This is a genomic window from Rickettsiella endosymbiont of Rhagonycha lignosa (genome assembly GCF_964031165.1).
GTDB lineage: Bacteria > Pseudomonadota > Gammaproteobacteria > Diplorickettsiales > Diplorickettsiaceae > Aquirickettsiella.
Map to the genome: position 1 here is coordinate 115,343 of NZ_OZ035011.1, position 57,671 is coordinate 173,013.

At 35.5% G+C, this 57,671-nt stretch carries 46 protein-coding genes and 1 tRNA gene (2 of these 47 running past the window's edge); 32 read left to right on the top strand and 15 right to left on the bottom strand.

Annotation, left to right across the window (positions count from 1 at the left end; translation table 11 throughout):
* The 3 genes from hemL to AAHI99_RS00580 form a co-directional block, all read left to right on the top strand.
* Positions 1-1,159 carry the 3' portion of a glutamate-1-semialdehyde 2,1-aminomutase gene (hemL, locus tag AAHI99_RS00570; protein ID WP_342227756.1) on the top strand. It extends 146 nt beyond the left edge of the window, so 1,159 of the gene's 1,305 nt are visible here — the last part of the coding sequence; its start codon lies off the left edge, out of view; the stop codon is at positions 1,157-1,159.
* Between the two features lie 180 nt (positions 1,160-1,339).
* A complete protein-coding gene (locus AAHI99_RS00575; protein WP_342227757.1) occupies positions 1,340-3,682 on the top strand; it encodes a hypothetical protein in 2,343 nt (780 codons plus the stop codon).
* A gap of 29 nt (positions 3,683-3,711) precedes the next feature.
* Positions 3,712-5,031 (top strand): hypothetical protein, encoded by a 1,320-nt coding sequence (locus AAHI99_RS00580; RefSeq protein ID WP_342227758.1) that lies wholly within the window; start codon positions 3,712-3,714, stop codon positions 5,029-5,031.
* Here AAHI99_RS00580 and AAHI99_RS00585 read toward each other — a convergent pair whose 3' ends face one another.
* The gene (locus AAHI99_RS00585; protein WP_342227759.1) at positions 5,032-6,354 is read right to left on the bottom strand and encodes a pitrilysin family protein; all 1,323 of its coding nucleotides are present in this window, start codon (positions 6,352-6,354) and stop codon (positions 5,032-5,034) included. It lies immediately after the preceding gene.
* Entirely contained in the window at positions 6,344-7,723 is a 1,380-nt protein-coding gene (locus AAHI99_RS00590; RefSeq protein WP_342227760.1) for a pitrilysin family protein, read from the bottom strand. The genes AAHI99_RS00585 and AAHI99_RS00590 overlap by 11 nt, the downstream gene beginning before the upstream one ends.
* Before the next feature lie 297 nt (positions 7,724-8,020).
* Here AAHI99_RS00590 and AAHI99_RS00595 point away from each other — a divergent pair, with 297 nt between their 5' ends.
* The 7 genes from AAHI99_RS00595 (at position 8,021) to AAHI99_RS00625 (ending at position 15,123) form a co-directional block, all read left to right on the top strand.
* Complete coding sequence (locus AAHI99_RS00595) at positions 8,021-8,278, top strand: exodeoxyribonuclease VII small subunit (protein WP_342227761.1); 258 nt, start codon at positions 8,021-8,023, stop codon at positions 8,276-8,278.
* A complete protein-coding gene (locus AAHI99_RS00600; protein ID WP_342227762.1) occupies positions 8,278-9,126 on the top strand; it encodes a polyprenyl synthetase family protein in 849 nt (282 codons plus the stop codon). Before AAHI99_RS00595 ends, AAHI99_RS00600 begins: the two co-directional genes overlap by 1 nt.
* Positions 9,127-9,322: 196 nt before the next feature.
* Entirely contained in the window at positions 9,323-9,871 is a 549-nt protein-coding gene (locus AAHI99_RS00605) for a peroxiredoxin (protein ID WP_342228384.1), read from the top strand.
* A gap of 144 nt (positions 9,872-10,015) precedes the next feature.
* Entirely contained in the window at positions 10,016-10,897 is an 882-nt protein-coding gene (locus tag AAHI99_RS00610) for a bifunctional methionine sulfoxide reductase B/A protein (protein WP_342227763.1), read from the top strand.
* 70 nt (positions 10,898-10,967) lie between these two features.
* Positions 10,968-11,744, top strand: a complete 777-nt coding sequence (locus AAHI99_RS00615) for an outer membrane protein (protein ID WP_342227764.1) — start codon at positions 10,968-10,970, stop codon at positions 11,742-11,744.
* Positions 11,745-11,853: 109 nt separating this feature from the next.
* Positions 11,854-12,765 (top strand): hypothetical protein, encoded by a 912-nt coding sequence (locus AAHI99_RS00620; RefSeq protein ID WP_342227765.1) that lies wholly within the window; start codon positions 11,854-11,856, stop codon positions 12,763-12,765.
* A gap of 741 nt (positions 12,766-13,506) precedes the next feature.
* On the top strand, positions 13,507-15,123 hold the full coding sequence (locus AAHI99_RS00625) for an ankyrin repeat domain-containing protein (RefSeq protein ID WP_342227766.1): 1,617 nt from the start codon (positions 13,507-13,509) through the stop codon (positions 15,121-15,123).
* A 49-nt stretch (positions 15,124-15,172) separates the two neighbouring features.
* On the opposite strand, the gene AAHI99_RS00630 is transcribed toward AAHI99_RS00625, so the two are convergent.
* Positions 15,173-15,248, bottom strand: a tRNA-Thr gene (locus AAHI99_RS00630).
* Positions 15,249-15,464: 216 nt separating this feature from the next.
* On the opposite strand from AAHI99_RS00630, the gene AAHI99_RS00635 reads away from it, so the two are divergent.
* The 4 genes from AAHI99_RS00635 (at position 15,465) to AAHI99_RS00650 (ending at position 20,825) form a co-directional block, all read left to right on the top strand.
* Positions 15,465-15,914 (top strand): pilin, encoded by a 450-nt coding sequence (locus AAHI99_RS00635; protein WP_342227767.1) that lies wholly within the window; start codon positions 15,465-15,467, stop codon positions 15,912-15,914.
* A gap of 117 nt (positions 15,915-16,031) precedes the next feature.
* Positions 16,032-18,875, top strand: a complete 2,844-nt coding sequence (gene ileS / locus AAHI99_RS00640) for an isoleucine--tRNA ligase (RefSeq protein WP_342227768.1) — start codon at positions 16,032-16,034, stop codon at positions 18,873-18,875.
* Between the two features lie 31 nt (positions 18,876-18,906).
* Complete coding sequence (lspA, locus tag AAHI99_RS00645; protein WP_342227769.1) at positions 18,907-19,386, top strand: signal peptidase II; 480 nt, start codon at positions 18,907-18,909, stop codon at positions 19,384-19,386.
* Positions 19,386-20,825 (top strand): amino acid permease, encoded by a 1,440-nt coding sequence (locus AAHI99_RS00650; RefSeq protein WP_342227770.1) that lies wholly within the window; start codon positions 19,386-19,388, stop codon positions 20,823-20,825. Before lspA ends, AAHI99_RS00650 begins: the two co-directional genes overlap by 1 nt.
* Positions 20,826-20,929: 104 nt before the next feature.
* Here the strand turns inward: AAHI99_RS00650 and AAHI99_RS00655 are convergent, their stop codons facing one another.
* From AAHI99_RS00655 to bioA, 4 genes are read right to left on the bottom strand one after another with little or no spacing between them, the layout of a single operon-like run.
* Positions 20,930-22,099 (bottom strand): 8-amino-7-oxononanoate synthase, encoded by a 1,170-nt coding sequence (locus AAHI99_RS00655; protein ID WP_342227771.1) that lies wholly within the window; start codon positions 22,097-22,099, stop codon positions 20,930-20,932.
* Positions 22,100-22,106: 7 nt separating this feature from the next.
* Positions 22,107-22,814: a dethiobiotin synthase gene (gene bioD / locus AAHI99_RS00660; protein ID WP_342227772.1), complete on the bottom strand. Its 708-nt coding sequence runs from the start codon at positions 22,812-22,814 to the stop codon at positions 22,107-22,109.
* Positions 22,811-23,743: a biotin synthase BioB gene (gene bioB / locus AAHI99_RS00665; protein ID WP_342227773.1), complete on the bottom strand. Its 933-nt coding sequence runs from the start codon at positions 23,741-23,743 to the stop codon at positions 22,811-22,813. Before bioB ends, bioD begins: the two co-directional genes overlap by 4 nt.
* Positions 23,694-25,067, bottom strand: coding sequence for an adenosylmethionine--8-amino-7-oxononanoate transaminase (gene bioA, locus AAHI99_RS00670; protein WP_342227774.1), 1,374 nt, complete (start codon positions 25,065-25,067; stop codon positions 23,694-23,696). The genes bioB and bioA overlap by 50 nt, the downstream gene beginning before the upstream one ends.
* Positions 25,068-25,675: 608 nt before the next feature.
* On the opposite strand from bioA, the gene AAHI99_RS00675 reads away from it, so the two are divergent.
* From AAHI99_RS00675 to AAHI99_RS00700, 6 genes are all read left to right on the top strand, one after another.
* The gene (locus tag AAHI99_RS00675; RefSeq protein ID WP_342227775.1) at positions 25,676-26,125 is read left to right on the top strand and encodes a lytic transglycosylase domain-containing protein; all 450 of its coding nucleotides are present in this window, start codon (positions 25,676-25,678) and stop codon (positions 26,123-26,125) included.
* Between the two features lie 33 nt (positions 26,126-26,158).
* Positions 26,159-27,493, top strand: coding sequence for a hypothetical protein (locus AAHI99_RS00680; RefSeq protein ID WP_342227776.1), 1,335 nt, complete (start codon positions 26,159-26,161; stop codon positions 27,491-27,493).
* Between the two features lie 119 nt (positions 27,494-27,612).
* Complete coding sequence (gene waaC, locus AAHI99_RS00685) at positions 27,613-28,596, top strand: lipopolysaccharide heptosyltransferase I (protein ID WP_342227777.1); 984 nt, start codon at positions 27,613-27,615, stop codon at positions 28,594-28,596.
* Between the two features lie 92 nt (positions 28,597-28,688).
* Entirely contained in the window at positions 28,689-30,761 is a 2,073-nt protein-coding gene (locus AAHI99_RS00690; RefSeq protein ID WP_342227778.1) for a primosomal protein N', read from the top strand.
* Positions 30,762-30,833: 72 nt separating this feature from the next.
* Entirely contained in the window at positions 30,834-32,225 is a 1,392-nt protein-coding gene (locus tag AAHI99_RS00695) for an L-serine ammonia-lyase (RefSeq protein ID WP_342227779.1), read from the top strand.
* Between the two features lie 93 nt (positions 32,226-32,318).
* The gene (locus AAHI99_RS00700; RefSeq protein ID WP_342227780.1) at positions 32,319-33,371 is read left to right on the top strand and encodes a hypothetical protein; all 1,053 of its coding nucleotides are present in this window, start codon (positions 32,319-32,321) and stop codon (positions 33,369-33,371) included.
* Between the two features lie 15 nt (positions 33,372-33,386).
* On the opposite strand, the gene pssA is transcribed toward AAHI99_RS00700, so the two are convergent.
* The 3 genes from pssA to AAHI99_RS00715 form a co-directional block, all read right to left on the bottom strand.
* Positions 33,387-34,238, bottom strand: a complete 852-nt coding sequence (gene pssA, locus AAHI99_RS00705) for a CDP-diacylglycerol--serine O-phosphatidyltransferase (protein ID WP_342227781.1) — start codon at positions 34,236-34,238, stop codon at positions 33,387-33,389.
* Positions 34,235-36,829, bottom strand: a complete 2,595-nt coding sequence (mutS, locus tag AAHI99_RS00710) for a DNA mismatch repair protein MutS (protein ID WP_342227782.1) — start codon at positions 36,827-36,829, stop codon at positions 34,235-34,237. Before mutS ends, pssA begins: the two co-directional genes overlap by 4 nt.
* Positions 36,830-37,032: 203 nt before the next feature.
* Complete coding sequence (locus tag AAHI99_RS00715; RefSeq protein WP_342227783.1) at positions 37,033-37,398, bottom strand: dihydroneopterin aldolase; 366 nt, start codon at positions 37,396-37,398, stop codon at positions 37,033-37,035.
* A gap of 98 nt (positions 37,399-37,496) precedes the next feature.
* Here AAHI99_RS00715 and AAHI99_RS00720 point away from each other — a divergent pair, with 98 nt between their 5' ends.
* The gene (locus AAHI99_RS00720; protein WP_342227784.1) at positions 37,497-37,961 is read left to right on the top strand and encodes a PH domain-containing protein; all 465 of its coding nucleotides are present in this window, start codon (positions 37,497-37,499) and stop codon (positions 37,959-37,961) included.
* Between the two features lies 1 nt (position 37,962).
* Here the strand turns inward: AAHI99_RS00720 and gloB are convergent, their stop codons facing one another.
* From gloB to asd, 3 genes are all read right to left on the bottom strand, one after another.
* A complete protein-coding gene (gene gloB / locus AAHI99_RS00725) occupies positions 37,963-38,736 on the bottom strand; it encodes a hydroxyacylglutathione hydrolase (protein ID WP_342227785.1) in 774 nt (257 codons plus the stop codon).
* Positions 38,737-38,834: 98 nt separating this feature from the next.
* Complete coding sequence (locus tag AAHI99_RS00730; RefSeq protein ID WP_339050726.1) at positions 38,835-39,326, bottom strand: acyl-CoA thioesterase; 492 nt, start codon at positions 39,324-39,326, stop codon at positions 38,835-38,837.
* A 59-nt stretch (positions 39,327-39,385) separates the two neighbouring features.
* The gene (gene asd / locus AAHI99_RS00735) at positions 39,386-40,222 is read right to left on the bottom strand and encodes an archaetidylserine decarboxylase (protein WP_342227786.1); all 837 of its coding nucleotides are present in this window, start codon (positions 40,220-40,222) and stop codon (positions 39,386-39,388) included.
* 91 nt (positions 40,223-40,313) lie between these two features.
* Here asd and AAHI99_RS00740 point away from each other — a divergent pair, with 91 nt between their 5' ends.
* The 10 genes from AAHI99_RS00740 (at position 40,314) to rsmA (ending at position 55,096) form a co-directional block, all read left to right on the top strand.
* Positions 40,314-41,912: an FAD-dependent monooxygenase gene (locus AAHI99_RS00740; protein ID WP_342227787.1), complete on the top strand. Its 1,599-nt coding sequence runs from the start codon at positions 40,314-40,316 to the stop codon at positions 41,910-41,912.
* A 118-nt stretch (positions 41,913-42,030) separates the two neighbouring features.
* Positions 42,031-43,941 carry a glycoside hydrolase gene (locus AAHI99_RS00745; protein WP_342227788.1) on the top strand — a complete coding sequence of 637 codons (1,911 nt, stop codon included), beginning with the start codon at positions 42,031-42,033 and terminating at the stop codon, positions 43,939-43,941.
* A 143-nt stretch (positions 43,942-44,084) separates the two neighbouring features.
* On the top strand, positions 44,085-46,262 hold the full coding sequence (locus tag AAHI99_RS00750; protein WP_342227789.1) for a hypothetical protein: 2,178 nt from the start codon (positions 44,085-44,087) through the stop codon (positions 46,260-46,262).
* 167 nt (positions 46,263-46,429) lie between these two features.
* Positions 46,430-48,223, top strand: a complete 1,794-nt coding sequence (locus AAHI99_RS00755) for an SPFH domain-containing protein (RefSeq protein ID WP_342227790.1) — start codon at positions 46,430-46,432, stop codon at positions 48,221-48,223.
* Between the two features lie 252 nt (positions 48,224-48,475).
* Positions 48,476-49,672, top strand: coding sequence for a multifunctional CCA addition/repair protein (locus AAHI99_RS00760; protein WP_342227791.1), 1,197 nt, complete (start codon positions 48,476-48,478; stop codon positions 49,670-49,672).
* Between the two features lie 175 nt (positions 49,673-49,847).
* Positions 49,848-50,891 carry an amino acid dehydrogenase gene (locus tag AAHI99_RS00765; protein WP_342227792.1) on the top strand — a complete coding sequence of 348 codons (1,044 nt, stop codon included), beginning with the start codon at positions 49,848-49,850 and terminating at the stop codon, positions 50,889-50,891.
* A 161-nt stretch (positions 50,892-51,052) separates the two neighbouring features.
* Positions 51,053-52,144, top strand: coding sequence for a pyruvate dehydrogenase (acetyl-transferring) E1 component subunit alpha (gene pdhA / locus AAHI99_RS00770; protein ID WP_342227793.1), 1,092 nt, complete (start codon positions 51,053-51,055; stop codon positions 52,142-52,144).
* Entirely contained in the window at positions 52,137-53,120 is a 984-nt protein-coding gene (locus AAHI99_RS00775) for an alpha-ketoacid dehydrogenase subunit beta (protein WP_342227794.1), read from the top strand. Before pdhA ends, AAHI99_RS00775 begins: the two co-directional genes overlap by 8 nt.
* Positions 53,117-54,283: a dihydrolipoamide acetyltransferase family protein gene (locus tag AAHI99_RS00780; RefSeq protein WP_342227795.1), complete on the top strand. Its 1,167-nt coding sequence runs from the start codon at positions 53,117-53,119 to the stop codon at positions 54,281-54,283. The genes AAHI99_RS00775 and AAHI99_RS00780 overlap by 4 nt, the downstream gene beginning before the upstream one ends.
* Positions 54,284-54,292: 9 nt before the next feature.
* A complete protein-coding gene (rsmA, locus tag AAHI99_RS00785) occupies positions 54,293-55,096 on the top strand; it encodes a 16S rRNA (adenine(1518)-N(6)/adenine(1519)-N(6))-dimethyltransferase RsmA (RefSeq protein ID WP_342227796.1) in 804 nt (267 codons plus the stop codon).
* An 83-nt stretch (positions 55,097-55,179) separates the two neighbouring features.
* Here the strand turns inward: rsmA and AAHI99_RS00790 are convergent, their stop codons facing one another.
* Both AAHI99_RS00790 and AAHI99_RS00795 read right to left on the bottom strand, forming a co-directional pair.
* Positions 55,180-55,389: a CsbD family protein gene (locus AAHI99_RS00790; RefSeq protein ID WP_342227797.1), complete on the bottom strand. Its 210-nt coding sequence runs from the start codon at positions 55,387-55,389 to the stop codon at positions 55,180-55,182.
* A gap of 178 nt (positions 55,390-55,567) precedes the next feature.
* A complete protein-coding gene (locus AAHI99_RS00795) occupies positions 55,568-56,323 on the bottom strand; it encodes an FKBP-type peptidyl-prolyl cis-trans isomerase (RefSeq protein WP_342227798.1) in 756 nt (251 codons plus the stop codon).
* An 88-nt stretch (positions 56,324-56,411) separates the two neighbouring features.
* Here AAHI99_RS00795 and mnmG point away from each other — a divergent pair, with 88 nt between their 5' ends.
* Positions 56,412-57,671: the 5' portion of a tRNA uridine-5-carboxymethylaminomethyl(34) synthesis enzyme MnmG gene (gene mnmG / locus AAHI99_RS00800; protein WP_425288739.1), read on the top strand. Its footprint extends 609 nt past the window's final position; the window shows 1,260 of its 1,869 coding nt (coding positions 1-1,260); the start codon lies at positions 56,412-56,414; the stop codon falls past the right edge of the window.

The following is a 57,671-nucleotide window of genomic DNA, read 5'->3' on the forward strand; positions in this document are numbered from 1 at the left end:
TAAATCCTACATTGATTATGTAGGGTCCTGGGGTGCATTAGTCCTAGGACATGCTCCAGAAAAAATAGTGTTAGCTGTCGAGGAAGCTGCTAAACGAGGTTTGAGCTTCGGTGCTCCTACGTCTGCAGAAATTGACCTAGCAGAAAAAATTTCCAATTTAATGCCTAATTTAGCAAAAGTGCGTTTAATGAATTCAGGCACCGAAGCGACCATGACTGCAATACGCCTTGCTCGAGGTTTTACTGGCAGGGATAAAATTCTAAAATTTAATGGCTGTTATCATGGCCATGTTGACGCATTGTTGGTAAAAGCGGGTTCCGGATTGGCCAGTTTTGGTATCCCAGATAGTGCAGGGGTACCCAAAATAGTGGCTCAACAAACCTTGAGTGTTGACTTTAATAATCTCGAGCAAGTTACGCAAATGTTTATGCATTATGGTAAAGAAATTGCTGCAGTCATCGTAGAGCCCATCGCAGCTAATATGAATTGTATTTTACCATTATCTGGTTTTTTAGAAGGCTTGCGTGAGTTATGTGATTATTATGGAAGTGTACTTATTTTTGATGAAGTAATATCAGGATTTAGAGTCGCTTTAGGTGGTGCGCAAGAAATTTATCAGGTTAAACCCGATTTAACCACTCTTGGTAAAATTATTGGTGGTGGTTTACCAGTGGGTGCCTTAGGTGGTCGGGCTGAGATTATGGATTGCTTAGCCCCCGAAGGAAATGTTTATCAAGCGGGTACTTTATCTGGGAATCCAATTACGGTGGCAGCAGGCCTTGCTACTTTAGAGACAATCAGTCAAGCAGGATTTTATTCTGAATTAAATTTAATAAATGAAAAACTAATATCTGGATTATTAGAACTTGCGAAAGACGCGAATATTAATTTTCAAGTACATCATGTTGGAGGCTTATTTGGTTTTCTTTTTAGCAAAGAGGCCGAAATTTATAATTATCAACAAGTGAAATCAGCCGATCAATTACTTTTTAAAGAATTTTTCCACAGAATGTTAGCGGAAGGTATATATTTTTCACCTTCTGCTTTTGAGTCGGGTTTTATATCAAGCGTGCATGGAATGCAGGAAGTAGAGCTTACTTTAGTTGCGGCAGAAAAAGTATTTAGTAAGCTAAACGAGCAGAATTTAGTGCCTGCCTAATTAGATTAATTTCTCAGTTAACAATGATTAGTTTATAAAAAATTATCTCTTTATTTTTTGCTCTTAGCGTAATTTTAAATAAATATTTTGTATTTGATTTAAAATTTCAAATATTGTATATAAATTAAAAATAATTTAATGGAAAATAAGAAGCTAATGGATGTAGTCGATATCACCAATTTGGAAGATAAAAACATGAGCAAACCAATTTATCCAACTACCTATTCTTTATCGAAAGAGTTGCTTGAAACTGAAAATGAATTAACAGTATTAGAAAAAAAAATTAACTTAGCAAATGACTTGTTAGTTAAAGTTAATCCCGCTTCAATTTCAAAATTAAAAAAGCAAATAGAAGAATTTGAAGCCCAAAAAAATAATCTAAGCATTTTAATTGAAAAATTAAAACTTATTAGCAATTCTATTAAAGATTTTACCTTATTTTTTATTTTTATCAGAAGATTTTATACCCTGGCAATTCAAAAAGAAAATTTCGAAAATGCGGGTAAAAATATTTCTTCAAAATTAATTACTAATTTAAAAGCCGAAGAGGAAGATTTATGTAATGAATTTATCGATGGAGATTGTTTTTCTAAGGTAAGGCTAGCCTTGCCTTTCGAATCCTATGAACCCTATTTCAAAGAATATGCAAAAAATTTCTTTGAAAATATTCAACATTCAAGTGATCCTTATGTAAATTCGCTTTTAATGTTAAAAGCTATATTTTATGAATGCACGTATTTTCAGACTGAAAACTTTAATTTAACCGATCTCAAATTTTTCCTATCGAAAAATATATCTATTAATATTTACTTGCCAAGCTCCAATTATGAGTTAGCAGCATTACGCTGTTTTTTTTTCTATGAATTATTACTTGAATTTCTAAAATTAAAGCCAATTAAAAATAATCTTGACCATTTGAAAAAAGCAGTTACTTTAGATTTAAAAATAGTTAATTACAAAACCAATACTAAGGACTGCCTTTTATTCGGTTTGAATGATTTACAAGAATCTTTGCAGAAAATAAATAAAAAATATAATGAATATCTCGAAAGGAAAGCCATAGAGGATAAACAAGCAGACGTTAATCATGCCTTAATTTTTTATAAAATATTAGAAGGAGAAATTCAAACAATTAATAAAAAAAATAAAGATTTAATCGATAACAAATATGTAAAACTGGAAAAAATGCAACGTTTGTTAGTAATCATTGTTAATGAATCTCATTTGCCAAAATTTTTAGAAGTGTTTAACGCCAAAATTGGAAATGATTTTTTATTAAATGCAATAGGAAAGCCTGATGACATAGAAACTAATAAAGAAGCTTTGAATTATTTATTCCATGCGATCTGTCAAGATGAATTTTATACCCCACTAAATCAAAGGATTACTTCCTTTATTAATGAGCAGATTGGAACCTATTCTAAAGACGATGTTTCAATTTTAGATAATATTGAATTTGAAGACTTGATAGAATTTAGTTTTTATTATCTATTTACTTTACTGTATACAGATTTCAATGCCAGTTTAGCAGGATTCAATAATAAATTACTTTATACTGAAATGTTTACATTTAATGTATTTATTGATTTTACATTGCCTGTTTTAGAAAAATTGGAGAAAACTAAAAATGCAGAAATAAAAAAATTTATTGAAAAAACTTTTAAAAATGTAACTGAATATAATCAGCATAAAGAAAATATTCTTGAAGAAATAAAGTTAAATTTAGAAACCATTCAAGATATCAAACGTATCTTATCTGATACACAGACTTTAGAGACTTCTCTCCAACCAAAATTAATGACCAGTTCGGTTCCTATGCCGGAAAAAACTTTGCTTATAGATTCATTAAAATCTTTAGAACAAAAACAAAAAATATGCGAATTAGAATATAAAAAAATTGAAAAACATAAATTTATCAATAAATCTAAATCTAAAAAAATAAGTAAAATTAATCAAGCTCGGTTTAAGGAAAGTTTAGAAATAGAACACAAATCTATTCAAGAACTTTCTGAGTCACTAAGTTGCTTGTCAGACAATTTATTTGAGAGTTTAAAGTGTATAAAAGAAAGCACACAAGATGTACGTCAATTTCGCCAAAAAATTTCTTCTGCTATGGGGAAACTTACTTCATCAACAAATAAATTCTTATCGAGCTTAAATAATTGGAAGAACGCTGAAGAAATACATGATAAATCAAATTTAAGTCTATCAAAATTATTAGAACTAACACAGAATCTGGTAGTTGAAATTACTTTAATGGGTAGAAAAGATCATAAAAACCAGTTAACTATATTGCAAGGACTGCTTAAACGATCCTGTTCATTAATAGCAGATTTGAACAATCAAGTTAATCCAATATTGATTGAGTACAAAAACTTTAATTGCGAGGCAAAGGAATTGTTAACTCTTCTTTCGACTTCTTTTGCCGAAGAAGCCAGTAGCTCATTATTTTTTTCTAAACCAATAAATAAGAAAGTTAAAAGTAAAATTAAAGAAAAAAATCTTTTGATCACGATTATTTAAAAGAAAAATTTTATTCACTAGAAAAAATATTGAGAATAATTAAAACTGGTACAGATGACCAATTAATTGAAATATATGCTTTAGTAATCGAGGCAGATAAATACAAAAATGCACTTAATCTTTTCAATAATAAAATTCATTTACTAAATAAATCCTCTGCTAAGATTCTACGAGCTAAAAAAAATCCAAGGGCTAAATTTAAAGAAACAAACTTTGTCATTGCAGTTAATGAAATCGAGAATTTACATTTTGTTGAGCCTGAAGGAGCAACGGAAAAACTTATTTCAATGGATAGTTTAAATGAAGAAAATATTCAATCAATAAACCCTTCAATCTCAGGTGAGGATTCAGATATAGTCGATTTAGAAAAAATTAACCAAAAAAACCTTTTATTAGATAATACCACAAATGTAAATCACTTACCTTCCAGCCTCTATTCTGAAAATGATAACAAAAATTTAATTACGGATTTAGAAGAATGGAAAAATAATTTTGAAGCTTGGAAATATGAAAAAAAAATTCAACTTTATAAGCTTTTTAATATTATTGAAAATTCTACTTTATCGATTTTACAAAATGGAGCACCTGCATTTCTAAAAATCTTAACCTATTATCATCAAGAGATAATTGGTAAAAAATTTGATTTAACAAGACTAAAAGATAAAAAATGTTTTTTGAATTCAGATACTATTGCTAAGCTTAGAGAATTTCTTATAGCCAATGAACAATGGTTAGATGAAACGTTAAATAGAATGAATGCTTGTATTGGACGAGTCCATCAGAGTATTCATAATAATGAAAATTTAATAGAGATATCTCTGCATGCTTTATTAACAGAATATTTTAAAATAAGTCTTAGTTATAATAATTCTTTAAAAAATTTAATGAATGAAGAGGAAAAACTTTCACGGTTCCATATGAATTTCACTAAGCAAATTCTTCCCGCCAGCTCTCTAAAACAAATGGAAGAAACAATAAATATGCCTGATTTTAGCAAGCAAGTAGATAAGGTAAATCAGCTAAAAGTTGCTATGGGGTTAGAATATGAAAATAAACAGAAAATTATAGATAAATTAGGGATTATTGCTCCCGACTGGCTTAACTATGTGAAGCTGATAGATCCTCTTTATGAAGATAATATAGCCGAAAGCGTGATAAGCCCTGAGCCTTCTATTATACAGGCAGCGAATGTTGTTCCTCTTGAAGTGGCTTCATACGGGCCTTCTAAAGTGCACATAAGCACCCCCCCTGCTTTTTATTATCTGCTTCCATCCCCAGCTGTTTACGTTTCGGATGTTATGGTTCAGCCAGGAGTTCAGCCAAACAATCAAATATTTTATTCGATGTAATTATTCTTTTCCGAGCATGACGACAATCATTTTCTCTGGTTTAATCCTTTGAAATGCCTGCCTAATTTGCTCTAAGCTAACAGAATTAATTTTTTGTTGATAAGCATCTAAATAGTTTAAAGGTAGTTGATAAAAACCCATTTTTTCGGTGGCGGCTAAAATATCCTCATTGCTCCCAATAGAAGTTGGAAAGCTGCCTATTAAAGCTTGTTTTGCTCCTAGTACTTCTTGCAAAGTGGGTCCCTTAGCTAGAAAATTTTTTAAAGTTTGTTGAGTTAAAGTGAGTGCTTTAGCCGCTTGATCTCGACGTGTTTGTAATATTATAAAAAAAGGGCCAGCGGCTTGTAATGGCTTGAATCCACTGTTTATGCCATAACATAAACCTCTTTTATTTCTAACCTCATTAAAAAGTTTTGAGGTTAGGATCCCGCCACCTAAAATTTGATTACCGACAATTAATGGAAAATAGTCAGGATCTTTTATAGCAATACCGATTTGGCCTAAAAAAATAGTCGTTTGTTTGGATGGATAAGGAACTTTTATAATATGATTTTTTAAATGTGGAGAGATGGGTGGATTGATAGAGAGAGTAGTTTTTCCTTTCGCCAGCATGGCCGAAAGCTGTTCAGCTATAGTTATTGCTTTAGCTTTGGTGGTATTTCCTACAATAGCGATCATGGCATTTTGTGCAACATAGTTGTCATTATAAAAATTTAATAATTTTTTTTGGGATAGTTGCTCAATACTCATTTTATTTCCCAATACAGGTGAAGCATAAGGGTGAAGACCATATAAATTTTTATAGAAAGTTTTAGCGGCAATCGCGCTAGGTGTCTGTGCTTCTTGTTGTAGGGCGATTAACATCTGTTTTTTTATTCGATTTATTGCCAGGTCAGGGAAAGTAGCCTCCTTAAGTAAAGCAGAGAAGTTATTCAATGCTGGATTGAAGAATTGTGGGGCGCTGAGTGAGCGTAAATTTAAGGCGGTCATATCTTGGTTAGTATTCGCGCTATAATGAGCACCGACCGCTTCGAAACGATTAGCAATTTGATCTGCATTTAAATTTTGTGTGCCTTGATCGAGCATTTGCGCTGTAAATAGCGCTATTCCTGGCGAATTATTATCTTTGGCAGAACCCGCATGAAACAATACGCCAATATCTATAATAGGTATTTCATTTTTAGCAACAAAATAAACAGGTACGCCATTTTTAGTAGACCAATGTTCAATTTTTAGAATTACGGGAGAAATTTCAGCTTGTGCACTACCAAGAATAAATATTGATAAGAAAGTCAAAAAATAAAAGAAAGGTTTAACGCGCATGCATAGACCCTATAACAGATAAAGAATTAGAATCGGGAACAGCCGTATTGATGGATAAAGGAAGTAAGTAAGCTATAGTCAAATGCGAAGCAAGCAAATACTTATTGGCAACAGCTTGTATTTGACGTGGAGTGATAGCATTAATATGTTTTAGATAATCGCGTTCAATTTGCCAGGGCAAATTAATTGCAGCTAAACTTCCAAGTTCATTCGCTTTTGCAGTTATAGAATCTTCTCGGTATATTTTGTCAGCAGCGATTTGCGCTTTTGCGCGTGCCAATTCTTCTGTATTTACACTAAAGGTTTGTATTTGCTTGATTTGCTTTAATAAGCTTGATTCGAGTTCTGATAAGCTGTGGCCAGACGTTGGTGTGGCTTGCAACAAAAACAAGCTATCTAAGCGATTTATAGGATTATAAAATGCATTTGCATCTGCAGCAATTTGTTGATCGCGGATAAGATTTTTCGCAAAACGAGCACTATTTCCCCCTGATAATAATGTGGCAATAAGATGTAAAACATAAGGATCCTGACTATTCAAACCTTGTTTAATAACGGGTACCGGATAAGCCATAACCAACCAAGGCAACTGAGCAGGAGTATGAATGATGAGACGCTTTTCTCCTAACGGGGGTAAGTCTTTTTCAGGTTTTATTTTAGGAAGGTTAATAGGTTTCAAATTAGAAAAGTAAGTTTGTGCTAATTGATAAACTGAATTAGGTTTTATATCGCCGACGACGACAAGTATTGCATTATTAGGCGCATACCAGGTTTCATACCATTTACGTAAATCTTCAACGGTCATATTTTGTAGATCGTTTTTCCAGCCGATGACAGGATGGTGGTAAGGACTTGCGACAAAAGCAGCCGCGTTAAGACGTTCTAACAAAATTTCTTGAGGGTTATCGTCGACCCGCATGCGTCTTTCTTCCATCACCACCTGAATTTCCTTAAGAAAATCTTGTGGACGTAGTAATAAATTTCGCATTCTATCGGCTTCTAATTCAAAGCTAACAGCTAATTTATCTGCAGAAAATTTTTGATAATAAGCTGTAAAATCTGAATCTGTGAATGCATTTTGCTCTCCTCCGTTTTCAGAGACAATTTTTTCAAGCACACCGGGTCCAAATTTTGTTGTTCCTCGAAACATCATATGCTCTAAAGCATGTGAGATCCCTGTTATTCCATTAGGTTCATAACTACTACCTACTTTGTACCAGATTTCTGAGATCACTATCGGAGCGCGATGATCTTCTTCAACCAACACAGTTAATCCATTTTTTAAATGATATTCATGTACATCCTCTGCCCAACACAATGAGGATGAGAATAGTAGACCCAAATAAACTAAAATTTTTTTTAAAAACATCGATTAGTTTCCTAGAGAACTAGAGTGTTCTTTCCCTGACGCATGTCTAGCTCAAGCTAAAATTGGTGTTTACCCATGAGGGACGCAAATGATTAGCTTCTGAAAAATTCCCATCGCAAGATAAAAATATTCAAGCGGCTGGTTCCTAACTTATAATTCCATGGATATGGTAACAATTATTGTCCTTATTTGACATCACTTTATTGGGCTCGCATAATTATCAGGATTATTTTGCCTGTCTAAAAGTTTGTAGCTAATACAGCTATTTAAGCATCGATAAAAAATGAGGTTACTTTCATGCCTAAGACAAAAAAAAATACAGTTTTTCAGTTCGAAAAAGGTTTGCAAGAACTTGAAAAAATTGTTGAGCAAATGGAACGAGGCAATTCAACCTTAGAAGATTCTCTCGAGCAATTTAGTCGGGCAGTGAGTTTATTAAAAGACTGCCAAGTGACTTTAAAAAATGCCGAACAAAAAATACAAATTTTGACTAACACAGATTCCAGCCCGAAAAAAGAATTGCTACCTTTTGAAATAAATGAAGAATTAGCCTAGTGAACATAAAAACTGATTTTTTAAATTATCAAGAACGCCTTAATCGCTTATTAACGGATTGTTTGTCAAATCCTTCTCCGCTTTCCAAACCCTTATATGAAGCGATGTATTATGCAGTTTTAAATGGTGGAAAGCGCATAAGGCCTTTATTTATCTATACTTTAGGCACTAGTTTGGGACTATCCTTGCAGGATTTAGACCATGCAGCCTGTGCGATTGAATTGATTCATGCCTATTCATTGATTCATGATGACCTACCATGCATGGACAATGATGATTGGCGTCGAGGGAAGCCTAGCTGTCATAAACAATTTGGCGAAGCGATGGCTTTATTGGCAGGTGATGCTTTACAAGCTTTGGCTTTCGATGTACTTCTTAAAGCCTCATTACAACCAGCTAAAATTGTAAAAATGCTTAATGTATTAGCAAAAGCAGCCGGGCCATGGGGCATGGTGGCAGGACAGGCTATGGATTTTAATGGTTCTGGCTGTTCAGATAAATCGAGTACTGAAAATATTCATTCCTTAAAAACCGGAGCGTTATTCGTAGCGGCTTTTCAGTTACCTGCTATAGTCGCTGATTTGCCAGCAAATAGTCTTTTGACCTTAAAAAAAGTGGGTAATAATATAGGTGTAGCTTTCCAGATCCAAGATGATGTCTGCGACAATGAAAACATCGATTTTTGGCAGAATTCAATTGAGAGAGAAAATCACCTAAAAAACCTTAAAGAGCAAATTATAGCGGATTTAGTTTCTATTGAGATAATTTTACCTGAAAAAAATCAGCCTCTTATTGAATTAATAACAGCTCTATTAGAAATGAATCCATTGAAAATAACTATCAATTAGATAGAGAAAAATCATTTCTTTAATAGAGATGGGGCTGTTATAATCGGGCAGGTAGTTTCAATATTCGGGTATACAGAGTAAATATGGATTTACTGCTTGACCTGAGCTAACTCTAGAAATTATCAATAGATGGCCTGCAAAAACTAATTGCCGGCGTTCTCACTAAATGAAATAAGAGGAAAATAACGATATGTCAATGCTAAAAGTAGGGGATAAATTACCTGAATTTAAGCTCACAGCTACGGTTGATATTGATATCAGCAAGGCTTTTACTGAGATTACTCATGCATCTTATCCCGGCAAGTGGTTAGTACTGTTTTTTTGGCCTAAAGATTTTACATTTGTATGCCCTACTGAAATTGTGGCATTTAATGATCTCAATGCTAAATTTAAAGAAAGTAATGCCGTATTATTAGGTGGCAGTACAGACAGTGAATTTGTGCATCGCGCATGGCGACAATACAACGATGATTTACGTGATCTTTCATTCCCTATGTTGAGTGATATTAAACGTGAATTATGTAATGATTTAGGAATATTAGATAACGATGCGGGTGTTGCACAAAGAGCAACCTTTATTATCGATCCAGAAGGGGTTATTCGCTTTAATATGGTGACCGATTTGAGTGTTGGACGTAATCCTGAAGAGGTATTACGTATACTTCATGCTTTACAAGACGGAGGACTCTGTCCTTGTAATTGGCAAAAAGGTCAACGTACCATTAACCTAGCTGAAGTGGCTTAAATTAGTAAAATTAGTTTAATGAGAAACCCGCTCTATTAGCGGGTTTTTTTATGTTTTTCAAAAATAAGATTGAACGGAATGTAATGTGTTAGATTTGATCTATAATTTACGAAAGTATTTGTTGGAGAATTACCTAAAATTATCATGAAAAAACTTACTCCTGAGGAAAAAAAAGTTATTTTATTGAAAGCTACTGAACCTGCCTATTCAGGCAAATATTACCGATTTAATGAAAAAGGAGATTATATCTGTAAACAATGCGGCGCATTGTTGTATCATTCTTCTGCTAAATTTGATTCTGGATCTGGCTGGCCTAGCTTTGATGAAGAAATACCCGACGCGGTTAAACGAAAACCTGATCCAGATGGTCACCGTACCGAAATTACCTGTGCGAAATGCGGTGCACATCTTGGTCATTTATTCATTGGAGAGGGCCTCACGTCTAAGAATACTCGACATTGTGTTAATTCAATATCGCTAGAATTTAATCCTAAAAATGAACTTTCCAAAGATTCACAGAAAATTCCAGCCAAAATTAATCCTCAGACTGAAACAGCTATTTTTGCGGGCGGATGTTTCTGGGGAGTAGAATATTTAATGAAACAACTACCCGGAATTATTTCGATTATATCTGGATATATAGGTGGCAATACATCTAATCCGACCTATGAACAAGTTTGTACTCAACCTACCGGACATGCCGAAGCGGTAGAAATTACTTTTGATCCTAACAAAGTAAGTTACGAAACCTTAGCTAAGCGGTTTTTCGAAATTCATGACCCAGAACAATTGAATCGACAAGGGCCAGATGACGGTGAGCAATATCGTTCTGAAATTTTTTATACAACTCCAGACCAAAAAGAAATCGCTTTAAAATTGATTAATATTTTAAAAGATAAGGGTTTTCAAATAGTCACTAAAGTTACGCCGGCAGCTACATTCTGGAAAGCTGAAGATTACCATCAAAATTACTATGAAAAAAACCAAAAACAACCTTACTGTCATTTTTATAGTAAAAAATTTTAAAGACTATTAACTTATTTATAACGCTTTAAGCTATATTTGAACTTCAGCGATAGATTGCCAGGGAGGCGAAATGAACTTTTCTAAGATGATTAGAATGAGCTTGAGTGCGGTACTTTGTTTAGTCACGAGCACACTTTATGCAGCATCTACACCATATTCTAAATTTCATTGTCATCATCCGCACCGATTATATTTTGACCTAGGCGTTGGTAAGGTCTACGATTATGCAAGTAGTAATAGTTTTTTGATCGGTTCAAGTGGGAATGTATTAGGAAATTTGAAAACAGGGAATTCTTACAGTACACCTTTTTTCTTTGTGGGAATAGGCTATCGATGGGCACAGGATAACAATCTATGGTTTCCTAGTGTCAATATGGGATTACAACACCGCTATACATCACCTATCAATGTGTTTGGTGTCTCACAAACGCCTAGTGTAGATCCAACACCCACTAGTTATAACTATCGATTACAGCAGGAAAGTTGGTTGCTTATGACCAAAGCAGATATCTACAAATGGCAGAGATTTATGCCTTATGTTGCGTTAGGCTTAGGCGCCTCCTTTAATAGAATTAGTCAACTCTTTGTTAATTCTTCAAGCTTTGCCAACCAGCTGGGAGGTTCTACTAATCTAACGGGTGATTTTAGTTATAATGTGGGGGCGGGCCTAGATTATCAGGTCCAAGATGATTTTTGGCTAACGCTAGGTTATTTTTATGATAATTTTGGAAAAAATAAAGTAGGTACTGTCTATACAAATAATACTTTTACGCCTGTAGGGAAATTAGAAAATGCTAATTTGCATGCGAATAGTGTTTTTCTAAGCGCGCGCTATTTATTTTGGTAAATGGAGTTTGTTGCCAACCAGAGGAATCGAAATGTTGAATAGTGAAAACTAACGGGATCCAGGTATAAAAGCGATCAATTCGTCATAATAAAAATTATGGGTATTTTATATGAGAAAGATAATAAAAAATTGTTTGTATATCTTATTAATGAGCTTTATTTCTCCTATCCTTTTAGCAACAAGTAAATCGGATCATTATTCATCCTATTTCTTCCCCAATCATTTTGATAAAGGTAATAACGACACAGCAGCGTTGTTGCCAAAAAATCATGCACATATTTTCTCATTACCTTTTTCGAACACAAATAAGGTATTACGTGTTTATTTCAATCCATTTGTTCCAGTAAAAGAATATTTTCCATCATATAACAACGAACCTATTGTTGAGCTGATCAAAACAGGGATATGGGGTGAACAATTTGATGCCGCTTATTATAATGCTTATCTTTTTGTCTACAATCCACAACGGAACTCATCAATTTATCTTGGGGTAATTCATCCAGAATCGCAAACTGGAAACTCAGGGGCACTCTATGTTCCTTTTGCAGTTAGAGGCGATAACAAAGCAATTATTTTGCAGGCTTGGATGGGTAGCCCGGGTGCTGGGGGTGGCTCTACTGATTATGGTTATGCGCTGATGCCTATCATCATTACTAATAAGAGTGCTGTAATTAACGATTATATCTTAAGAGGAATTGCAACAGATAATGCCGTATTTTATGATCATTTTAGTAAAGTAATCTATATTGGTGAAGGTCGCGGTACAACAGCTTCATGTGGTAATTTTCCCACAAATGATGCAGTTTATTATCGTGATCTTTTACATCCTACTGAAAAGAAAATACTTGCGGAAAAATCCAACACTATCTACAGCCATATAATGGTCGATGAAATAAGTAAAACAGTCACATTTGTTGCGACAAGTTATTTTAATGTGCCATATGATAGTTGTCCTCAAGAGGTATATCCTCAAACTTTATTGCGCAGTAAATCAATAAGACAAGTAATGAAGCTACCTTAACTTACTTAATCTACTATGAGTGATTATTAATTAGCTTGAACACGCGAATTCACCAAGGCAGCCCAAAAGCCCGCGCTTTTATTTTTTCTACCCGTTCTGCTGGTGACTTTTTTGCTGTTTTAACTAAAAAAGGTTGTTTATATTTTTTTTAGTTATTTTTCGAATAACCACATCAGCAAAAAATATCAGTTCCTGTATATCGGATGTAGCTGTTATCGCCTGTCTATGATGACGTGTATCCTGTTGATAGCTTAATCTCGGTTTCATCTTTGTAGATATAGGAATTTTTCTATCAGATTGTTTATTAACAGAGAAATAATTAACTAAACGGAAAGAATTTGCTAAGCTCTGATGCTTTTTTTAAAGTGATACGCCTTTGCTTTTAGATTGTGATAATCATATTTTTCTAAATACTGTTCGGTTATTGCGTTAATACGCATATTTTCAGAATTTACGATAAGCCGGCTGTGATTAGCTTGACGTTTACGCCGAGCTAACTTTTTATTTGTTGGTAAATGCAGTTGCTGAGAACCTTGTCTAACTGAATCAAATAAAAAAGTTTTTATATTTTTAATTTTGAAATTAAATAGGCTTCACCTTCTAAATCTAATTTTTCTATCTATTTTTTTATAATTTATAAGGTGTTGCTGGATAAATAGGCCTTAATAATTTCTATTTAATATATTGTTAAGGTTTTGAATAGATACTATTTAACATAGTACTAAAAAATGGGAGATGAATATGCCATTGGAACTTTATGATAAGAAACTTTATAAAATTGCTGCAAAAGGTCATATAGGAAAGCTTGTAAATCTGCTAAAAAATGATATTAACCAATTCATTTTTGCTAATGATTTTGAAGGGACATTGTTAACCTTTGCTTGTAAAACAAACAATATTGAACTTGCTAAGTCACTGCTAGAAAAAGGAGCGGATGCTAACATAATTTATAAAAAGGAAACCCCATTATTGTTTGCTTATAAAACAAACAATATTCAACTTGCTAAAATATTGCTGGAAAAAGGAGCGGATGTTAATTACAGACTTGAGGAAGGAAATAGTTATCTGCACGAAGCATGCAAGGATGGACATATTGAGATGGCAGAACTATTAATAGAAGAAGGTGCTGATCTCAACATAAAGGATGGAAGAAGTGGACGAGTTCCATTACACGAACTATGTTCTGTAAATGAATTTACGGAAACAAATATAAAAATTTTAAAATTATTAATAAAAAAAGGCGCTGATGTTAATTGTTTGACTTATTGTGGAAAAACACCATTATTTTATGCTTCTAGTTCGGCTTCTATTGAAGCAGTTAAGTTATTGATAGAAAATGGTGCAGAGATTAATAAAACCGAATCTAATAATGGAGAAAGACCACTACATTGTGCGGTTGACAATAATTCTATTGAAATCGTTAAATTACTCTCCGAGAACGGAGCTGATGTGAATGCAATTTTCTACCAAGATGAAAGCGACGATGAAAGCGACGATGAAATAGAAGAAGATAATCGAATTGAAGTAACACCATTAAATAAAGCGGTTAAAGAAAATCATATTGAAATAGCAAAACATCTTATTCTTTATGTATTGTTGAGCAACCCAGAAAAACCTGATTACATTACTAACCATGAATTTTTATCAAATTTTTGGGATATTAAGCTGAAAGAACGCAATAAACTTATCAATAATTTTCCCGATATGCCTAGGTGTTCTATTGTTAAATTTTTATCTGATAATGTAGATAAATTAGCCGTAAGACTCACTTTGAAAGACATAAATAAGATTGCTCAAGCAGTGGAACAAGAAGGAAACAAAATTTCCAATCGAGAAGCAGCTGTTGGCGAGATAGAAAACGCATCCTTTGCACTTTTGATAAAAACTAGATTAGAAAAACTAGAAGAAAGGCAAAAATCTTTAAATTTGTTAGATAAATTGAGGATTACTTCAAAAAATGAAAAAGAAATAACTTTAAATTTTATAGTAGGTAGGGAAATATCAAGTTATTTATCTACGCGTGTAATTAAAAATCTATTAAGCGCATCCTTGTCATCTAAATCAGAATCTACTATTACTGATTCCATGATTCAAAGTAACACTGTGGATTCCCTGCACAGTAAACCTTCTTCTTTTGAACAAGAAGACAATAAATACTCCCGTCAAAGCTTAGAAGAGCAAGCTAAAGAAAATACTTCTACATTAGAAATATCAAAAGATAGTCTAGAGTCTATTAATAATGTGATGGGATCGTCAGGTAGCTCAGGATTATTCGCTAATCGCAAACGAAAACAAGATGAGTCCGAGTCCAGTAATGAATCTCCTGAAATGAACAAGCGAGGACGATTGGAACACTAAGTTTTTAGCGTATTAGAAAAATAGGAAAGACCCAAGTTTTTGATTTAATTGGTGCCAACGAGACGAATCGAACGTCCGACCTACTGATTACGAATCAGTTGCTCTACCGACTGAGCTACGTTGGCAATGCGATTTAAAGAGCCGAATTGTAGTCAATTTAATTAGTATTAGCAATTTGCTGGAAAATATTATTACAACTCTGCAGATAGTTCAGTCACAATACTTAGCTTCAGTTCCCAAGCTTTGTAAAAATTATCTGAAAGCTTTTAGAAATGGTACTGGTTTAAACAAGTATGGCTTGTTAAACTAGGAGTATCAATTTTATTAAAGGTGCAAGGTTTATGTATTTAATAAAGGGAAAGCAAAGCGGTCTTACTTTACTTGAGCTTATGATCGTTATTGCGATTATTGGTATCTTGGCTGCGATAGCCATACCTAGCTATCAAAATTACAGTAATCGAGCTAAATTTGCTGAAGTTATTCAATCCACAGCACCGTTCAAATTAGGAGTGAGTACTTGTATGCATGAGCATGATAATTTAGTTGCTTGCGGTACGCCTGGCCAAAATGGAATTCCTGGTAATTTTAAAGCTGAAAGTCAAACTAAAGGCTATGTAACGAGTGTAGAAGTGGGTAAAAACGCACAGATTATTGCGACATCACAAAGAATTCGTATGAATAAAATTGACCATTTCACCTATATTTTGACACCTATTTATCAAACAGATGGTCAATTACGTTGGGATGTTAGTGGAACTTGTATTCAGTCCGGTTTATGTAAAGCAGATTAATTAGAATTTAGGAAGTTTCTTTTTCATTTTGACTATACTGCAGGTCCTTCAAGCATGTTATTCTAAGCCTATTTAAATGTAAGACTATACAGAGCTTCATTTGAGGCCTAAATAAACATGACTGACTATAAAAACACCTTAAATCTTCCTCACACTCAATTTCCAATGAAGGCCAATTTGCCGCAGGCAGAGCCTGCTATTTTAAAGCAATGGTCTTCTTTGCCGTTGTTTGAAAAATTACGTGAAAAAAATCAGGGTAAAGCCAAATATATTCTTCATGATGGCCCCCCTTATGCGAATGGTCATATTCATATTGGGCATGCGGTAAATAAAATTTTAAAAGACATCGTTGTGAAAGCAAAGACATTGAGTGGCTTCGATGCTCCGTTTGTTCCAGGCTGGGATTGTCATGGCTTACCTATCGAGTTAAATGTAGAAAAAAAAATCGGTAAGATCAGTGACAAATTAACAGCCAAAACTTTTCGACAAGCTTGTCGTGAATATGCTAGCCAACAAATCTCCATACAACGTGAGGAATTTAAACGTTTAGGCGTGATCGGTGATTGGCAACATCCTTATCTGACGATGGATTTTGAATTTGAAGCAAATATTATTCGCGCTTTAGGTCAAATTATTAGTCGAGGACACTTGCAACAAGGATTTAAACCTGTGCACTGGTGTGTTAATTGCGAATCGGCTTTGGCTGAAGCGGAAGTTGAATATGCCGATAAAATTTCACCTGCGATTGATGTGCGGTTTAGAGTGATGGATGAAGCTGATTTTTTAAATCGAATTCCTAGCGAAAGGGGTCATGGACTTATAGTCATGCCGATATGGACCACGACGCCTTGGACTTTACCCGCTAATGAAGCCGTCGCACTCAATCCAGATATTGAATATGTGTTGGTGCAAACCGATACCGAACGTTTATTAATCGCTGAGTCTTTATTAGCAAGTTGTATGCAGCGTTACCAAATATCTGATTATAAACGCTTAGGAAGTGCGACCGGAAAAGTTTTTGAAGGTGTTATATTGCAACATCCTTTCTACCATCGACAAGTCCCCGTTATCTTAGGCGAGCATGTCACCACAGAAACTGGCACAGGTGCCGTGCATACTGCGCCTGCGCACGGTATAGAAGATTATAGTGTGGCACAACATTATGGATTACCATTAATTAACCCTGTGGGTGGTAATGGTTGTTTCTTACCGGGTACAGCACTATTTGAAGGAGAACATGTTTTTAAAGTCAACCCCTTAGTGGTCGATAAACTAAGGGAAACCAAAAATTTATTGAAAGAAGAAAATATTAAGCATAGTTACCCGCATTGTTGGCGCCATAAGACGCCTCTGATTTTTCGAGCGACACCACAATGGTTTATTAGTATGGAAAAACAAGGCTTAAAGGAGGATAGTTTAGCTGCGATTAAAGAGGTTAATTGGATTCCGCAATGGGGAGAAGCACGAATTGATTCCATGATTAGCAATCGACCTGACTGGTGTATTTCAAGACAGAGAAGTTGGGGAGTTCCAATTCCTTTATTTGTACATCGTTTATCACGTGATCTACATCCCAACAGCCTTAATTTATTAGAACAGATTGCACATCGTGTCGCAAAAATAGGTATAGATGCTTGGTATGATTTAAATCCAGAAGAAATATTAGGTAAGGAAGCAAAAGATTATGAAAAATTAACTGATTGTTTGGATGTATGGTTTGATTCAGGTGTAAGTCATTATGCTGTTTTAATGAAAAATCCGTCTTTAGCTTGGCCGGCTGATCTTTATTTAGAAGGTTCGGATCAGCATCGGGGTTGGTTCCAATCTTCTTTATTAACTTCCGTGGCAATGAAAGGTCAAGCTCCTTATAAATCGGTTTTAACACATGGATTTACTGTGGATGAAAAAGGCCACAAAATGTCTAAATCATTGGGAAATGTGATTGCACCAGAAAAGATTATACAAAGTTTAGGGGCGGATATTTTACGCTTATGGATTTCTTCAACAGATTATCGAAGGGAAATGGCTGTTTCGGATGAAATTTTAAAACGTACGGCGGAAGCTTATCGACGAATTCGTAATACTATTCGATTTTTATTAGCCAATTTACATGATTTCGATCCATCGGAAGCGGTGCAAACTAACAAAATGTTGTCTTTAGACATTTGGATATTAGAACGGGCAAAGCTTTTACAGCATGAGATTATCGATGCTTATGAGACTTTTCAGTTCCATACGATTTATCAGAAACTACAACATTTTTGTATTAGTGATTTAGGTGGATTCTATTTAGATATTATCAAAGATCGTCAATATACCTTACAAAAAAATAGTATCGCACGACGTTCTGCGCAAACTGCACTTTTTTATATTGCTGAAGCCATGGTACGTTGGCTAGCACCTATTTTAAGCTTTACTGCAGAAGAAATTTGGCACTATCTGCCAGGGAAGCGCGAAGAGAGTGTTTTTTTAAATGAATGGTATTCTTTATCTTTTTCGTTTGCGAACGATCCATTGCAAACCATTTATCAAGAAACTGATCGGCAAACCTACTGGAATGAACTTATACAAGTGCGCAATGAAGTTAACAAAGTGATAGAAAAATTACGTATTAGTGGGGATTTAGGCTCTTCATTAGAAGCTGAAGTTGAACTTTATGTTAAAGAAAATTCGCAACTATATAAAATGTTTTCTGCTTTACAAAATGAACTTAGATTTGTATTAATAACTTCTGATGCAAAGCTGTTGACTGTTTCCCCACCGGAACAGGCTTCATTATTGGATATTAATGGGGAAGAGTTAGGCATAAATGTTATATCTACAGTAGGAAAAAAAACAAAATGTGCGCGTTGTTGGCATCGTCGTGCTGATGTGGGAAAGGGTCCAGAACATCCTGAAATTTGTCTACGCTGTGTGGAAAATCTTCCCAATGGAAAAGGCGAACAGCGAATGTATGCTTAAAAACTACAATTTTTTCTAACCTATTTAAACTATGCAAGAAAGAAAAACATCTCAACTATCATGGCTTTGGTTAAGTGTATTCATTATTGTTCTCGATTATTTAAGCAAAGTGTGGATGGCACATTGGTTAGATCAAACGAGTATTATCCCTGTATTTCCTTGCTTAAACTTTATTTTGTCACACAATTTTGGTGCCGCGTTTAGTTTTTTAGGTCAAGCGGATGGTTGGCAACGCTGGTTTTTTTCGGCTATTAGTGCGCTTGTGAGCGTTTATTTAGTTCGTATGCTTTATCGAGGTGGGCTGAATAATTGGGTGGCTTGTGGCATTGCATTGATATTAGGGGGTGCTATAGGTAATTTGTATGATCGACTCAGCTTAGGTTACGTCATAGATTTTATTGATTTTTGTATTGGGTATTGGCATTTTGCTACCTTTAATTTGGCTGATACAGCCATTTCTATTGGTGCTGTTATCTGGATCATTGCGAGCTATAAGTCCGGTCAAAAATAATGATAGCGGCTACTAAAAAACAGATTATTAAAAAACCACTGGGCGTGTTTAGTTTAGCCATGATGAATGTCATTGCTGTGGATAGTTTGCGTTCATTACCTATCGCTGCTCAATTTGGTTATGCATTAATATTTTTTTATTTACTTGCTGCGTTGCTTTTTTTTATTCCGACCGCTTTAGTGACGGCTGAATTAGCTACCACTTGGCCGAGCACAGGCGGTGCATATATATGGATCCGTACTGCGTTTGGTGTGCGATGGGGTTGGTTTGCGATTTGGTTGCAATGGATATACAACGTGGTTTGGTATCCAACGATATTGTCTTTTGTAATCGCTGCATTTGCCTATTTAATTGACCCCCATTTGGTACAACATAAAATATATCTTTTAAGTACGATATTAATTATTTGGTGGTCGGTTACTGCTTTAAGTTGCTTAGGCTTACGAGTTTCGAGTTGGCTGAGTAGTATCGGCGCTTTAGTCGGTACTTTAATTCCTATGCTCTTTATGATCGTGTTAGCTATCATTTGGATTAAAAGCGCACGGCCCCTAGCGATACATTTTTCCTCCTATTCTTTTTTCCCAAGCTTGAATAATTTTAATAATTTGGCTTTTTTAACGACTATTATTTTTGGTCTGATGGGCTTAGAAATGTCAGCTGTACACGCGGGCGATGTACAAAATCCCCAGAAAGATTTTCCACGCGCCTTATTTTGGTCGGCAAGTTTAATATTGATAACCTTGGTAATGGGTTCTTTATCTATAGCCCTTATTATTCCAGTAAATCAGCTTAATATACTGTCGGGTTTAACCGAGGCCTATGTTGCTTTTTTTAATAGTTATCATTTGCCTTTTTTTATACCGATTATTATTTCTTTAATTATTATTGGAAGTTTGTGTAGTATTTCAACCTGGGTAATAGGTCCTACGCGAGGCTTACTCATTGCTACATTCGAGAGTGAAATAACAGGGTTAAACTGGTTGCTTAAGGTCAATCGATTTGGAGCGCCGGTCAGTTTATTACTATTTCAAGGGATTCTAGTATCCCTATTAACCAGTCTTTTTATATTGATTCCTAATGTAAATGAAACCTATTGGTTATTGAGCGTAATGACAGCCCAATTGGCGGTGTTATTCTATATTTTTTTATTTTTAACCGCATTACGATTGCGATATAAAGAGGCTAGTAGAAGTCGTGCCTATCATATTCCAGGAGGCACATGGGGGGTTTGGATAGTCAGTATCGCAGGATTAATGGGCTGTTTGATTACATTTATACTCGGATTCTTCCCTCCGAGTGGTATCGAAGTGAGTAATCTATTTAAATTTGATTTGATTTTGCTAGGCGGGTTGTTGTTATTTTGCTTGCCGCCTATTATCTGCACCGGATGGGCTTTAGCTTTAAAAAAAACTGAGAATAAGAATAGTTTTAAAGAGTAGTGAAGTGGTTAGTTGGTCCATTTCTTTGATTATCCGGACCTTATTGCTTTCTAGATATGTTTAGTAGGTTTTAAACTTTAAAAAAAATAAGGGGTCAATTTTATTTAAATATTTTTTTCTAGTAAATTTTTTTTAAAAAAATCTTCTAAGGTTTGTGCGAGTGAAGAAAATTCTATGTTGCAATGTAAAGAAAGACGAAGGCGACTAGTCCTTTTGGGAACACTCGGTGGTCGAATTGCTCCTACATAAATATGATGTTGTTCTGCAAGCTGAGCTGCTAAGCGCAGTGTTGTTCCAGGGTCGCCAATCACAAGTGGCAGAATAGGGCTATCATACAATGGGATATCCGGAAAAAAATGTTTTAGGCGATTTTTGAGCTTTAAAGTTTGAGAAAGCCATTGGGATTGGCGTAATACATACTCAGTTTGAATTATTTCTATTGCCGCTAAACTAGCTGCGGTTGCAGCGGGCGTCAGGTAGGTCGAATATATAAATTCAGGTGTGCGATTTAATAAATACGACCGCAAATCAGGATTATGAAAGAGAGTGAATGCACCTTGGCTGGCTAAAGCTTTTCCGAGCGTGGCAACTAAAATGTCGACTTTTTTCTCTACTCCAAATTTGGCTACAAGTCCATTACCTTTTGGTCCGTACCAGCCTAGCGCATGAGCTTCGTCAACGATCCAAAAAAAATTGTAACGGTCTTTTAAAAAACCCATTTGACTAAAATCAGGATAGTCCCCTTCCATGCTAAATACAGATTCTGTAATAACAAAAATTGTACGATCAGGGCGCGCGTAAATGCGAAGCAAGTCTTCAAGATGATTTAAATTTAAATGCTGGTAGCGTATGAGTTTTGCAAGAGAGTCTTGCGCACCTAATAACATGCTATTGTGAACATAACGATCGGCTAAAACAACATCCCCTTTTTGAGGTAAGGTGCTTAATAGAGCCCTGTTTGCTGTATAACCGGAGTTCCAAAGTAAACCGTATTCAAATCCACACCACTCTTTCAAAGAATTTTCTAATTTTTGGTGGATAGGCCAATAGCTAGCTATTGCAGGAGAGCCTCCAGAAGAAGTTCCCCATATCTCTAAAGTTTTTTGGGCTGCTTGAATGACTGATGGATGCTTGCTCAATTGGAGGTAGTCATTAAAATTTAGGTATAAACTTTCTAAATTATTTTTAACAAGATATGGAGTTAATTCTCTAAGCAATCCTTTTTTTTCTCTTGCTTGCAAATACTCATGGATATATTTTTGCAAAATGTGCATTATGCTATTAACTCGATGTATCTTGCTGTGCAGTGAGAGCTTGACAATAATTTTTAAAGTAATGGGCTATTGGGAAAGAATCAAAAAAATGCAGCTCTCGAGATTGATAAAGCTGATGTCCCCATATGGGTATCGAGAGATTGGCAAGCTCTAAATAATTAGAAGATGTGATATCATTGTCAACTGATATTCTATCGTTAAACCAAATACCAGTTGGTATTTTTGAATGTGGTGCATAATTAGTTAACATACGTGCTTGATGTATAGCACCAAGCCGATTTTGAACGACAAGTAATAAATAATCTATTGGTAAATTTAAAGCTAAATCAACGGCATCTAATCCTGTCTCATCTAAAGGAACAGCCAGTCCTCCTGCAGCTTCAAGAATACGCCAATTGGTTTTAGGTAAGCTTTTAATTTTGCAAAGAATACTTTCAAGATTTAGCTTACAGCCATCTTTATGTGCTGCACTAACTGGCGCAAGAGGTTTAGCAAATGAGTATAAAGTAAAAGCTTGACATTTCTTTTGGTTGAGATGAGAGCAATACTCAATAGCTGTTTCTGCATCCCCTTTTTGGTTACTAGTTATGCCTGTTTCAACAATTTTGACTACTTGAACGGTTTGGTTATGTGATGCAAGATAGTTGGCAAGGGCTCGACACACCCATGTTTTACCGATTTCTGTATCATTGCCTGATATTAATATTGTATTCATATGCATTTCATTTTAAGTTTTTTGAGCATGTTTAGATCTGAATTTAAATCAGGTGTAGGAGTTGTTAAAATACGCTCACCTATATAAATTGCATTTGCACCACTAAAAAAAGCTAGAGTTTGTGTTTCGAAAGACATTTTATAACGACCAGCAGCCATCGCAATAATGCTTTGTGGCATTGCGATGCGGGCAATGGCTACAATGCGTACATATTCAAAAGAATCAATAAATGCTTTTTTTTCGAGAGGGGTGCCTTCAATGGCTACGAGTGCATTGAGTGGTACCATTTCGGGCTGAGGTAACAATTGGCTGATAAAAAATATAAGTTTCAAGCGATCTAATATCGATTCGCCCATACCTAAAATACCACCACAGGATATTTTTAAATTCGATTTGCGAATCATTTGCAATGTTTCATAGCGAGATGCAAATGTGCGTGTCGTTATAATTTTTGGATAAAAATCAGGGGATGTATCCAGATTATAATTATACATTGAACATCCTGCATCTAACAATGCTTTAGTTTGTTCTGCAGAAATACTGCCCAGACTACAACATACTTGCAAGCCAGTGTCATGGACTTGTTTAATTATTTCCAAAAGTTTCTGAAAGATACTACCTTTAGGTAAAAAACTCCAAGCAGCACCTAAACAAAAATGAGTAACACCCAGATTTTTTGCATTAAGTGCAATTTTTAAAACCTCACTCGGATTTAGAAGTAATTCTTTAGCCACATAAGTTTTATAATGAACTGATTGTGGACAGTAAGCACAATCTTCGGGACAGTTACCCGTTTTGATCGAGATAGAGCCGCATAAGTGAACTGTATTTACACTGTGATGTTGCTTATGAATCAGATGTGCCTGACTTATCAAATCATTAAATGGCAGTTGATAAAGGTATTCCAGATCTGCAAATGACAAATTCATGTATATATTCCGAAATAGATGTTGCAGTTTGTTTGCATAAAAAAACAATCTCAAGCTCTGTAATACACAATGGAGGAATGATTAAAAGTGTGTTGCCAATACCTCTTAATAGAATTTCTTTATCACGTAAATAAAGTGAAAGGTGATGTGCTACACGTTCATTAATATCAAAAGTTGGCAAGTTATTATTGATGCCTGGATATAATTCTATTGCGCATGCAAGCCCGCGTTGCCGCACAGATTTTACAAATGGATGCTTGGAAAAATATAATTTGATGTTTTTGCTAAAGTGATCACAGGTGCGTTGTAGCTCGCCACTCTGAATACGCCGTCTCAGTTTTTCTATATTTTTAATACTTACAGCAGTTGAAAGTGGATTTGCAGCAAACGTATGTCCATGAAGAAATGTTTTTTCTTCACTAAACTCACCTAGGAAAGCATTATAAATCTTTTGAGTTGTTAAAGTAGCGGCTAATGGTAGATAACCTCCAGTTAAAGTTTTAGATAAACACAGAAAATCAGGAGTTAGATCTTCAGCCGCACATACCAACATGTGCCCTAAACGTCCTAGACCGACGAAAATTTCATCCAAAGCTAAATGAATATTATGTATTTTACAACGTTCTGATACGGCTTGTAAGAAGCCTGGTGGTTGCAAATACATTCCGCGTGGCCCTTGGACAGAAGGTTCTAAAAACAAAATGGCAGTTTGTTCAGCATAGGTTTCAAGTAAACGATCAAGATCTTGTAAGCTTTCCGACATGTCATCATGCTGCGGTGCCGCAAAGTGATATGCAGGCAAAAACCATTCTGAAAACCGTTGATGAAAGTTTAACGAATTTCCTGCAGACATGGCGCCAAAAGTATCTCCATGATAGCTACCTTCCATGCCAATGATGAGTTTCTTTTGCGGATTTCCTGTGAGCTGCCAATATTGAAAAGAAAGTTTCAATGCTGCTTCAACTGAGGATGCTCCATTATCTGTAAAAAAACAGCGATTCAATCCTTCAGGTGCGATGCTAGTTAATTCATGACAAAGTTGCGATGCAGCGGGGTGGTTTAGATCTTTGTAACTGGATTGTTGTAAGTTTTTTAATTGCTGTATTAGTGCCTCATTGAGCTCTTGATCGCTATGGCCATGAACGTTCGTCCAGTTAGAAGCATTTCCATCAAGGTAACGTTTCCCTTCAATATCATACAACCAACATCCTTTGGCATGAGTGATATGCACTGGTTTACGTTCTAAATATTCTTGCATCTGTGTAAAAGGATGCCAGCTATACGATTTATCCCAATAGTTCAAAGTCGTAATATCAGTTTTCATATACCCCCTGCTTAATCGTAAAACTTTCTTTATTGGTTGACAATTAAGATTGTCAGTATAGAGTGGCCGAAAATAAAAGACAAGCTAACACGATCCCTAAATATTCGCCATTTTTGAATATATTAAGTCGGCGAGTTAATTTATCAAATATTATAGTAGTGCATATTCTTTAGGGTGCTTTAGTTAACTCTATCAGAAAGTTTGATAGACGATTTGATTTCTACAGCACCAGGAACTAAAAGATTTTTACTGCAGAAATTCCTATAAATTTTACTAAACATTTACATTTTTATATGATACCAACGATACATGTAATTAGGGCGGTTATTACGAATGTTTATATACTAAGTCCCAACAAATTATTCCATAGTTCCAAGTTTTTTTGTATCACAGGTGGGATTTTAGTTGTTTAGGTGAGATTAGTAGGGTGTTGATTACATTTGTAATTGGATTGTTCTCTTAGAGGAATCCAAGTGTATAATCTACGAAAATTTTGACCTGATTTTGCTATCAGGGAGATTATTATTTTGCTACAACTAGTTTTGTGAGGTGCATTTATTATAGGCTTCAGACGACATAGAGAAAAGTGAGATGGAGACAGGATCCATATGATAAGCGCATTAGAAATTCATGGTGTCCCTATCGAGTGTATTAATCAAGCGGCGATAACCTACCACGTTCCAGCAACTTTAATTCTTTCAGTTTTAGCAGTAGAAAATGGCGTGAACGGTTCGGCGTTGCCTAATAGAAATGGGACTTTCGATTATGGTCCAATGCAAATTAATTCAATTTGGATATCGAAAATTCGACTGTTTGGTTATACTCAGCATCAATTACAATATGATCCTTGTGTCAATGTTAAGGTTGGGGCTTGGATACTTAGTCAGCAGATTGCAAATGATGCAGCAAGCCCTTGGCGAGGAGTAGGCAGTTATCACTCACATTCCAGCCGTTTGAACCAGAATTATCAAATCAAAGTTTCTGAAGTATATCGATTATTGGCTAATTATCTATCTCATCCGAGTAACTCGACATTACCTACATTACCTATCGCTTAAGATTTAAATTTTTACCTTTAGATTAACATCGATATGCCAAAGTTTTTTCCTCTCTGTTTTTTGCTAAGTAGTCTATTTGTAGAAAAGACTAAAAAAAAAATAGCTAACTTAGATAATGAACGTTTAGCGATTGGTTTTATTTCCATACTAGGTTTGGGGTTATTATTTCCTTTAGTTATTATTGCTCCAGGTCTATTTGAGTCAGAATGGTTTTTAAATTTATTAACTATCCCTGCTGAGTATGGAAGCTTCCTAGCGGGTGCGGGCTATTTTGGTCGATTATGGAATTTGTTTACAGCCCGTCCTTACGACAACTATAAGAAGACCAAGATTAGAAACTTCCTCAGTCAAGAAATCATAATCAATCGACCAATAGGGCAAGCTGAAAAACTATTTACTCCTATTGGCATGTTGTTAGGAGTGAGTTTAGGGATTTTTTGCCTTTGTTTGCATGCAGTTATTCCTTTCTGGGATGTGTTTTCCTATTTTGCGTATATTTTGTTTATTTTAGGTTATGCTTGTACTTTAGGTGGTTTATTTAATCGCCTGGCTAGCTCGTTTGATGGAACACGCTTAAAACAGGAAAAAGTATCGATTTTTGTAGGGCTAGTGTTAGGTTTATTGGTTGCATTAAGCTTATTTATCGTAGTAATGCTGACTGGAGCCATGCCTTTTGTTGCAGTGATTGGTATTAGTAAACCGTTTATTGATCTTTTACTATTACATAAATTTCTTTTCGCACTACCGTTTGTATTAAGTTTGACGAGTATAACGACATCTTGTTTCGATTATTTTGCCAAAGCGTATTGCTTCTTAAAATATATTTGGAGCACGAAAGATGAATTAGTTAATGAGCGCATAGGATCGCATTATTATGAATATCAGAGCGCTTTTCTAGGTAATATTTTTGGTTGTTTGTTGGCTTCAGGTATCATCATAGGCTTATCCTTAGCGGGAAGTTTAGTTGCGACGCCCTTAGTTATTGCGGCTACTATTTTCGCTATCATTATTATGTGTAATAACGTATTAGCAGCACTTTTTACAAGATTAGGTCGCCTTATAGATGGAATTGTAAGTACTTCTATAACACCAAAAGAAGAATTTTATAAACAGGAGCGCTTGATCGACGTTAGTTATTTGACTTCAATAAGAAACGCCTCGTTAATTTCATTGCCCGTATCAATAAGTAATTCAGCTAAAGATCGAGACCTCAATGACAACGAACTTAAACTTAAATTAAAACGTACACAAAGTAGCCCTGCTTTTTTTCATTTTTATAACTCAACCCAGGAGGTGAATGTGGATAATGAACTGTTTTTTAATAATACTTTATCTGATGTCAAATCCTTATCCGGATTATTTGCCTAGACCTTAAGATAGCTCTACAGGGGTGGGTAGCATGGGTCAATTAATATGACGGTTCACATCTTGATGTCCAATGGGTATAGTTCGACTAATCATTACTGCTTACAAGTAAACTATTATTTATGCGTGTTTTAATCATAAAAATGTCCTCAATGGGCGATATTATTCATACATTACCTGCAGTGACTGATGCGACTAAGGCTGTTTCGAATATTCAATTTGATTGGGTAGTGGAAGAAGCATTTACTGAAATTCCCAAATGGCATGAGCAAGTCCAAAAAATCATTCCCATCGCCTTAAGACGCTGGCGCAAGAATATCTGTCGAACAATTCAACGTGGAGAATTAAAACAATTTTATACACAATTGCGTGCACAAGAATATGATTTTGTTTTAGATGCACAAGGTTCTATCAAAAGTGCTATTACAACCTATTTAAGTCGAGGTTGCCGTCTTGGCATGGATAAACACTCAGTGCGGGAAAGTTTAGCCTATCTTGCTTATCAGCAAACTTTTTCTGTACCTTGGCAACAACATGCTATTGAGCGTTTACGTCAATTATTCGCTAAAGCTTTAAAATACAATCTGCCCGAGACGCTACCTGAATATGGTATTAACAAAGAAAATTTAAGCCAAGCAAAAATACAACTTTCAAAAGACTACCTAATTTTTATTCCCAATACCAGTTGCGCAACTAAACAGTGGTCAAATTATTTCTGGTCTTTACTTATAAAGGAAATGACCCACGATGGAGTAAGTGTTTTTATTCCTTGGGGTAATGAAAATGAAAGAAAAAATGCAAAGCGACTAATTAATAAAAACCCTATAGCTCAGGTGTTACCTTATTTAAATCTCAATGAAATGGCAGCTGTTTTAGCCAACGCAAAAGCGGTTGTTGCTGTAGATACAGGTTTAAGTCATTTATCCGCAGCTTTAGGAATTCCTACGATTGTTCTATATGGTTCTACTAACCCTGCATTGATAGGAACAATAGGTCCTTCCCAGTGCCATATCAAAATGGCAGTTAATGGGGATAGTAGGCAAGATAATAATAGGGTTGTCTTAAAAAAAATAATCGACAATTTGCGGCGCATTTTGACACTTTAGTTGATTTGCATCACACAATTTTTATTTTTTCATGTTTATTTTCCGAGTAAAACAGAGCGCTTTTAATTTTATGTAACCATGAGGATTGCGAGTTGAGCGATAATATAGGCAAAAATTTAAATGCAAAGAATATCTTACAAATTGCCATTCAGGCTCCCTTGCACCAATATTTTGAGTATTTAGCACCACCTGACTTTCCTTTAACGCAATTAAAAAAAGGTTTACGTGTATTGGTACCGTTTGGGAAGCAGAAAAAAATTGGTTTTTTAATGGAAGTAAGCGAATCATCAGTTTGGCCAAAATCTCAGCTCAAACAGGCCTTGGCAATCCTAGATAAAACTCCGCTTTTACCGGATTCTATCCAGCAGTTACTAGAATGGACAAGTCGTTACTACCATTGTCCTATTGGCGAGGTATTCGCTAATGCTATACCACGTGCACTACGCACGCAAAAAACTGTCAAAAAAATTAATGATGCTGTTAAAACAACTATTGAAGAAATTAATAGAGAAGAAAAATTTACTTTTGCTACTAAAAATAATTTAAATTTATCCGAACAAATTCAATTAAATAATCATCAGCAACAGGCTATTGAGAGTATTTTGAATTCGTTAAATAAATTTCAAGCTTTTCTTTTAAACGGCGTGACAGGAAGTGGAAAAACAGAAGTCTATTTGGAAGTGATACAAGCTGTACTCGATCGGGGTAAGCAAGCATTAGTATTAGTTCCAGAAATTGGTTTAACCCCGCAAATGTTAACGCGATTTCGAAATCGCTTTTCAGTGCCTTTAATATTATTTCATTCTAAATTAACCGATAAGCAGCGTTTAGAAAATTGGTTACTTTCTAAATCAGGTAAAGCATCTATTATCATTGGTACGCGTTCCGCTTTATTTACACCTTTATTGTGTCCTGGGGTTATCATCATCGATGAAGAACATGATAGTTCTTTTAAGCAACAAATGGGCTTACGTTATCACGCTCGAGATTTAGCGTTAGTACGAGGACGTTTAGAAAACATACCTGTTATATTGGGTTCCGCAACTGCATCTTTAGAAAGCATTTTTAATGCGCAACAAAATCGTTATCAAATACTGCATTTACCTCAAAGAGCAGGATCCGCCATACAACCCACTTTTCATTTTATTGATTTACGGCATCAAAAACTTGATCAAGGGTTTTCTCCCGCATTATTACAAAGCATGGAAAATCACTTGCAAAAACAAGGCCAAGTACTTTTATTTTTAAACCGACGAGGCTTTTCTCCAGTTACCCTTTGTCATGATTGTGGTTGGACAGCAGACTGCCAATATTGTGAACAAAAAATGAATTTTCATAAAAAGCCGGCTCGTTTACAATGTCATTATTGCGGCTATCGACGTCCTTTAGATGCCCGTTGTCCTGAATGCCAAGGTCAACAATTACTTGCTTTGGGTCAAGGGACACAACGTCTAGAACAAACCTTGCAAAAATACTTTCCTGATATCGGAATAGTTCGGATTGATCGAGATAATACACAACGTAAAGGAAGTTTGGATAAATTATTAAAAAATATACATGAAGGTGAAAGTCAGATTTTGATCGGAACACAAATGTTAGCGAAAGGACATCATTTTCCAAATGTCACTTTAGTGGGTATTTTAGAAGCAGACAGTGGGTTATTTAGTGCAGATTTTCGAGCTTTGGAACATACCGGTCAATTACTCACACAAGTAGCCGGGCGATCCGGACGGGCCGATAAACCTGGAGAGGTATGGATTCAAACCTATCATCCAGATCATCCCTTGTTAAACCATTTGTTAGAACAAGGTTATCTCAGTTTCAGCGATATATTATTGAAAGAAAGATGCGCCTCTGCGTTACCTCCTTACAGCTATTTGGCACTTTTGCATGCCGAAGCCTTAAGTTCAGCTTATCCGATGGATTTTTTAAATGAAGTAAAAAATCAGGCTGAATTAGTTGGAGAAGGAATCAGTATATTAGGGCCAGTTCCTTCCTTACGCCCGCGTCGGGCGGGTTATTATCGATGTCAATTACTGTTACAGGCAAAACGACGGAACGTTTTGCAAAGCTTACTGGAGCAGATTATTAAACCCATCAGTCGGCTTGGCAGTAGTCGACGAGTTCGTTGGTCACTGGATGTCGACCCTATAGAGCTTTTTTGACTTAAATACTTCTTTTGCTTTCATTAAAGGTCTAGAATACTAACAAATAATGAACTAAAAAGTATTCCTTTTATGACAATTAGTGTGTTTGATTTGTTCTCCATTGGTATAGGGCCATCGAGTTCGCATACCGTAGGTCCTATGAAAGCTGCCTGCGCTTTTGCAGAAAATCTAGCGTTAGATAATGAACTATTTAATGAGGTTAGCAACATAAGGGTTGAGTTGTTTGGTTCGCTCGCTTTAACTGGCCGGGGTCATGGTACCGATTTAGCGGTTTTAAATGGTTTAGAAGGACAGCTCCCTGAAACAGTTAATCCCCTGGAGGCTGCTTTACGCGCCAAGACAATTATTGAGAGTTGTGAGCTAAGGTTGTCGTGGAAAAAAAGGATTTCATTTTCTGAGAAAACTGATTTAATTTTTTTACAAAAAGAATTATTGCCATTGCATACCAATGGTATACGTTTTAGTGCCTTTAATACACAAGGTCTTCTCTTAAACAGTCAAATTTACTACTCTATAGGCGGTGGCTTTATTGTCACTGAACAGGAGTTTGGTCTGCAGCATAAGGATGTTATTCCAGTGCCTTATCCTTTTTCTACTTCCACTCAGCTGTTTTATGCCTGTAAAAAAAACAACTTAAGCATTTCAGAGCTTATGTTAGCTAATGAAAGACAATTAGCGCCTGATAGGGAAATACACACGGATTTATTGAAAATAGCCGATATTATGCAAGATTGTGTGGATAGGGGTTGTCATACCCAAGGAATATTACCCGGCGAGCTTCAAGTCAAGCGCCGGGCCCCGGAACTTTTTAGCAAAATGAGTAACAAAGCAATTCCAAAATTAGCGACTTTTCCAGGCTCATTATTATGGCCAACCATTTACGCAATGGCTGTTAATGAAGAAAACGCTGCGGGAGGTCGCGTGGTGACTGCACCAACGAATGGTGCAGCAGGTATTATTCCGGCAGTATTAACCTATTATCGCCGTTTCTATGCCGATGTCAGTGAGCAATCAGTCACTGATTTTTTATTGACTGCTGGCGCTATCGCTTTACTCTATAAAATGAATGCATCAATTTCCGGTGCAGAAGTAGGTTGTCAGGGTGAAGTCGGAGTGGCTTGTTCTATGGCCGCGGGAGCACTGACTGCAGTATTAGGTGGAACATTAGAACAAATAGAAAATGCCGCAGAAATGGCCATGGAACATCATCTGGGATTAACCTGCGATCCCGTCGCAGGATTAGTTCAAATTCCTTGTATCGAGCGCAATGGAGTTGCAGCAGAAAAAGCCATTAAATTAACTTATTTAGCTTTAATGGAAGATGGGAAAAATAAAAAAGTATCTTTAGATAAAGTCATTGAAACCATGTTTGCTACCGGAAAAGATATGATGGCAATTTACAAGGAAACCTCTTTAGGTGGTTTGGCAAAAACACTCGCTGTTAATATTCCTGAATGTTAGTTTGAGCTAATTATCAATTTTTTTGATTTAATTATTCTTTAATAAAAAGTAGCTAGCATAAAGATTGGTCTTAGTTTTTAGAGAACAATCATTATGCCGAAGAAAAAGAAGAATCAAAATAATCCGAGTTCCTTAGAAGAATTAGCCAAAAAAATTTTAGTAAATTCGCAAAAGGCCTTTTATTTTGGTGCTAATAATAAGGGCAGCACCCCCTCAAGCTGTCAACAAGCAGTATTTATTGAGGAAAAAATTAATTCTTTAGCGAATAATGATAATCTATTTGAAAGGAGACTTAAAAAAATCTCTATTAAAGATCTTAAAAAGATAAAAAATTTACGTCAAGCATATATTGATCATAAAAAAATCGAGTTCGGCCTCGAACTTTTAAGTTTTTTTTATGATAGTCCTTCGTTAAAAAAGCAATATGAAGCTGAAATCGAAAATAAAAGAAAAAACATAAAATGGAATGATGGATGGCTTGATGATTTAAATCTTATTTTGACTACTGCTTATTTAGAACAATATCGTGAGAAACATAATAGAGATATTTTTTCAATTGAGGATACTCGGACATACGATAAATTACGTAACGAAGGAGTTTCAGATAAAAATAATGAGCGGAAAATTTATTTTAAACGTACTTTTTTTGATTTAAAAGCAGCTACATTACATGGGACAGGGGCTTGTGAGTTGATGGCTGAATTTGCCCTTTTTGAAGCTGTACGGATGAGCAAAAACTTAGATTGTTCTATCCATTATATTAGATTTCTGAGTTCTGAATATCAGGAGATACCCTATCAAGAGATTAACGCTATTGCATTAGGAGATTGGCCGAATGATGATTGTTTGATTGTTTGTCCGTGGCTTGAAGACAATGAAAATCTTATCTGGAAAAAAGATTTGCAAAATACACTATTTTCAAATTACTCGGTTATTAAAACCATATTCAAAATTGTTCCCGGCGCCGAAATGGATCAATTAAGAGAAATGTTAGCAAAATGTAATTTTCTTCCCGACATCGAAGAAAAACGAACCATAAGAAGTAGGACTGAGGAATTAAGTAAGGAGTATCAAAAAGCTTTTAAAAATTTCCTTATAAAAGAAAATGACGCTGAAATTAATATGACTAGAAGATTAGGCAGATAGTTATTAAAAGCTAATTCATTTGGATTTTGTAGGTTGCTTCCTTTTTAAGGATCGTCGCTTATAAAGAGCGTGCAAAGTTAAAATAGGACCGGAAAGAGCATAGCAAAAAAAGAGCAAAAATAATATTTTAGGTGGATCAAGCGAAATACCAACAAAAGCTAATACCACCAATAAAATTGCCACAAAGGGGACCCGGCCTTTGAGGTCAATTTCTTTAAAAGAATAATAACGGACATTACTTACCATCAAAATAGCAATGATGATCGCTAATACTGCGGTCATCATACTAACAACATCACCAAGAATTTCTGAATCCACGCACAACCATACCATACTGGCTAAAACACCTGCTGCCGCAGGAATAGGTAATCCTTGAAAATAACGTTTATCAGCAACCAACACTTGAGTATTAAAACGGGCTAAACGTAATGCACCCGCTGCAGCAAATATAAACGCAGCTAACCAGCCTAATTTACCCAAGCCTTCTAAAGACCAACTATAAATAACTAAGGCGGGTGCGACACCGAAAGAAACCATGTCCGATAAACTATCTAATTCTGCTCCAAAAGCACTTTGTGTATTGGTGAGACGCGCAACGCGACCGTCAAAAAAATCCATAATCATAGCAACAAAAATAGCTACCGCGGCATAATTAAAGTAACCTTCCATAGCAGTGACGATGGCATAAAAACCCGCGAATAAACCGGCGATGGTAAACAAGTTTGGCAGTAAGTAAATTCCACGACGGCGGTAAGCTAATCTTTCCCCCTCTTCATGATCGCCAGAGTTAATACCTTTATGCTCAGAAGCAGCTAACTTTTCTTCAGTTGGCTGGGATAAAAATTTTTCATCATTTGGGTTATTCATACAGGAATTCCTTGCAAGGATTTTAATCGATAAATGATCTCAAGTGCTTCTTTTGGAGCTAATTGATCGGGATCCACTTGTTCTAATAAGGTCATAATACCAGGGTTAACAGAAATTTTTGATGTAGTTGAGGATGGATTTCTTTTGTTAGGACTAGTTTGCGCAGGTTTACCCTCAAGCTCAGTAAGCTTTTCTTTAGCGCGTTGAATAACTGGTTTAGGAACGCCAGCTAACTGTGCTACTTGTAATCCATAACTTTGATTTGCAGGGCCGTCCTTGACGGTATATAGAAATATGATGCTATCATCATGTTCTTTTGCATCGACATGACAGTTACTTATTACCGTGTTTTCTTCAGATAAGCCGGTCAACTCAAAATAATGAGTAGCGAATAAGGTGTAGGCTTTAACCTGTTTTGCTAAATATTCAGCACAAGAAAAAGCTAAAGCAAGTCCGTCAAAAGTACTGGTGCCGCGTCCAATTTCATCCATAATAACTAAGCTTTGCTCAGTTGCATTATGTAAAATTGAAGCGGTTTCTGTCATTTCTACCATAAAGGTTGAGCGACCACTAGTAAGATCATCAGCTGCTCCGATCCGGGTGAAAATACGATCAATGGGACCTATCGTAGCGCTTTTTGCAGGAACAAAACAACCTATCATTGCTAATAAACAAATTAAAGCTGTTTGACGCATGTAGGTTGATTTACCACCCATGTTTGGACCAGTGATAATTAACAAACGCTTTTCAGGAATCAAATGACAATTATTTGCTACAAAAGGAGTATCTATAGTTTGTTCGATTACTAAATGTCGGCCTCCTTTTATAAGGATGCCTGAAGTTTTGTTTAATTCAGGGCAGGTTAAATTGAGTGTTGTTGCACGTTCTGCAAAGCAGACTAGTACATCTAGCTGGGCGATCGCATTAACAGTTTTTTGTAAGTCAGTTAAATAAATGGCTAATTTATCGAGTAATTCATCATAAAGTTTTTTTTCCAAGCTTAAAGCTTTAGACCGAGCGCTTAAGGCTTTATCCTCGAATTCTTTTAATTCAGGAGTAATAAAACGTTCGGCATTAGTCAACGTTTGTCGACGAATATAGTGTGAGGGTACCTGTTTGGCTTGTCCGCGACTTATTTCGATGTGATAACCATGCACGCGATTGAAACCAACCTTTAGCGTACTAATGCCTGTAAGTTCTCGTTCACGTATTTCTAAGTCAAGCAGATATTGCCCAGCATGATCACTTAGGTTTTGTAACTCATCAAGTTCAGCATGATAGCCTTTAGCGATCATCCTTCCTTCACGAATAACGGCTGGAGGGTTTTCGACAATAGCTTGCTGTAGTAAACAAAATAATTGTGGGAAGCTTTTTATCTGCTGACTTAATAAAATAAGTAATGCTGATTTTTTATCGTCAGCTTGAATGTTTAAATAGGGGAAAAGTTTATTATGAATATCTGGTAGAATTGCTAAGCCGAAACGTAATTGACTTAAATCGCGTGGCCTCGCCGATTTTAATCCAACGCGCGTAATAATACGTTCGAGATCCCCTAATTGCTTTAACAGAATGTGTAAACTTGTATAGGATTGTGTAGCTAACAATTGTTTAATGGCTATTTGTCGTGCTTCTAAGCTAGCTATTTTACGTAAAGGTCGATGCAACCATCGATTGAGTAAACGACTTCCCATCGGTGTTGCTGTTTTATCTAAAATAGACATTAAAGTATTATTCTTTTCGCCTTGTAAATTGAGTGTCAGCTCTAAATTACGTCGGGTTGTGGCGTCTAATACAATACTTTCTTCACGTCTTTCTATACAAAGCGGTTGAATATGTTGTAATTGAACACGTTGCGTGTCTTTAACATAATTTAATAAACAACCTGTCGCTTGTATCGCTAAGGGTAAATCCTGACAGCCAAAACCACTGAGGTCACGAGTTTGAAATTGTTGTGTTAATAAATGAGTTGCGGTATTGAAATCAAATTCCCAGGGCGGGCGCCGTCGAATTGTTTTATAAGGAATTAATAGTCGTTCTCCTTTATATTCTTCACTGATTAAAAGTTCGCTGGGGTTGAGTCGTGCTAATTCACTGGCAAGCGCTTCTTCCCCAATAACCTGTAAAATATGAATTTGACCGCTTCCCATATCAAAATAAGAAAGTCCAAATTGATCATTGTGACTATATAGGGCCAATAAGAGGCTTTGATGATTTTCTAGTAATGCTTCATCGCTAAGTGTTCCTGGCGTAATGATACGTGTTACCTGTCTTTCCATAGGACCTTTGCATAGATTCGGATCCCCTATTTGTTCGCAAATAGCAATTGATTCGCCGAGTTTTACCAATTTGGCTAAATAGCTTTCTACGCTATGAAAGGGTACACCTGCCATGGGAATGTCTTGACTAGCCGATTGACCTCTTTTAGTTAAGGTAATGTTTAATAATTTTGCAGCTTTAATGGCATCTTCATAAAACAATTCGTAAAAATCACCCATACGATAAAATAATAATTTATCCTTATGCTGAGCTTTTAGTTGTAGATATTGACGAATCATCGGTGTGTGTTGAGTTAAATCGATGTTATTCTTCATAAGGCCTCTTGCAATACCATTGCTTCTTATTAGATGGTTCCATTAATTTTAAGTTACGCAATATTTAAGTTTTCGGAAAATAAAGCTTTTAAAAGCTTTATTAATATTTTGAAAAATTTCACTTTTTGCTTAACTGATAAGATAGTGTAACTAAAAAAAAAATTTAATTATACTCTCAGCGCTTGTATTTTTTGCCTATATTGTTAATCACTAATTGAAAAACTAGATTGTTCAACTTTAGTTAATTGAGGATTTTTAGTGATACATAAGAAAATATTAATTTGATTATGTATTATTTTAGATAGTTTCTTTTTAAGGAACTGATAGAGCTGATAAGCTAAGGCTTCGATAAGTTTAAAACAATGCTTATCACAGAATTGTTGCAATTCATTCGCTAGAATGGCGTAGCAGATTGTATCATTTAATTGATCATTGATACAGGCGGTGGGTAGGCTGCTAAAATTAAACTTTATTTGCACTGAAACCCATTGAGGTAAGCTGCGTTCTTCGATGGAGTTGCCTAATTTAACCAGTAAATTAAGTTTTTCTAGTGTTAATTGAGAGTTCATGTGCAAAAAACATAGCAAACAAACGATAATTTGGCTACTATAGCCACATTCTTGCTCATAGTAAATGAGTATTAAATAAAATAATAATAAGAGGCCATATGGTTTATATCAATAAAACGCTCTTGCCAGATGAAAAAATCATCTATCTCAGCCATCCACATTGGATTGTTGTTTTTAGATCGTTGATGGTTTTAATTTTAATAGCGGCTTTTTTGTTGATCAGAGGTCCCTATTCGTTATTGTTCATCAGTTTTTTTTCTTTATTAGGCTTAGTTGCTTGCTTGCCCGGGCTGATTGTTTACTATTCTTCTGAGTTTGGAATTACTGATAAACGAGTTATTATGAAATCAGGATTTATTAGCCGATATGCTTTTGAAAATTCCTTAGATCGTATTGAAGGGGTAGAGATTAGTCAAAGTATTATGGGCCGAATTTTTGATTATGGATCAATTCGTATTCGTGGTGTTAGTGGGACCAATGAATTATTTTCTGCTGTACGCCATCCATTTAGATTTCGGTATAAAGTATTAGAAGAAATTGAACGACAAAAAAAGGCTAAATAATTTACTTAAAATTATTTTTCCATTGTCGAAGATAAGCGAATATTTCGATGGGGTTAATAAGTTTTTTCCCCGTTCTTTTTTCTACGCACATCTTTATTTGAGGATTATCACAACGTAAAAAAGGATTGCTCAAGCGTTCTTCAGATAAATGACTTGGGACACTGGCTAAGTTTTTTTGACGCAATTCTCTAGTTTTTTCTAATCGTTCTTTAATATGGGTATTATTAGGTTCTACTGTCTGAGCAAAATGTAAGTTAGCCAGTGTATATTCATGGCCACAATAAATCTGGGTTTCGTCAGGAAGCTGCATCAGCTTATTCAAAGAATTCAACATTTGATCAGCTGTTCCTTCAAATAATCGACCGCAACCTGCTGTAAATAAAGTATCTCCACAGAATAAAAGATGGTTTCCATAATAAGCAATATGTCCCAATGTATGGCCAGGAATAGCAAGCACTTCAAAAGTAGGCCAATTGGGCAATTCAATTTTATCGCCTTCATTAACTGGATTACTTACTCCAGCTATTTTTTCTTTTGCAGGTCCGAATACAGGAACATGATGAAGTTTTAAAATAGAACGAATACCGTTCGTATGATCCCAATGATGATGTGTGATTAATATTGCATCGAGTTTAAGATTTAACTGTTTTAATTGTGCCAAAACAGGTTTTGCTTCACCTGGATCGACAATAATACAATGTTTTGTTTCTTCATTGATAAGACACCAAATATAATTATCCTTAAACGCCAAAATAGGTAATATTTGTATCGTCATAGTTTCTCCACAAAGTTCTTTTATTTTTGTTAACTGCCATCCTTGGAACCGTTCAGCACAAAGTCAGTTCGAGAGGATTTAAATTAATGATTTAGTTTTTATTTATCAGTGCGCTTCCGTGAAGCTTGATGTCGCTGTTCACGTCGCTTGCCTGCTTCTTCATAACGTCTTATCTCATCATTCGTTTCGGGAATAACCTTAGGAACATGTGCAGGACGACCATACTCATCAGTACCTACAAAAGTAAAATAAGCAGACACTATATGGCGTCGTATACCGGTACGATAGTCTTCTGCAAGAACACGTACACCGATTTCCATTGAGCTGGTCCAGCTTCGATTAATAGCGGCTTGGAAAATTAAAATATCTCCCCGAGTTGCTGGCTGTAAAAAATGCATAGCATCTACAGAAGCAGTCACACAGGGTCTTTGACTATGCCTCTCTGCAACGACAGAAGCAACTCTATCAAGCGTAGACATAACTAAACCACCAAACACGGTTTCAGTTGAGTTTAAATCATTAGGAAATATTTTATAAGTATGATCATGTACAGCTGACGCTGAAACGGTTTTTTCTTGTGGTATAGACATTAGGCACCCAGTCTTTTATCATCGAAAATCTATTATAACTTAATATCTACAAACACACCTCATATTGTCTGGGCAATACACTCTCCAAATTTCACCTTTTGTTCAGATAATTCAGCCAACCACTTTATACGATTGGGTGTGAATAAAATAATAACTGTGGAACCTAATTGAAATTGTCCAACCTCTTCCCCTTTGCGTAATGAAATTTTGTTATCTAAGTAATGCCAATGATAAATATGTCGATTGGGAGCAGGAGCGATAATTCCTTCCCATGGAGTATTGATGCTGCCAACAAGCATTGCGCCCACTAAAATGACCGCCATCGGACCTATAGGCGTAGAAAATAAGGTAATAACGCGTTCATTTCGAACAAATAAATTTGGAAGTTCAGTGGTAGTTTGAGCATTTACTGAAAATAAACGCCCTGGAACATAAAGCATTTCTTTCAATTCGCCACTGTATGGAATATGTACGCGATGATAATCTTGCGGAGCTAGATAAAAAGTTGCGAATTGCCCTCCTTGAAACTGCGCAGCTAATTTAGCAGAACCGCCTAATAAAGCTTGTAGATTATAGTTTATTTTTTTGGCTTGGATGAGTTGATTTTCTTTGATGTCACCAATTTGACTAATAGTGCCATCAACAGGGGAGATGATGTCCCTAGCATTAGTGGAAATTGGGCGCTTTTCAGGTTTTAAAGATCGCGTAAAAAAATGATTAAAATTAATATAATGCTCAGGATTTTCTTCCAATGCTAACGTCATATCGACATTATAATGACGTATAAATCCAAAGATTAATCTATTTTTAATCCAAGTTTGTTTGCAGTTAGCTATCCACCCGGCAAAGCGGGATAAACTATGTTGGGGTAGTAACGATTGATAACGGATGTGCAATTAATTCTCCTTAAGAATTTAAGCAAGCGAAATATTTGACCATTATAGCGCGGTCATTTTACTTCGTGAAAGTCTGAACTATAGTTTTTTTATGGATACTAGAACGAAGGATACAGAAGTATTGATTATTGGGGCAGGGCCTACGGGTCTGATAATGGCTTGTCATTTGTTGCGTTACGGCGTTAAGTTTAAAATTCTTGATAAGCAAAAGGATAGGGCGCATGAATCACGAGCTTTTGCGATTCAAGCGAAATCGATGGAAATATTTCAGAATTTAGGTATTGCTGAAGAATTTCTTAAGTTAGCACTTTCTAATATGGATTTTGCTTTTTTTATTAATGGAAAGAAGCAAATTGAAATAAAATTTAAGTATTTTAAGCACCAAGATACGCCTTTTCCTTCGGTTTATTTTCTTCCACAAGCGGAAACAGAACGTATCTTCATCGAATTTTTAGAAAAACAAGGGGTTTACATAGAGCGTCAGAAAGAATTAATTACTTTTTCTCAAGATATGAACGGTGTGCAAGCAATTATTAAAAACAATATCACCGAAAGTCCTGAAAAAATCATGTGTGACTATATTATAGGTTGTGATGGAGCTCACAGTAGCGTTCGGCATACGCTTAATCTTACTTTTGAAGGAAATGCTTATCCACAAATCTTTAATTTGGTCGATGCAAGTATTGAATGGCCTTACTCGCGAAAAAAATTCCTTTTTTTTCTAGGAAAAGATGGTGTATTCGTGCATATTCCGCTCACCGAGAAAATTAGCCGAGTTATGTTAGCGAAGCGTTCGAATGACTTGGAAGAAAAAAAATCAGCAACGAGCTTAACCGAATTAGAAAACTTAGCGAGTTTGCTGACCCAAGTCTCTGTGAAACTTATTAATCCAATTTGGATATCAACGTTTCGTTTACATCATCGAGGTGTAAACAAATATTATCAAAATCGAGCCTTTCTTGCCGGAGACGCAGCCCACATTCATAGCCCGGTAGGTGGTCAAGGCATGAATACCGGAATACAAGATTCTACTAATCTCGCTTGGAAACTTGCTCTGGTATTAAAAAAAGGAACTAACGTAAAATTATTAGATACTTATGAGACAGAACGACACCCGGTGGGAAAAATATTATTAAAAACGACGGATAAGTTTTTTTCTTTGCTCACAGAAAAAGGTTTTTTTATTTCCAAACTACGAAATTGGTTATTACCTTTGGTTATTTCTTTTCTTTTTTCCAAGAAAAATATAGAAAAGCGTCTTTTTTGGTTTATGTCCCAGCTAAATATTCATTATCCTAAAAATCAATTTAACTATGAAATCATAGAGAATTCTTTTCAAGGATTTAAAGGAGGTCCTTGCCCAGGATATCGTGCACCTAATGCCCCGGTTAACTCATCCAGTTTATTTTTATTGCTAGCTCAGAAGCCTATTAATATTCTTTACTTTAATGCTAAAAAGGAACAACCAGATTTTTTTATTGAAAAAATAAATGTCTACGCAAAAAACTATAAAGATTGGTTGGAAATTCACAGCTTCGTTTTATCTCCAGTCAATAAAATACTTTTTAAACGATACGGTGTAATTTCCTCAGCAATCTATGTCATCAGGCCGGATGGTTATGTAGGCTTTAGAATTAATTCAAATAATCACTTATTATTAAAAAAATATTTAAAGAATTTTTTCGAATAAAAGTCCAAGTGACATAACCTCTTTGCTAATAGAAAGCTTACAATGTTGTAAATATTTTGACCATCTTTTCACTACACTATATAATTAGCGCAGTACCTCCTACTTGGAATTTTAAACGATGTTTAAAAAATTCTGTCCCATTTTTCTAGCCTTATTGTTAACTAGTGGATTAGTATCCGCTAAAGAAAGTTTTACCCTAAAAGCCAAAACCGGTGAATTCACGGTTAATCCAGAAAATTTGGCTATCTCTGTTGCACCAAGTGACGATTCAGCAGCAATTAATTTGACACAAGAAGGACCTTGGTTTGATGAGGTAAAAGATCTAAAAGTTAATAATAAAACAGCGCAATGGTTCTATCCTCATCTCAAAATGCAAGTGAAAGTTATTGTAGATGATCAAGGTCTAAAATTTTCTTTTAATACCAACAAGGAGCAAACATTTCAATGGCCTGTTGCTGGTTTGACACCAGAGGCAAAAGCATTAGTTCTTCCAGATGGCGAGGGTTTATATATTCCTAATCACGATGCATTTTGGCGTAAAGAATTTAATAAATATCCTAGTTTATCCTTGAGTGTTCCTTTCTGGGCAATTGAATACGCCGATGAGAATTTTGTTAATTATATTTGGAGCGACCATGATGTCGATACCGATGTAAAAGTCCGTGAAAAATCATCCCAACTTTACTTGGTGAATGGACATCATTTTTTAAAAAGATCACGTTTTCCAGAATTTACTTTATTAATTCATTTAGCAGGGAATTCACCGATAAGTCCCGCACTTGACTACCGTAATTTACTAATCAATGAAAATAAATTTGTTTCACTCAAACAAAAAATACTAGAAAATGCCAATGTGAATAAATTATTAGGCGCTTTCCATATTTGGGTTTGGGGAGATGGTAAAAGCTTGGTTATGTTGGATGAACTGGAAAAATTAGGCATTAAACATGCACTAATAAATTATGATGCCAGTCCAGTTCTCGATAGCGCAAATATCGACAAGGACTATATTCGCAAGGCTGAAAGTCTGGGTTATTTAATAGGGCCTTATGATAGTTTTGATAATGCACAAAACCCAAAAACTTCAGATAGCATAACTTCAACTTGGTCTAATCATTTGTGGCCAGAAGCTTGTATTCGAAACCCGAATGGATCACTTTTAACTGGTTTTGCAAACCGTGGTTGTTATTTAAGTTCAGAAGCGCTCCGATTAAGAGAATCTAGGCAGAAAAATATCGCAAACCAAATCGAAAAAATGTTGAATAATGGAGACAATACTCTTTTTCTTGATTGTGATGCAGCCTATCCACTTTATGATGATTATTCAAAACATCATCCCATGACCCGCGAACAAGATTTAAATAATCGTTTAGAGCGGATGCGATTTATTTGTAGTGCGCAGAAGATAGTATTAGGTTCTGAAACTGGATTAGCATGGGCTAATCCGACTAGCGCCTACAATAATGGTGCTTTTTTGGCATTCTCAGCAGCTTTTTGGCCTGTTTTACAAGACAAGAAACATTTTGGTGTATGGTGGCCTAATTATGCTCCAAAAGTACTATTCCAAGCGTATGATGCGCCCGCTGAATTTATCAATGCTTCCTATAATCCACGCTACAGACTGCCGCTTTATGAAGCAGTATTTCACGACTCAGTGATTAGTACTGATCGTTGGGAATTAAATGAATTAAAGATTCCTGCAATTAGAAAAACCAAAGCTTTATTGCAAAACCTTTATAATGTTCCACCGATTTGGGTACTAGATCAAAAAACTTTACAAAAAAATAAAAAGTATTTTGTTGAATACTATAATTATTTCTCCCCTTTGCATCAAATGACCGGTATAGAAGCATTAACTACATTTGATTGGCTAACGGATGATCATTTAGTGCAACAAACCCAATTTGGAAACCGACTTATCTTAACGGCTAATTTTTCTGATAGATCTTATGAAAATATAGGGCCACATTGCATACGAGCGGAATGGAAAGAAGATGGTAGCACCTCTTTATTTTGTCCAAAGGGATAATAATTTTTGTACTAGATTTTTTTAAACATCTAATTTAATCTAAGACACTTCAGTTATTACTAAAAATAATAAAAAAATACTGAGTGGCTTTTCTTAAAAAATTTATTTCAATTTGGAATGAAATAAAGAAATTTCCTGGTTTTATGGGTAAGGCAATTGCAGTGGATCATTTAAATGATACCACCGCGTTTCCTTGGTTTTTAAATTTTTCCAAAAATTTTTCAGCAGATTATAGAAAATGCAAAAGTAATCGATGGGATTATTTAATTTCTATTCACAATTTCGAAAATTCCAATCCGTATGACACTTCAGTTGAAAGCGATCCGGTTTATAAAAGATTCTCTTTAATTGACAAGTATAATGAACGATTATTTTTTTACTCCAAAGATAAAGCTAACCCATGGATTATTGACGATAGAGATGAAGACTGTGTTGTCCTACATAAAAAAAATTATTTTGAATTTGAAAATAAGTTAGCATTTATAATTGATGAAGAAATAGAAAAGAAAATTGCTAGTAATACCTTAACAGAAAAATATATTCAATTAGAAAAAAAACGTCTTTCGCAATTAGCGAAGCTAGCCTTGTTAAAAACAGTCATAGAAGAATGTTTAGAAGAAACCTCATCAGCGATAAGTTGTTTGGACAGTCAAGTTGCGATTGATCAATTTAGAAGTCTTATGGCTCAAGAAATGGACTCGACTTCCATTCAAAGTGAAATAAAAAAAATAAAAAAACAACAAGAAAAATTAAATAAAGAATTACATGTGCATTTTTTAAAAAAAACAGAAACTGTGCGAATTTACTCAATTATTTCTATTTGGGAGAAAATAATCAAATTTGTTAGTAAAAACAAACCCATGCAGTTTTTTACAGTGCTTTGGTATGGATTGAGTAGCCACGCCAACTTGTTAAGTTGGATTAGTTTTTTATTGCTTTTTTTTTCTTTTTCATTGTATAGCTTTCCAATTATTTTCTTAGTTTTGGGTATATCCTTAACAAGTTATTTAATCTTACGTTTTTTTTATTTAGTTAAAAAAGATTCTGTCATCTTTCCAAATTTAGCTACCACAGAAGCCGAAGAAATTCTTAAAGTTTTAAAAATTGAAATATTCAATGAAGAAAAAAGTAAGAATGAATTTAAATTAATTCAAGAAATAGTTTTTGATTTATCAAAAAAAAAACTAAATATAAATGAGTTTCTAAATTCAATTTCAAGCATTCAAAGAAATTTATATTCAGTTCATTTGTCATCCTTAAATATACAAGAATCGAAACTTTATCGATATTTAGCAGAGGTTTATCCAAAAACACAGTTTATAGCTTCATTAACCATTAATTTAACCAGCATAGTACTTTATACTTACTTGTTAACTTGGGCTATACATAGTGTTTTTTTGTTTATTGGTATGCTTAGTTTGGCGACGCTTAGCGCTTCCCCTTTAGCAATAGGCATTTTAATTTTAATTGCAGCAACTTTTTTTTTAGCAAATCACCTTTGTGAATTTCGTGTTAGAGAAGATTTTTATGAACGTACTTTTCTAAATCGAATCAATGAAAAATGTGAATATTATTTTAAAGATAATAATGGTAAGCAACAAATTATTCAAATAGAGAAATGGAAAAAATTTGAATATTTACAAGATAATATTGAATTTTTAGAATGTGAATTCAAGATTTTTTTTGAGAAAAACAAACTAGATAATTTAGATAAAAAATTTTATAGTTTGTTTGATAGCTATGTGCTTAAAAAAAATGTTTATACTTCTTATGATCAAGATAAGGTATCAGGCGATTCGACTGCAGGTTTTAGAAAGTTTAAAAAATTTTTGAATCGATCCTTTGCTTTCTTTGGGGGTAGTTTTTATGGATATAACTTAACACAGCAAATCGTATGGAAAAGTAACCTAGGGATACATACCCTGGTTAAGACACTTACTTTGCCCTTAGTGTTAATTTTTATCCCTTTGATGATTATCAATGGTATTGCTAATTTTATTACTTATCATTTGCATAGCCGACAACGAAGTCGTTTTGAAATGGTAAAAAATTTAGATAGTAGAATTGAAGTTTTAGAACAAACGAACAAAAAGCTTTTATTTTTGGCAACACTTTTAAGTTTAGAGCTCAAACATTCATCCGACCAGACTGTGCATCTAAATACTCATCCGGAAGCGCATGCGGATTTATTGTTGTCCACTAAAAGTGTTTCTTTCAAGCAAACTGATCATTTTTCTTTTTTCAAAAAGAATCACCAAGAAATAAAATCAAATGAAAAAAATGAAATATCAAGTTCTATGATAAATATTTCTAAGACTTAAATTCAAAAATTTTAATATTTTTTTAAGTCAATGCTTGCCTTATATTAAGCCTAATCATCTTGAATTCAGAGTTTATGCGTCAGAAACATTTTTATTGCTCTTAGATCTGAATTCGCATTATACTTTTTAAGTATAACATTATCAGTTTGCCATATGAGGGCTTTCCCATGGGATATACAATTACTGTTAGGGCAGATAAATCGGTTTTACTTTCAGAAAACGAACAGATTAATAAAAATAAGATTCTTTTCTTAAATCATCCCAATGCTCTGGAAGAAAAACTTTCTATTTTACAAAAAACCTCCTCTATTCTAATTACCAAAAATGAAGAATGGTTTTCCTTGGAAACAGAAGAGCCTATCCAAGAATTTGTTGATTCATTAAAAAACTTGAATTTTTTGGAGGAAGATATCTACGAAAAATTACAGGATTTGTTATCCGTTAATCCAGTAGGTAATGAACTCTACAATGCGATTAAGGACCATGTTGTTAAGGATTACTGCATGGATAAACTTCATTATACAACCTATTCGCTTGCAGAACGGTGTTTACGTTTCCTGCTCGCTTTATTTACTTTGCCAATATCTATTTTCAGAGTGCACCTAGTTAATGAAGGAGAGATGGGTTTAGTGTTACGTTCTGGGAAACCTGAAATACTCCCACCTGGATGGCACGTCATGCTCGCGCCTACCACTGAATTTGTTGGTAAAAAAAGAGTAGACGAGCCTTACATTCAACATGGTGCGATGAAATTGATTCGGGTTCAAAAAGGTCAGTTAGGCTATGCTCAGGATACTGACAAGGGAAGGCATTTATTCTTGATGCCAGGGTTCCATATTATCCGCTCTGCTACGACCAAATTTAATAAATTTTTAGATTTGAAAAGGGAGATCAATGAATTGGATCCAGGTTGGTTGGTCTCAATTAGAACAGGAACAGAAGGTGTTGTTTATGATGAGAGAGCATGCTTAGAGATGAAAAAGCCAGGGTTTCATTTTATTGTCCCGCCCTCTAAACTAGTAAAAATTATATCGACTCAAGATAGTATAATGGAATTACCAGAAGCTACTTATGAGAGCAGTGATTATGTTCCTCTGAAAATCAAAGCTGATGTATTCTATAGAATAACTAATACTGAAAAAGTATGTAAGAAAATTGATCCTAACCTGTTAGATAAATATATCCATGACACAGCTATAGCTACTTTAAGCGGGATCATTCGAAATTCTACCTTTAAAGAAATTGGCCAAAGTTCTACGCCTGCCTATAATGCTAGTTCTAGTTCCACTACTCATCAAGATTTAAATAATTCAGAGTTATCTCCGCCTCCCTATTCTTTTTATTCAAAAGTGCATGATGCCTTTATTCGGGAATTGCAACGGCATGGGATCCATAATTTAGGAATAGATATCTTTAATATAAGAATTGAATCGTTAAGCATACAGGATAAGGAATTAGCTAAAACTATTGCTTCACAGTCTGTCCGGTTTGCTGAAACACAAGCTAAATTAGCTAATATGGAAGCGGGCAATCAAATTCAAGAGGCTGATGCTAAACAAAAGGCAAGTAGCCGACTTATTGAAGCACAAGCGCAAGCAACGGCTATTACAATGCAAGCAAATGCCGAAGCAGAAGCTATTAAGATCAAAGCAAATGCTGAAGCAGAAGCTATTGAAGTTACAGGAAAAGCACAAAATCAAACTTTAATAGGTAAATGGGAGGCTTTAGCATTAGGGGGTAAGGCTGTGGAAGGTAATCTTACAGCTCAGCAAGCGGCTTTGCTACTGGTAAATAATGAGCAACTAAATGGTGTAAAAAAGATAATTTATTTACCAAGTGAAATGACACAAGGGAGAATAGGAAATCTCATAAACCATGGGATTTTTGCGAATAATGATAATCCTCAATTGAATTCGGCTAATCTTTTGCCGCAAAACACAGAGCATGTTTTTGAACGGTAAATATATTCGAGTTAGCAAATAAAATTGTGAAATTAGTAAGGCAGGTTTAGTAACTAAGGTAAATTGCGAGGTTATTGAAAACACATATGGAAAAATTAATGCACTTTAATAATTAAGGTGGTTTATTGCTCACTTTAGAAGGAACTAGTTCATTAACGAACTCATAAATTAATAATTGGCAAACTTGATAGTTTAGTTTATAACTTTCTTTAAGCTTTAGAGCATAAAAAGTTATATGTTGAAGGATTTGCTTTGGAAATTTATTTAGTCGGCGGTGCAGTACGTGATCAATTATTGGGTTATCCAGTAAAAGAACGTGATTATGTCGTCGTAGGCACAAGTCCTGAGGAAATGTTAAAGCAAGGATTTCGCTTAATTGGTAAAGATTTCCCAGTATTTCTTCATCCTAAAACTCATGAAGAATATGCTTTAGCGCGTACAGAACGCAAAATAGGTCCTGGATATAAAGGATTTGCTTGCTATGCAGCGCCTGATGTATCGCTCGAGGATGATTTAAAACGTAGAGATCTGACCATTAATGCGATGGCGAAAAATAGTAGCGGCGATATTATTGATCCTTTTCAGGGACAAAAAGATATAGAGAATAAGTTATTACGCCATGTTTCTCCCGCCTTTAGTGAAGATCCAGTTCGAATTTTAAGAGTTGCGCGTTTTATGGCGCGATTTGCTCCATTAGGCTTTCGAGTAGCTAAAGAAACCATGGAATTAATGAAAGCCATGGTGTCTGTCGGTGAAGTACAAGCGTTGGTGCCAGAACGAGTTTGGCAAGAATTTTCAACTGCGCTCAACGAAGCTGCGCCACAAGCTTTTATTAAAACCTTGTATGATTGCGGAGCATTAGCCGTTTTGTTTCCTGAGCTACAAGAATTATATACGCAGTATGATCGAGTAGCTGACCAACGATCACTGGGCCAACATAATTATTTATCTGTTTTAGAAAAAGCAGTGGCGTTGACTGATGATCCGCAAGTACGATTTGCAGCAATACTTTGTGATTTTGGCAAGGGTGTAGCAAAAGAAGAAACGCAAACAGGAGTTCATAAGATAGAAGCTTTATGTCAGCGTTATCGCATACCGCATGCTTATGTAGCGCTTGCAGTTACAGCGGCGGCTTATCATCTGCTTTGTCACCGGGCATTAGAACTCGATGCACAATCTTTGTATATTTTACTAGAAAAAACCGATGCATTTAGACAATCCTCACGTTTAGACCAGTTTTTATTGGTTTGTGAAGCGGATTTTCAAGCTTATTCTGGATTGGGAAAAACAATTTATCTACAAAAAGATAGAATCTTAGCAGCTTTTGCTGCGGCTAAAAAAGTTTCTGCTAATAAGATAAAAAAATTGGGTCTTAGTGGCGCAGCCTTGGGGAAAAAACTAGTTGAAGATCGTATTAAAGCGATATCTGATTTTTTACAAAACACCTAAACCATTTCCTGCTACTAGGCGTCTGGCAATAGTCCATCCTTTTTTTGCGAATCAAGTCATTGCAAGCAATAGCAGAGTCTCTTAGAATGTGCACTCACCTGTGAGTGCTTTCATTAGCGATGGATTCAGTATTACTTAAAGAATAGGTTGATATTTTAAGGACCCAACATTTTTTATGTTAAGTGATGAGCTACTAAGCTATGCAAAAAAACTTGGTTTTGGTGAACTTTTTTTTAAAATTGATCAGATTAACCAACTTTGTGCCATTGTAGCGATACATAGCACACGCTTAGGTCCCGCCTTAGGCGGATGTCGTTTTATCGAATATGCTTCGATCGATCATGCTATTCATGATGCTTTGCGTTTAGCACAGGGAATGAGTTACAAAGCAGCATTAGCTAATTTACCTTTAGGCGGGGGTAAAACAGTGTTAATGCGTCCTAAAGAATTGTCAGATCGTAGTGCTTACTTTCGCGCGTTGGGACGTTTTGTGAATGAATTTAAGGGACGTTATATTATTGCGATGGATAGTGGTGTGGTGATTGAAGATATGGATAGCATTGCACTTGAGACGCCTTATGTCGTCACTACTTCTAAGCATAAAGGCAATCCGGCACCTTATACTGCTTTAAGTGTCTTATATGGTATTGAAGCAGCAGTTAAATTTAAATTGCATCTTGATCATTTAGAAGGTGTTCACGTTGCCATCCAAGGTATGGGACATGTGGGTTTTGCTTTAGCGAATGCATTGCAAAAAAAAGGGGCTCGTTTAACGGTTTGTGACAATAACACCGAACTAATGCAACACTATGTAAAAGATTTAAAGGCTAAAATTGTCGAACCTGAGGAAATTTATGCAGTAAAATGCGATGTCTTTTCCCCGTGCGCTTTAGGGGCTGTTCTGAATGATGAATCAATTTCTCAATTGAATACAGCGATTGTGGCCGGTTCCGCTAATAATCAATTAGCCGAACCACGACATGCAGAAGTATTGCATCAAAAAGGGATTTTATATGCTCCGGATTTTGTAATTAATGCAGGAGGTTTGATTTATGCTTATGCTGAATACCAAAATCGTTTGAATCGAGAACATGTGGTACAACATATATCAACAATTTATAGTACACTTTTAAAAATATTTAAGACTGCACATGAGGAAAATAAACCCCCCAGTATAATTGCGGATAGTTTGGCTGAATCACGATTAAATAGTATTTAAAAAAATTTATACTTACAGCAATTGGATTTTTGGCAAGTGTCGCGTCTCATGCATAAATCATGGTATATCCCTATAACCTTGAGAATTGCGAATCGAACGGCAACCCCAATAAAAATTCAAGTGCGAAGTAGTTCAGATAACACTTTTTAAAAGAGGTTAATATGAGCGAGGTTGCGAGATTCTCTATTGAGTATACTCGTTTTCTGGATTCTAAGGGCGAAGCTCAACAAGATTTGCCAGTATTTGCGCACAACCTGCATGAATTATTAAAATTGTATCAGCAAATGATGCTCACGCGTCTTTTTGATTACAAAGCGGTGGCATTACAAAGAACAGGTATGCTCAATACTTATGCTTCTACACTTGGACAAGAAGCTATTTCTGTTGGGATAGGTGCGAGTATGCAAAGAGAGGATCTCTTTTGTCCTTTCTATCGTGATTATGCCGCGCAACTAATGCGTGGTGTAAAAATGAGTGAGATTCTTAGCTTTTGGAAAGGGAATGAATGGGGTAATCATTTTAGTGAGTGTCCCCTAGATTTCCCTATTTGTGTGCCGATTGCAACACAGCTTTTACATGCAGCAGGTGTTGCGACGGCTTTTAAACTTCGTAAACAAGCAAGGGTGGTTGTATCAACCTGCGGTGATGGTGCTACATCTGAAGGTGATTTCTATGAAGCCTTAAATATCGCGGGCGTTTGGCAACTACCGATTGTGTTTGTTATTGATAATAATCAATGGGCAATTTCTGTACCTCGTAAACATCAATCTCATGCACAAACTTTAGCACAAAAAGCCATTGCTGCAGGAATTCATGGCGAACAGGTTGATGGAAATGATGTTATTGCCATGAAATTTGTGATGGATAAAGCGATTGCCAAAGCACGTGATGGGCATGGCCCTAGTCTCATAGAAGCTTTGAGCTATCGATTATGTGATCATACCACTGCCGATGATGCGAGCCGCTATCGTCGTGAGGAAGAATTGCAACAAGCCTGGCAAGAAGAACCCTTAAGACGCTTGAAAAATTATTTAATTAATCAAAAAAGCTGGTCGAATGAGGAAGAGGAAAATTTTAAAAAAGAATGTGAAAAAAAGATAGAAATCGCTGTGACTGAATATCTTTCCTTAGCTAAACCTGCAGTGACTGACCTATTTGATTATCATTTTGCAAAATTACCTCATGATTTAATTGAACAACGTATCGAAGCTGAAGCAATGTTTATGTTAAGTAAGGATCTTGGCAATGGCTGAAATAACATTGATAGAAGCAATTACGCAAGCATTAGCCTATGAAATGGCTGTAGATGAAGAAGTAGTTTTACTGGGTGAAGATATTGGTGTTAATGGAGGGGTATTTCGAGCAACATCTGAATTATTCAAAAAATTTGGTGCTGATCGAGTATTAGATACACCGTTAGCAGAATCTATGATAGCCGGTCTTACGATTGGTATGGCTACGCAAGGCTTAAAACCAGTTGCTGAATTTCAATTTATGGGGTTTAGTTATCCCGCATTAGATCAAATTATCAATCATGCAGCGCGTTTTCGGAATCGTACTCGTGGACGTTTACATTGTCCTTTAGTGTTTCGCATGCCATACGGAGCAGGGATTCATGCCCCTGAACATCATTCTGAAAGTACTGAAGCTCTTTTTGCACATATTCCAGGTTTACGTGTGGTGATTCCTTCTTCACCCGCCCGAGCTTATGGTTTATTGTTGGCTTCGATCCGTAATCCTGATCCGGTTATTTTTTTAGAACCCACACGCCTTTATCGTTTAAATAAACAAAAAGTACCGGATACCGGTGCAGCCTTACCTTTAGATCAAAGTTTTATTTTAAGAGAAGGCATCGATATCACTTTGATTAGTTGGGGTTCGATGTTGCATGAAACTCTATTAGCTGCGGATAAATTATTAAAAGAGAAAGGAATGCATGCTGAAGTAATTGATGTTGCCACGATTAAACCTTTAGATATTAATACTCTATTAAGCTCTGTAGAAAAAACAGGTCGATGTGTCATTATTCATGAGGCGGCTCGTTATTGTGGCGTTGGCGCAGAAATTATAGCTCAATTAAGTGAAAAAGCATTTCTGTTTTTACAAGCACCACTACAGCGTGTTACCGGATATGATGTTACGGTTCCTTATGCGCAATTAGAAAAACAGTATTTACCCAATGTTACTAGGATTTATAATGTGATTGAGCAAACATTGGAGTTTACATGACGACATTTAACTTACCTGATTTAGGTGAAGGCTTGCCAGATGCTGAAATTCGAGAATGGTATGTCCAGGTAAATGATATTATTAAAGTGGATCAGCCTATGGTGGCTATGGAAACCGCAAAAGCATTGGTAGATATTCCTGCACCTTTCAGCGGTAAAATAACTAAACTTTATGGTAAATCGGGTGATATCATTAAAACCGGACAAGCTTTAATTGATATTGAAGAGGAAATTTCAACTAAAAAAAACATTGATCAAGCGACTGTCGTTGGAAATTTGCAATTAGGGAATAGAATTATTGATGAATCTCCGCTAGGAATCCAACAAAAGCAAGTATTAATGCCGCATCAAAATAGAATTAAAGCTACGCCAGCAATTCGAGCATTAGCAAAAAAATTCCAAATTAACTTAAACGACTGTAAAGGAACAGGTCCTGATGGACAAATTCTCGCTGCTGATATCGAAAAAATGATACAGCAAAAATCCAGCAAAGAAACTGGATCTATCCCAAATTCCTTATCTGCACTTGCATCAGGTTATGAACCATTACGCGGCGTTCGCCGTGTAATGGCAAGCACAATGAAACAGACGCAATTATCCATTGTCCCAGTTACTTTGGTTGATGATGCAGATATCCATGCTTGGCCAGAAAAAACAGATATTACCTTACGTCTTATTCGTGCGGTTATGTCTGCTTGTCAGCGTGAACCACGACTTAATGCATGGTTTGATGAATCAACGTTAGCTTTATGTAAACATAATCAGATTGATTTAGGTCTAGCGATGGATGCCCCCGAAGGTTTATTTGTTCCCGTCTTAAAAAATGTTGCTCAAGAAAGTGCTGTTAATTTAAGAAAAGCAATCGACAAGTTTAAACTAGAGGTAAAAAGTCGAAGTATTTCACCTGATGATTTATTAGGAGCAACTTTTGTATTATCCAATATAGGGGTTTTTGCTGGTCGTTATGCAACACCTATTATTGTTCCACCTATGGTTGCGATTTTAGCAGTTGGACGGATTAATGAAAAAGTTGTTATCGAAGAAGGAAAAATAAATGTACATAAGCAATTACCTTTATCTTTAACTGTGGATCATCGGGTCATTACCGGTGGCGAAGCGGCGCGGTTTTTATCCGCTTTAATTATTGATTTACAAGCAGCGTGAAAATAAATAATGTTACCCATTCCTGCACGTAAACGCTTCGGTCAACATTTTCTGCATGAAAGCTTTGTTATCGATAAAATGGTACAAGCCATCGCGCCTCAAAAAACCGATCATATGATTGAGATTGGTCCGGGTTTGGGGGCGCTAACCGAGCGATTGTTACCGTATCTTAAAAGCTTAACTGTAATAGAGCTAGATAAAGATCTCATTCCCCTCTTACAAAAAAAATGTGCTGCACTTGGAGAATTAATTGTTTACCAAGGAGATGTTTTAAAAATTGATTTTCATACCTTGAGTAACACTGAACAAGTTTGGCGTTTAGTGGGGAATCTTCCTTATAATATTTCTACCCCTTTATTGTTCCATTGTCTTGAGCAAGCTAATATCATTCAAGATATGCATTTTATGCTACAAAAGGAAGTAGTCGATAGAATAACATCATCTCCCGGGCAAGCCAGTTACGGTCGTTTGAGTGTGATGATTCAGTATTATTGTCAGGTAGAAAAATTATTTAATGTGAAATCAGGTGCTTTCCAACCCCCTCCAAAAGTAGATTCTGCTGTGATCCGGCTTAGTCCTTATAGAGAATTACCTTATAAAGCTAATGATTACGTCATTTTTGCTCAAATAGTCCGAAATGCATTTAATCATCGACGTAAAATGCTACGTAACAATTTGGCTAATTACTTACAAGAACATGAATTCGAACAGTTAAAAATTAATTCGACACTGCGACCTGAACAATTGGCTATTAGTGATTATGTTAAATTAGCCAATTTTGTTGCTAAAAGAAATGAGTTAAAAAAAGTTTAGTTTTTTAATAAGCAGAGATTAACCAATCCCACTCCAATAAATTGATGTGGGATGATTAAAAAAGAATTTATAAATTTAAAATTTTAATGATGGTCTTTATGTTTATTAAAAAATTCATGGAGATCTTTTTGGGCTTGTTCCTTGCTAATACCGTATCGTTCTTGAATTTTTCCAATTAATTTTTCTTTATCGCCATGTAATTGTTCCCAATCATCATCGGTCAATTTTCCCCATTTTTCTCGTAGTTTGCCTTTAATTTGTTGCCATTTTCCTTTTAGTTCTTCCGGATTCATAATGTTTTCCTCCTTGAAGATATGAAACAGATAAAAAAATTATTTCCGTTAATTTTTATCTCAATCAGTATAGCTTAAGTTTAAGGACATTCAAGCTGACGAGTTTGGTTCATTTTTTTAAATCCATCGTACAGACAATTTACTGAATTTTTATCAATACGATGGATTTAGACTAACTTTATGCGCTTTTCTTTACTTCAATAAGATGAATTGTAAATACGAGTGTTTGATTAGGGCCAATCGCTTTATCAACTCCATGCTCACCATAAGCCAATTGCGGAGGAATAACAACTTGATAGGTTGCGCCTGGTTTCATGATCTTTAGAACTTCTATCCAACCAGGAATCACATTATTTAGAGGAAAAGTTACAGGTTCTTTTGATTTCTCAAAAACAGTGCCATTAGTATAACTTCCGGTATATTCAACTTTAACCATGGAAGTGTCTGTTGGGCTTTCGCCATTGCCGGCACTTATTACTTTATATTGAATTCCACTTTTAGTAGTTATAACACCTGGTTTTGTTTTATTATCAGCTAAGAAAGAATCGCCTTGTTCTTTATTTTTAAGACTAATATCTTTAAATTCAGCTTGTTTTTTGTTAATCAATTCTTGTTGAAAGTTTTTCAAAATATCCGCCATTTGTGCTTGGGTTAATAGTGTTTTTCCGCGAGAGCCATCAGCCAATCCTTTTCCTAAAGCAACTGGATCGACATCAATGCCTTGTTCTTTAAAATTTTCAGCCAAATCGGCACCAATACTATAGCTTATTTGACCTTTGGTGGTCTTAAGAACAGGGGAATTGCTGACTATTTTTGGAAAAGTAGCTGTGGTTTTGAGTTGATTAACCGTAACTGGAGAGGTACTCTGTGCAGCCAGTATATTTGAACTGATGAGTAAGCTAGCCAGGGCAGTCAATACAGGTAATCTTGTCATTGGATTTCCTCTTGAGAGACGGTATTAAAAACCGATATATTGCCCTAACTTTCGTTAGAAAACTATAGTTAATTAATAAAAATTTAAAATTATGCTTTTTTCAACAGAATATGATGTCATTATTGTCGGCGGAGGTCATGCTGGCACAGAAGCGGCGTTGGCAGCAGCGCGATTAGGCGCGTCTACTTTATTATTAACACATAATATTGAAACTCTAGGGCAATTATCTTGTAATCCTTCTATAGGAGGAATTGGAAAAAGTCATTTAGTGAAAGAGGTTGACGCGTTAGGTGGCATAATGGCTCATGCTGCTGATCTGGCAGGAATACAATGGCGTACATTGAATGCGAGTAAAGGGCCGGCAGTGCGCGCAACAAGAGCGCAAATGGATCGGTGTTTATATAAACAAGCAATTCGTAAGACTCTAGAAAATCAAGCTAATTTATTTATTTTTCAACAAGGTGTCGATGATGTAATCCTGCAGTCTAATCGCATTGTGGGTGTGGTAACGCAAATGGGATTACGTTTCTATGCAAAAGCCGTGGTATTGACTGCCGGTACTTTTTTAGCAGGAAAAATTCATATAGGTTTGCAACAAGCGCAAGGAGGACGTGCAGGTGATCCGGCAGCTAATTTCTTAGCTGAAAAGTTGCGTCAATTACCGCTGCGGATTAAACGTTTAAAAACTGGAACACCTCCGCGTTTAGATGGCCGTAGCATTAATTATAAAATTTTATTAGAGCAACCCAGTGATAATCCTTTACCGGTATTTTCGTATTTAGGAAAGATAGAACAACATCCCACACAAATAAGTTGTTTTATTACTTATACTAATGAAAAAACTCATGCGATTATTCGTTCAGGATTAGATCGTTCACCTATTTATAGTGGTGTCATAGATGGAATAGGTCCTCGTTATTGTCCTTCTATTGAAGATAAAGTAGTGCGCTTTGCAGATAAATTATCCCACCAAATTTTTCTTGAACCTGAAGGACTCAATACTCATGAAGTTTATCCTAATGGCGTTTCAACAAGCCTGCCTTTCGATATACAGTGTGATTTGATTCATAGTATTAAAGGGTTAGAACAAGCGCATATTACACGTCCGGGTTATGCAATCGAATATGATTTTTTTGATCCGCGCGATCTCTTTCCATCTTTAGAATCGAGATTGCTAGAAAATTTATTTCTTGCGGGACAGATAAATGGTACAACAGGGTATGAGGAAGCGGCTGCACAAGGAATTATTGCAGGTTTAAATGCCGCTTTAAAAGCCCAAGAAAAATCAGCATGGTGCCCGCGTCGTGATGAGGCTTATATCGGTGTATTAATTGATGATCTGATTACG

What these genes read in the sequence shown, in the direction of transcription:
- AAHI99_RS00585 (WP_342227759.1), bottom strand. Translation starts at nt 6,354, where the DNA reads ATGCGCGTTAAACCTTTCTTTTATTTTTTGACTTTCTTATCAATATTT.
- AAHI99_RS00590 (WP_342227760.1), bottom strand. Translation starts at nt 7,723, where the DNA reads ATGTTTTTAAAAAAAATTTTAGTTTATTTGGGTCTACTATTCTCATCC.
- AAHI99_RS00595 (WP_342227761.1), top strand. Translation starts at nt 8,021, where the DNA reads ATGCCTAAGACAAAAAAAAATACAGTTTTTCAGTTCGAAAAAGGTTTG.
- AAHI99_RS00605 (WP_342228384.1), top strand. Translation starts at nt 9,323, where the DNA reads ATGCTAAAAGTAGGGGATAAATTACCTGAATTTAAGCTCACAGCTACG.
- AAHI99_RS00610 (WP_342227763.1), top strand. Translation starts at nt 10,016, where the DNA reads ATGAAAAAACTTACTCCTGAGGAAAAAAAAGTTATTTTATTGAAAGCT.
- AAHI99_RS00615 (WP_342227764.1), top strand. Translation starts at nt 10,968, where the DNA reads ATGAACTTTTCTAAGATGATTAGAATGAGCTTGAGTGCGGTACTTTGT.
- AAHI99_RS00620 (WP_342227765.1), top strand. Translation starts at nt 11,854, where the DNA reads ATGAGAAAGATAATAAAAAATTGTTTGTATATCTTATTAATGAGCTTT.
- AAHI99_RS00625 (WP_342227766.1), top strand. Translation starts at nt 13,507, where the DNA reads ATGCCATTGGAACTTTATGATAAGAAACTTTATAAAATTGCTGCAAAA.
- AAHI99_RS00635 (WP_342227767.1), top strand. Translation starts at nt 15,465, where the DNA reads ATGTATTTAATAAAGGGAAAGCAAAGCGGTCTTACTTTACTTGAGCTT.
- ileS (WP_342227768.1), top strand. Translation starts at nt 16,032, where the DNA reads ATGACTGACTATAAAAACACCTTAAATCTTCCTCACACTCAATTTCCA.
- lspA (WP_342227769.1), top strand. Translation starts at nt 18,907, where the DNA reads ATGCAAGAAAGAAAAACATCTCAACTATCATGGCTTTGGTTAAGTGTA.
- AAHI99_RS00650 (WP_342227770.1), top strand. Translation starts at nt 19,386, where the DNA reads ATGATAGCGGCTACTAAAAAACAGATTATTAAAAAACCACTGGGCGTG.
- AAHI99_RS00655 (WP_342227771.1), bottom strand. Translation starts at nt 22,099, where the DNA reads ATGCACATTTTGCAAAAATATATCCATGAGTATTTGCAAGCAAGAGAA.
- bioD (WP_342227772.1), bottom strand. Translation starts at nt 22,814, where the DNA reads ATGAATACAATATTAATATCAGGCAATGATACAGAAATCGGTAAAACA.
- bioB (WP_342227773.1), bottom strand. Translation starts at nt 23,743, where the DNA reads ATGAATTTGTCATTTGCAGATCTGGAATACCTTTATCAACTGCCATTT.
- bioA (WP_342227774.1), bottom strand. Translation starts at nt 25,067, where the DNA reads ATGAAAACTGATATTACGACTTTGAACTATTGGGATAAATCGTATAGC.
- AAHI99_RS00675 (WP_342227775.1), top strand. Translation starts at nt 25,676, where the DNA reads ATGATAAGCGCATTAGAAATTCATGGTGTCCCTATCGAGTGTATTAAT.
- AAHI99_RS00680 (WP_342227776.1), top strand. Translation starts at nt 26,159, where the DNA reads ATGCCAAAGTTTTTTCCTCTCTGTTTTTTGCTAAGTAGTCTATTTGTA.
- waaC (WP_342227777.1), top strand. Translation starts at nt 27,613, where the DNA reads ATGCGTGTTTTAATCATAAAAATGTCCTCAATGGGCGATATTATTCAT.
- AAHI99_RS00695 (WP_342227779.1), top strand. Translation starts at nt 30,834, where the DNA reads ATGACAATTAGTGTGTTTGATTTGTTCTCCATTGGTATAGGGCCATCG.
- AAHI99_RS00700 (WP_342227780.1), top strand. Translation starts at nt 32,319, where the DNA reads ATGCCGAAGAAAAAGAAGAATCAAAATAATCCGAGTTCCTTAGAAGAA.
- pssA (WP_342227781.1), bottom strand. Translation starts at nt 34,238, where the DNA reads ATGAATAACCCAAATGATGAAAAATTTTTATCCCAGCCAACTGAAGAA.
- mutS (WP_342227782.1), bottom strand. Translation starts at nt 36,829, where the DNA reads ATGAAGAATAACATCGATTTAACTCAACACACACCGATGATTCGTCAA.
- AAHI99_RS00715 (WP_342227783.1), bottom strand. Translation starts at nt 37,398, where the DNA reads ATGAACTCTCAATTAACACTAGAAAAACTTAATTTACTGGTTAAATTA.
- AAHI99_RS00720 (WP_342227784.1), top strand. Translation starts at nt 37,497, where the DNA reads ATGGTTTATATCAATAAAACGCTCTTGCCAGATGAAAAAATCATCTAT.
- gloB (WP_342227785.1), bottom strand. Translation starts at nt 38,736, where the DNA reads ATGACGATACAAATATTACCTATTTTGGCGTTTAAGGATAATTATATT.
- AAHI99_RS00730 (WP_339050726.1), bottom strand. Translation starts at nt 39,326, where the DNA reads ATGTCTATACCACAAGAAAAAACCGTTTCAGCGTCAGCTGTACATGAT.
- AAHI99_RS00740 (WP_342227787.1), top strand. Translation starts at nt 40,314, where the DNA reads ATGGATACTAGAACGAAGGATACAGAAGTATTGATTATTGGGGCAGGG.
- AAHI99_RS00745 (WP_342227788.1), top strand. Translation starts at nt 42,031, where the DNA reads ATGTTTAAAAAATTCTGTCCCATTTTTCTAGCCTTATTGTTAACTAGT.
- AAHI99_RS00750 (WP_342227789.1), top strand. Translation starts at nt 44,085, where the DNA reads ATGGGTAAGGCAATTGCAGTGGATCATTTAAATGATACCACCGCGTTT.
- AAHI99_RS00755 (WP_342227790.1), top strand. Translation starts at nt 46,430, where the DNA reads ATGGGATATACAATTACTGTTAGGGCAGATAAATCGGTTTTACTTTCA.
- AAHI99_RS00765 (WP_342227792.1), top strand. Translation starts at nt 49,848, where the DNA reads ATGTTAAGTGATGAGCTACTAAGCTATGCAAAAAAACTTGGTTTTGGT.
- pdhA (WP_342227793.1), top strand. Translation starts at nt 51,053, where the DNA reads ATGAGCGAGGTTGCGAGATTCTCTATTGAGTATACTCGTTTTCTGGAT.
- AAHI99_RS00775 (WP_342227794.1), top strand. Translation starts at nt 52,137, where the DNA reads ATGGCTGAAATAACATTGATAGAAGCAATTACGCAAGCATTAGCCTAT.
- AAHI99_RS00780 (WP_342227795.1), top strand. Translation starts at nt 53,117, where the DNA reads ATGACGACATTTAACTTACCTGATTTAGGTGAAGGCTTGCCAGATGCT.
- rsmA (WP_342227796.1), top strand. Translation starts at nt 54,293, where the DNA reads ATGTTACCCATTCCTGCACGTAAACGCTTCGGTCAACATTTTCTGCAT.
- AAHI99_RS00790 (WP_342227797.1), bottom strand. Translation starts at nt 55,389, where the DNA reads ATGAATCCGGAAGAACTAAAAGGAAAATGGCAACAAATTAAAGGCAAA.
- AAHI99_RS00795 (WP_342227798.1), bottom strand. Translation starts at nt 56,323, where the DNA reads ATGACAAGATTACCTGTATTGACTGCCCTGGCTAGCTTACTCATCAGT.